This window comes from Bradyrhizobium sp. 2TAF36, from assembly GCF_052114925.1.
GTDB lineage: Bacteria > Pseudomonadota > Alphaproteobacteria > Rhizobiales > Xanthobacteraceae > Bradyrhizobium > Bradyrhizobium barranii.
Map to the genome: position 1 here is coordinate 1 of NZ_JBFRFR010000070.1, position 50,616 is coordinate 50,616.

53 protein-coding genes, 2 tRNA genes and 3 pseudogenes are annotated in these 50,616 nt (G+C 62.9%); 40 read left to right on the forward strand and 18 right to left on the reverse strand.

Features of this window, described 5'->3' with window-relative positions; genetic code table 11:
- Positions 1-84, reverse strand: an 84-nt coding sequence (locus AB4Z51_RS32965) for a transposase (RefSeq protein ID WP_352475093.1), incomplete at its 3' end; no start/stop codon positions are given.
- 61 nt (positions 85-145) lie between these two features.
- The gene (locus AB4Z51_RS32970) at positions 146-382 is read right to left on the reverse strand and encodes a hypothetical protein (RefSeq protein ID WP_135216583.1); all 237 of its coding nucleotides are present in this window, start codon (positions 380-382) and stop codon (positions 146-148) included.
- Between the two features lie 87 nt (positions 383-469).
- Here AB4Z51_RS32970 and AB4Z51_RS32975 point away from each other — a divergent pair, with 87 nt between their 5' ends.
- Positions 470-733, forward strand: coding sequence for a hypothetical protein (locus AB4Z51_RS32975; protein ID WP_135216584.1), 264 nt, complete (start codon positions 470-472; stop codon positions 731-733).
- A gap of 83 nt (positions 734-816) precedes the next feature.
- Here AB4Z51_RS32975 and AB4Z51_RS32980 read toward each other — a convergent pair whose 3' ends face one another.
- Together AB4Z51_RS32980 and AB4Z51_RS32985 are read right to left on the reverse strand one after the other, a co-directional pair.
- Entirely contained in the window at positions 817-1,521 is a 705-nt protein-coding gene (locus tag AB4Z51_RS32980; protein WP_135216585.1) for a hypothetical protein, read from the reverse strand.
- 122 nt (positions 1,522-1,643) lie between these two features.
- The gene (locus tag AB4Z51_RS32985; protein WP_135216586.1) at positions 1,644-2,117 is read right to left on the reverse strand and encodes a hypothetical protein; all 474 of its coding nucleotides are present in this window, start codon (positions 2,115-2,117) and stop codon (positions 1,644-1,646) included.
- 307 nt (positions 2,118-2,424) lie between these two features.
- On the opposite strand from AB4Z51_RS32985, the gene AB4Z51_RS32990 reads away from it, so the two are divergent.
- Together AB4Z51_RS32990 and AB4Z51_RS32995 are read left to right on the forward strand one after the other, a co-directional pair.
- Entirely contained in the window at positions 2,425-2,910 is a 486-nt protein-coding gene (locus tag AB4Z51_RS32990; protein WP_135216587.1) for a hypothetical protein, read from the forward strand.
- A 56-nt stretch (positions 2,911-2,966) separates the two neighbouring features.
- Positions 2,967-3,503, forward strand: coding sequence for a hypothetical protein (locus AB4Z51_RS32995; RefSeq protein WP_135216588.1), 537 nt, complete (start codon positions 2,967-2,969; stop codon positions 3,501-3,503).
- Between the two features lie 123 nt (positions 3,504-3,626).
- On the opposite strand, the gene rlmB is transcribed toward AB4Z51_RS32995, so the two are convergent.
- Positions 3,627-4,457 (reverse strand): 23S rRNA (guanosine(2251)-2'-O)-methyltransferase RlmB, encoded by an 831-nt coding sequence (gene rlmB, locus AB4Z51_RS33000; RefSeq protein WP_167768290.1) that lies wholly within the window; start codon positions 4,455-4,457, stop codon positions 3,627-3,629.
- 206 nt (positions 4,458-4,663) lie between these two features.
- Here rlmB and AB4Z51_RS33005 point away from each other — a divergent pair.
- A tRNA-Tyr gene (locus AB4Z51_RS33005) sits at positions 4,664-4,749 on the forward strand.
- Between the two features lie 109 nt (positions 4,750-4,858).
- On the opposite strand, the gene AB4Z51_RS33010 is transcribed toward AB4Z51_RS33005, so the two are convergent.
- On the reverse strand, positions 4,859-5,875 hold the full coding sequence (locus AB4Z51_RS33010; RefSeq protein ID WP_135216590.1) for a hypothetical protein: 1,017 nt from the start codon (positions 5,873-5,875) through the stop codon (positions 4,859-4,861).
- A gap of 429 nt (positions 5,876-6,304) precedes the next feature.
- Between AB4Z51_RS33010 and AB4Z51_RS33015 the strand changes: the two genes are divergently transcribed.
- Positions 6,305-6,496: a GIY-YIG nuclease family protein gene (locus AB4Z51_RS33015; protein WP_135216627.1), complete on the forward strand. Its 192-nt coding sequence runs from the start codon at positions 6,305-6,307 to the stop codon at positions 6,494-6,496.
- 25 nt (positions 6,497-6,521) lie between these two features.
- Here the strand turns inward: AB4Z51_RS33015 and AB4Z51_RS33020 are convergent, their stop codons facing one another.
- Together AB4Z51_RS33020 and AB4Z51_RS33025 are read right to left on the reverse strand one after the other, a co-directional pair.
- A complete protein-coding gene (locus AB4Z51_RS33020) occupies positions 6,522-7,553 on the reverse strand; it encodes an LLM class flavin-dependent oxidoreductase (RefSeq protein ID WP_135216591.1) in 1,032 nt (343 codons plus the stop codon).
- Positions 7,554-7,697: 144 nt separating this feature from the next.
- Entirely contained in the window at positions 7,698-8,627 is a 930-nt protein-coding gene (locus tag AB4Z51_RS33025) for a LysR family transcriptional regulator (RefSeq protein WP_275552137.1), read from the reverse strand.
- A gap of 108 nt (positions 8,628-8,735) precedes the next feature.
- Here AB4Z51_RS33025 and AB4Z51_RS33030 point away from each other — a divergent pair, with 108 nt between their 5' ends.
- The 3 genes from AB4Z51_RS33030 to AB4Z51_RS33040 are packed head-to-tail and all read left to right on the forward strand — an operon-like array spanning position 8,736 to position 11,854.
- Positions 8,736-10,094: an MFS transporter gene (locus AB4Z51_RS33030; RefSeq protein WP_135216593.1), complete on the forward strand. Its 1,359-nt coding sequence runs from the start codon at positions 8,736-8,738 to the stop codon at positions 10,092-10,094.
- Positions 10,091-10,594 (forward strand): GAF domain-containing protein, encoded by a 504-nt coding sequence (locus AB4Z51_RS33035; protein ID WP_135216594.1) that lies wholly within the window; start codon positions 10,091-10,093, stop codon positions 10,592-10,594. Before AB4Z51_RS33030 ends, AB4Z51_RS33035 begins: the two co-directional genes overlap by 4 nt.
- 12 nt (positions 10,595-10,606) lie before the next feature.
- Positions 10,607-11,854 (forward strand): amidohydrolase family protein, encoded by a 1,248-nt coding sequence (locus AB4Z51_RS33040; protein ID WP_441498796.1) that lies wholly within the window; start codon positions 10,607-10,609, stop codon positions 11,852-11,854.
- 62 nt (positions 11,855-11,916) lie between these two features.
- Here AB4Z51_RS33040 and AB4Z51_RS33045 read toward each other — a convergent pair whose 3' ends face one another.
- Positions 11,917-13,974: an ATP-dependent helicase gene (locus tag AB4Z51_RS33045; protein WP_135216596.1), complete on the reverse strand. Its 2,058-nt coding sequence runs from the start codon at positions 13,972-13,974 to the stop codon at positions 11,917-11,919.
- Between the two features lie 128 nt (positions 13,975-14,102).
- Here AB4Z51_RS33045 and AB4Z51_RS33050 point away from each other — a divergent pair.
- Positions 14,103-14,692: pseudogene (locus AB4Z51_RS33050) on the forward strand (TMEM175 family protein).
- A 9-nt stretch (positions 14,693-14,701) separates the two neighbouring features.
- Here AB4Z51_RS33050 and AB4Z51_RS33055 read toward each other — a convergent pair.
- A complete protein-coding gene (locus AB4Z51_RS33055; RefSeq protein ID WP_135216597.1) occupies positions 14,702-15,082 on the reverse strand; it encodes a YciI family protein in 381 nt (126 codons plus the stop codon).
- Positions 15,083-15,249: 167 nt separating this feature from the next.
- Between AB4Z51_RS33055 and AB4Z51_RS33060 the strand changes: the two genes are divergently transcribed.
- Positions 15,250-15,459 (forward strand): hypothetical protein, encoded by a 210-nt coding sequence (locus tag AB4Z51_RS33060; RefSeq protein ID WP_244623390.1) that lies wholly within the window; start codon positions 15,250-15,252, stop codon positions 15,457-15,459.
- Between the two features lie 26 nt (positions 15,460-15,485).
- Positions 15,486-15,689 carry a hypothetical protein gene (locus AB4Z51_RS33065; RefSeq protein WP_135216598.1) on the forward strand — a complete coding sequence of 68 codons (204 nt, stop codon included), beginning with the start codon at positions 15,486-15,488 and terminating at the stop codon, positions 15,687-15,689.
- Positions 15,690-15,699: 10 nt separating this feature from the next.
- Here the strand turns inward: AB4Z51_RS33065 and AB4Z51_RS33070 are convergent, their stop codons facing one another.
- Positions 15,700-16,413, reverse strand: a complete 714-nt coding sequence (locus AB4Z51_RS33070; RefSeq protein WP_441498797.1) for a substrate-binding periplasmic protein — start codon at positions 16,411-16,413, stop codon at positions 15,700-15,702.
- Positions 16,414-16,732: 319 nt separating this feature from the next.
- On the opposite strand from AB4Z51_RS33070, the pseudogene AB4Z51_RS33075 reads away from it, so the two are divergent.
- Positions 16,733-19,148: pseudogene (locus tag AB4Z51_RS33075) on the forward strand (ATP-binding protein).
- A 330-nt stretch (positions 19,149-19,478) separates the two neighbouring features.
- Positions 19,479-19,552: transfer RNA gene (locus AB4Z51_RS33080), tRNA-Gly, on the forward strand.
- A gap of 904 nt (positions 19,553-20,456) precedes the next feature.
- On the opposite strand, the gene AB4Z51_RS33085 is transcribed toward AB4Z51_RS33080, so the two are convergent.
- Positions 20,457-20,813 carry a hypothetical protein gene (locus AB4Z51_RS33085; protein ID WP_354125819.1) on the reverse strand — a complete coding sequence of 119 codons (357 nt, stop codon included), beginning with the start codon at positions 20,811-20,813 and terminating at the stop codon, positions 20,457-20,459.
- A gap of 481 nt (positions 20,814-21,294) precedes the next feature.
- Between AB4Z51_RS33085 and AB4Z51_RS33090 the strand changes: the two are divergent.
- The 10 genes and pseudogenes from AB4Z51_RS33090 to AB4Z51_RS33135 all read left to right on the forward strand — a co-directional run.
- Positions 21,295-21,519: pseudogene (locus AB4Z51_RS33090) on the forward strand (GDP-L-fucose synthase); the annotation flags it as partial.
- A gap of 63 nt (positions 21,520-21,582) precedes the next feature.
- The gene (locus AB4Z51_RS33095) at positions 21,583-22,035 is read left to right on the forward strand and encodes a DUF2231 domain-containing protein (protein WP_135216601.1); all 453 of its coding nucleotides are present in this window, start codon (positions 21,583-21,585) and stop codon (positions 22,033-22,035) included.
- Positions 22,032-23,366 (forward strand): PQQ-dependent sugar dehydrogenase, encoded by a 1,335-nt coding sequence (locus tag AB4Z51_RS33100; protein ID WP_135216602.1) that lies wholly within the window; start codon positions 22,032-22,034, stop codon positions 23,364-23,366. Before AB4Z51_RS33095 ends, AB4Z51_RS33100 begins: the two co-directional genes overlap by 4 nt.
- Positions 23,367-23,384: 18 nt before the next feature.
- Positions 23,385-23,588, forward strand: coding sequence for a hypothetical protein (locus AB4Z51_RS33105; protein WP_135216603.1), 204 nt, complete (start codon positions 23,385-23,387; stop codon positions 23,586-23,588).
- A 360-nt stretch (positions 23,589-23,948) separates the two neighbouring features.
- Entirely contained in the window at positions 23,949-25,346 is a 1,398-nt protein-coding gene (locus tag AB4Z51_RS33110; protein ID WP_441498798.1) for an MFS transporter, read from the forward strand.
- 120 nt (positions 25,347-25,466) lie between these two features.
- Positions 25,467-26,294: a 3-keto-5-aminohexanoate cleavage protein gene (locus tag AB4Z51_RS33115; RefSeq protein WP_135216605.1), complete on the forward strand. Its 828-nt coding sequence runs from the start codon at positions 25,467-25,469 to the stop codon at positions 26,292-26,294.
- A 133-nt stretch (positions 26,295-26,427) separates the two neighbouring features.
- On the forward strand, positions 26,428-27,633 hold the full coding sequence (locus tag AB4Z51_RS33120; protein WP_135216606.1) for an MFS transporter: 1,206 nt from the start codon (positions 26,428-26,430) through the stop codon (positions 27,631-27,633).
- A 177-nt stretch (positions 27,634-27,810) separates the two neighbouring features.
- Positions 27,811-29,040: a CaiB/BaiF CoA transferase family protein gene (locus tag AB4Z51_RS33125; RefSeq protein WP_085405399.1), complete on the forward strand. Its 1,230-nt coding sequence runs from the start codon at positions 27,811-27,813 to the stop codon at positions 29,038-29,040.
- A gap of 236 nt (positions 29,041-29,276) precedes the next feature.
- Positions 29,277-29,492 carry a hypothetical protein gene (locus AB4Z51_RS33130; protein WP_441498799.1) on the forward strand — a complete coding sequence of 72 codons (216 nt, stop codon included), beginning with the start codon at positions 29,277-29,279 and terminating at the stop codon, positions 29,490-29,492.
- A 203-nt stretch (positions 29,493-29,695) separates the two neighbouring features.
- On the forward strand, positions 29,696-30,088 hold the full coding sequence (locus AB4Z51_RS33135) for a RidA family protein (protein WP_038942317.1): 393 nt from the start codon (positions 29,696-29,698) through the stop codon (positions 30,086-30,088).
- 212 nt (positions 30,089-30,300) lie between these two features.
- Here AB4Z51_RS33135 and AB4Z51_RS33140 read toward each other — a convergent pair whose 3' ends face one another.
- Complete coding sequence (locus tag AB4Z51_RS33140) at positions 30,301-30,963, reverse strand: TetR/AcrR family transcriptional regulator (RefSeq protein ID WP_441498800.1); 663 nt, start codon at positions 30,961-30,963, stop codon at positions 30,301-30,303.
- Positions 30,964-31,172: 209 nt separating this feature from the next.
- On the opposite strand from AB4Z51_RS33140, the gene AB4Z51_RS33145 reads away from it, so the two are divergent.
- The 3 genes from AB4Z51_RS33145 to AB4Z51_RS33155 all read left to right on the forward strand — a co-directional run bounded on the left by AB4Z51_RS33145 (position 31,173) and on the right by AB4Z51_RS33155 (position 34,434).
- Complete coding sequence (locus AB4Z51_RS33145) at positions 31,173-32,408, forward strand: acyl-CoA dehydrogenase family protein (RefSeq protein WP_063982561.1); 1,236 nt, start codon at positions 31,173-31,175, stop codon at positions 32,406-32,408.
- Positions 32,409-32,539: 131 nt separating this feature from the next.
- Complete coding sequence (locus AB4Z51_RS33150; RefSeq protein WP_441498801.1) at positions 32,540-33,598, forward strand: phosphotransferase family protein; 1,059 nt, start codon at positions 32,540-32,542, stop codon at positions 33,596-33,598.
- 209 nt (positions 33,599-33,807) lie between these two features.
- A complete protein-coding gene (locus AB4Z51_RS33155) occupies positions 33,808-34,434 on the forward strand; it encodes a LysE family translocator (RefSeq protein WP_135216609.1) in 627 nt (208 codons plus the stop codon).
- Between the two features lie 192 nt (positions 34,435-34,626).
- On the opposite strand, the gene AB4Z51_RS33160 is transcribed toward AB4Z51_RS33155, so the two are convergent.
- From AB4Z51_RS33160 to AB4Z51_RS33170, 3 genes are all read right to left on the reverse strand, one after another.
- Entirely contained in the window at positions 34,627-34,929 is a 303-nt protein-coding gene (locus tag AB4Z51_RS33160; RefSeq protein WP_135216610.1) for a hypothetical protein, read from the reverse strand.
- A 168-nt stretch (positions 34,930-35,097) separates the two neighbouring features.
- The gene (argE, locus tag AB4Z51_RS33165) at positions 35,098-36,285 is read right to left on the reverse strand and encodes an acetylornithine deacetylase (RefSeq protein WP_135216611.1); all 1,188 of its coding nucleotides are present in this window, start codon (positions 36,283-36,285) and stop codon (positions 35,098-35,100) included.
- 104 nt (positions 36,286-36,389) lie between these two features.
- Positions 36,390-37,040 (reverse strand): TetR family transcriptional regulator, encoded by a 651-nt coding sequence (locus tag AB4Z51_RS33170; protein ID WP_441498802.1) that lies wholly within the window; start codon positions 37,038-37,040, stop codon positions 36,390-36,392.
- 94 nt (positions 37,041-37,134) lie between these two features.
- Here AB4Z51_RS33170 and AB4Z51_RS33175 point away from each other — a divergent pair, with 94 nt between their 5' ends.
- From AB4Z51_RS33175 to AB4Z51_RS33225, 11 genes are all read left to right on the forward strand, one after another.
- Complete coding sequence (locus AB4Z51_RS33175) at positions 37,135-37,617, forward strand: anthrone oxygenase family protein (RefSeq protein WP_135216613.1); 483 nt, start codon at positions 37,135-37,137, stop codon at positions 37,615-37,617.
- A gap of 687 nt (positions 37,618-38,304) precedes the next feature.
- Positions 38,305-39,603, forward strand: a complete 1,299-nt coding sequence (locus tag AB4Z51_RS33180; RefSeq protein ID WP_441498803.1) for a site-specific integrase — start codon at positions 38,305-38,307, stop codon at positions 39,601-39,603.
- 64 nt (positions 39,604-39,667) lie between these two features.
- The gene (locus AB4Z51_RS33185) at positions 39,668-39,958 is read left to right on the forward strand and encodes a hypothetical protein (protein ID WP_135216614.1); all 291 of its coding nucleotides are present in this window, start codon (positions 39,668-39,670) and stop codon (positions 39,956-39,958) included.
- Between the two features lie 242 nt (positions 39,959-40,200).
- Entirely contained in the window at positions 40,201-40,893 is a 693-nt protein-coding gene (locus AB4Z51_RS33190) for a hypothetical protein (RefSeq protein ID WP_135216615.1), read from the forward strand.
- A gap of 105 nt (positions 40,894-40,998) precedes the next feature.
- A complete protein-coding gene (locus AB4Z51_RS33195) occupies positions 40,999-41,223 on the forward strand; it encodes a hypothetical protein (protein ID WP_135216616.1) in 225 nt (74 codons plus the stop codon).
- A 417-nt stretch (positions 41,224-41,640) separates the two neighbouring features.
- The gene (locus AB4Z51_RS33200; RefSeq protein WP_135216617.1) at positions 41,641-41,940 is read left to right on the forward strand and encodes a hypothetical protein; all 300 of its coding nucleotides are present in this window, start codon (positions 41,641-41,643) and stop codon (positions 41,938-41,940) included.
- A complete protein-coding gene (locus tag AB4Z51_RS33205) occupies positions 41,937-42,122 on the forward strand; it encodes a hypothetical protein (RefSeq protein WP_135216618.1) in 186 nt (61 codons plus the stop codon). Before AB4Z51_RS33200 ends, AB4Z51_RS33205 begins: the two co-directional genes overlap by 4 nt.
- Positions 42,119-42,421, forward strand: a complete 303-nt coding sequence (locus tag AB4Z51_RS33210; protein WP_135216619.1) for a hypothetical protein — start codon at positions 42,119-42,121, stop codon at positions 42,419-42,421. The genes AB4Z51_RS33205 and AB4Z51_RS33210 overlap by 4 nt, the downstream gene beginning before the upstream one ends.
- Before the next feature lie 32 nt (positions 42,422-42,453).
- On the forward strand, positions 42,454-42,675 hold the full coding sequence (locus AB4Z51_RS33215; protein WP_441498804.1) for a hypothetical protein: 222 nt from the start codon (positions 42,454-42,456) through the stop codon (positions 42,673-42,675).
- 188 nt (positions 42,676-42,863) lie between these two features.
- Positions 42,864-45,035 carry an AAA family ATPase gene (locus AB4Z51_RS33220; protein WP_441498805.1) on the forward strand — a complete coding sequence of 724 codons (2,172 nt, stop codon included), beginning with the start codon at positions 42,864-42,866 and terminating at the stop codon, positions 45,033-45,035.
- Positions 45,036-45,362: 327 nt separating this feature from the next.
- Complete coding sequence (locus tag AB4Z51_RS33225) at positions 45,363-45,521, forward strand: hypothetical protein (RefSeq protein WP_167768291.1); 159 nt, start codon at positions 45,363-45,365, stop codon at positions 45,519-45,521.
- 65 nt (positions 45,522-45,586) lie between these two features.
- Here the strand turns inward: AB4Z51_RS33225 and AB4Z51_RS33230 are convergent, their stop codons facing one another.
- Positions 45,587-46,306: a recombinase family protein gene (locus AB4Z51_RS33230; protein WP_343287561.1), complete on the reverse strand. Its 720-nt coding sequence runs from the start codon at positions 46,304-46,306 to the stop codon at positions 45,587-45,589.
- 802 nt (positions 46,307-47,108) lie between these two features.
- On the opposite strand from AB4Z51_RS33230, the gene AB4Z51_RS33235 reads away from it, so the two are divergent.
- Together AB4Z51_RS33235 and AB4Z51_RS33240 are read left to right on the forward strand one after the other, a co-directional pair.
- Complete coding sequence (locus AB4Z51_RS33235; protein WP_135216622.1) at positions 47,109-47,366, forward strand: hypothetical protein; 258 nt, start codon at positions 47,109-47,111, stop codon at positions 47,364-47,366.
- Between the two features lie 795 nt (positions 47,367-48,161).
- Positions 48,162-48,371, forward strand: coding sequence for a hypothetical protein (locus AB4Z51_RS33240; protein WP_135216623.1), 210 nt, complete (start codon positions 48,162-48,164; stop codon positions 48,369-48,371).
- A 268-nt stretch (positions 48,372-48,639) separates the two neighbouring features.
- On the opposite strand, the gene AB4Z51_RS33245 is transcribed toward AB4Z51_RS33240, so the two are convergent.
- Positions 48,640-48,870, reverse strand: a complete 231-nt coding sequence (locus AB4Z51_RS33245) for a hypothetical protein (RefSeq protein ID WP_135216624.1) — start codon at positions 48,868-48,870, stop codon at positions 48,640-48,642.
- A 1,138-nt stretch (positions 48,871-50,008) separates the two neighbouring features.
- Here AB4Z51_RS33245 and AB4Z51_RS33250 point away from each other — a divergent pair.
- Positions 50,009-50,356 (forward strand): hypothetical protein, encoded by a 348-nt coding sequence (locus tag AB4Z51_RS33250; RefSeq protein ID WP_187387974.1) that lies wholly within the window; start codon positions 50,009-50,011, stop codon positions 50,354-50,356.
- Positions 50,357-50,616: the final 260 nt, after the last annotated feature.

Genomic DNA, 50,616 nt, shown 5'->3' on the forward strand with positions numbered 1-50,616 from the left:
GCACAGATCGGCGACCGACACGCCGGCCTCATGCTCCTTCAAGATCCCGATGATCTGCTCTTCCGAAAAGCGGCTGCGCTTCATGCTCTGGTCCTTGTCGTGGGCCAGAACGAACTTCAAACTGGATTAAACCCGCGGGGCAAGGTCARGACTGCTCCGTTTCAAGCACGTACGGGCGAAGGATGTCAGACCAAAAGAGCGGATGATCGTCGGCGCAACCGTCAATCAATTCTTGGAAGACTAAAGCTGACAAAACGAATGGTGCTCCAAAGCTGTCAAAGCCTTGCGCGGTCTCGGAACCAAATACGTCCCTTTGGAGTGAGGACGAGACCTGAAACGCTTTCTCGCCATCGCCGCTGCGTTCGCCGTCGCCGACGCTCATGCGGCGCCTCTTGACGATGCAATCAACTGCGCGAATTACGCCACTATTGATGCGGTCTGTCGTGAGCAAAAAGACCCAAGCGACCCTTTGCTCGGCAAACTCAAGACTGCAGCAGGCGTGTTGCACGGTCGCAGCATTCGCATAGGTGCGCAGGCTGGCGTTTCCAAAGAAGCGGTTGGAGCCTTGGCTACTATCGCCAACGACAAGATGACAAACGAGATGTCGCGCAAGTGCGACAACATCAAAGTGTTGCGTGATCAATTCGAGGGAACTTGCCGCCCGGTGATGGATCAAGCGTATAAAGATACGCTCATGATGATAGACGAGATCATGAAGGGAAAGGGTCGCTAAGAAGTTAGCGAACGCGCCGCGCTAAAGCACTAGCGACCTTTTCCTCCATCGTCTGCGCTTACGCATTGCAGTGAGCGCAAACTTCATGGCTTCATACCCTCTTCGATCATGCGCAGCGTCTTGGGAGCGCCAGCGCACCACTTGGCCATCGCAGCCTTGTCGCGGTTCCACGACCCGATGATAGCGGCGCTGCCTATCATCACTATTTTCTTGCCGACGTTTTTCAGCAATAGCTCCTTGGCCTGCTCGACAGTCGGGGACAGCTTGATCTCGCAGACCGATTCGTACAACGCGATCCTGATTGCCAGACTGATCTTGGTGCTTTCCACGTCGGATGCTTCTTCGGTCGCAGGAACGGCCAACAAGGCCGCATTCTTCTGGTTCAATTGTTCCTGCGCTTCGTTTTCTTTAAGTTTTCCGTTGGCGTAGTCTTGCAGGATGACCCGTACCTCCGAGTCGATCCTTAACCACTTGTGTCGTGAGGCTGCATCGACACAGATCGACCAGAGACTGGACATGTCGCGCCGCTCACGATTGGCGATGTAGTCGTAACCCTCGGCGTAGTCCTTTTTCCATCGTGAATTGTTTCGGTACATCCGGTCGAGCTTGGCGTTCTCCTTCGCATCGGCCACGGTCAGGATACCCTTGCAATAGAGTTCGAGGGAGGCGTTCGCAAAACCGTAGTCACTGGCGGCCTTGCCGTGATCGACCGCGTGCGCGGCGCCGGTCAGGGCGAGCAGTGTTGCGGAGGCTAGGACGATGGCGGCGGTGCCGGGTAGTCGTTTCATGTGTCACCTCATATCCGCGAAGTGAACTTTTCGGCATTCCATGCTTCCAGAGGTGCGTTTCGCCGCCATGAAACAGGCGGCCCGTAGGGCCGCCTGATCCTCTTCACCCGACTTGTGCCGTGTTACTGGCAGATGTGCTGGAGGCCGTTCGCTCCCTTGTACCAGGTCCCGGGCCGGCAAACGATGCCGTTGCGGGCCGCATAGGTATCCCAATTGCCGTACCAGCCCATTTCGCTACGGCCGCCGGCATATCCACCGGAATTGTCATAGGCGTAGGAATTGTCCCAGCCGCGGAACGGCGCGGATGCAACGGCTGCCGCGGTGCCGACGGCGGCGCCAGCAACGGCGCCTGCGGTGTCGACCGGCCAGAAGCGCGATCGAGTTCCGTCATCCGGATTCACTTGGCCGCGGGCCATGTGCCGGCGCCGATAGGCGCGATCGGTGGTGGGATTGCCGGGGGTGAGATTCTGGCAATTGGGATCCTGGAAGAGCCCCGTGCAGCGGCCCGAATTGTCGACTGTCGTTTGCGCGAAGGCCGGTGTTGCCAGCGTGGACGCGACGATCGCGGCCAAGCCAAGAAACTTCAGGCTCGTCATGGCATTTGCTCCATGTTGTTGAGACCTGTGCTAAGCGCGCCATCCGGCAGTCGTTCCGCGGCTTCTCGCATGTGGGGTCACATCGACGTGAGCCCGCCGAGGATGTACAGTTTGTGCCACGCAACCTCGTGCGATCCGGCATGTGCGGCGGGTTTGTGTCCCGTTAACGGTTCGCTAGCGCAGCTTGCGGCATTTGAGCCGCTATCGACCCTTGCACGTTAGGCTTACCGGAAATTGATGAGCGGGCCTTAACCCTCTCCGCGTGGCGATCGGATAGGTTGAGCGTCGGATAAACCGGGATCCTTCCATGCGCGCTCTCGCGCTCGCCGCCTTTCTGATCGGATTGCCCGCGACGGCGTTTGCCGGCGGCGGCTTCGATATCGTCGTTCCTGGCCGCCCGGGCGTGCCCATCATCATCGACAACATCGACGTGTCCTACAGCGTGGTCGAGGGTGTCTGGGGTCTCGGCAAGAACGTCCAGGTGCAGCCGACCATCTATGGCGGGCGCTACATCGCCGAGCGGCAGCCCGAGGACGTCGGCCATTATTATCCGACCATGGGCTTGCGGCCCGGCTACGGCCGGCTCGAGGTCGAGCCGCCCGCGAACCGCAAATTGCCCAGGCCCGCCGAGAGCTATCACCAGAGCTGGGGTGTGCAATCGGCGCCGCTGCCGCCGCAGATGGACGTGCCCGTCAATCCGCCGGCGGTGATCTTTGCGCCTGAGATCAACGACCGTCCGCGGCGTCCTCGGCCGCGGCCGCATGCACAGGCGCCCGGAAGGCCGCCAACTTAAGAAACGTCAAAAATTCAAGAAAAAATCCAAGATACGAAAATCAACAGGAGAGAGTAATGCGTCAGACGATTTCGGGACTGGTTGCGGCGGCTGCCGTGATGTTCGTCGCCACCGCGCCCGCCGCGGCTTGCGGCTTCAGCACGTGCGCACCGGTTGCGCCGGTCTATAGCGGCTGCAACACGGGTTGCGGTAGCTGGGGCTATGGCCCGGGTTATGGCGGATGGGGCTTTGAGCACCTCGCCGAGCCAGCCACGCAGTATTACTACGTCAACCAGGGGCCGACCTACACCGGGCCGGGCGCATTCGCGCCGTACCCGACCTATCGTGAGGACGCAGTCGTCGCGCCCGCCAACTACGGCTACGGCCGTGGTTATGGCTACGGCAACGGCTATGGCTATCGTGCCGCCGCGGTCGAAGCCCCGGCCGCCTATCCCTATCAGCGCCCGTACTACCGTCCGTATCGCTACGGCTATGGCCCGCGCTACGGCTATCTGCCGCGCGTGCATTACGGCTACGGTCCCCGCTACGGCTACGCCCGTCGCGCCGCGCCGTACTATTACGGCGGCCACCGCGTGCTGCGCCGCTATTACTGATCGTTTGACCGGTTGAATTGAGAAACGCCCGCCCGCGCGATGCGGACGGGCGTTTTGTTTTTTGGATCCTTAGTTTGACGCGTTTTCTTGACGCGAACCGGTATCCACTCGCTCGAAAACGCTCTACCGCTTCATCAGCCCGAGCCGGCTCGCGCCGACATAGAGCGAGAGCACGGCGGCGTTGGAGACGTTGAGGCTCTTGATCTCGCCGGGCATGTCGAGCCGCGCCACGACGCTGCATGTCTCGCGGGTCAGTTGCCGCAGGCCCTTGCCTTCGGCACCAAGCACCAGCGCGAGCGGCTCGCGCAGCGTGACGTTCGAGAGGTCCTCGCTGCCTTCGCTGTCCAGCCCAACGGTCTGGAAGCCGCGCTCGTTCAGCGCGGTGAGTGCGCGGGCGAGGTTCTGCACGATCACCATTGGCACCAGCTCGAGAGCGCCGGAGGCGGCCTTGGCCAGCACGCCGGTTGCCTCGGGGCTGTGCCGTGCCGTGGTGACGATCGCCTTCACCGCGAAAGCTGCTGCGGAGCGCAGGATGGCGCCGACATTGTGCGGATCGGTGATCTGGTCGAGCACCAGCACCATGCCTTCCTGGTCCAGGGTCTCGATGTCGGGCGAGGGCAGGGCGTCGGCCGCGGCGAGCAGGCCCTGGTGCACGGCGTCGGGCGACAGCAGGCGGTCGATCTCCTGGGGCCGGACGATCTCGGGCGTGACGCGGGTCGCGATGTTCTCGTCCGCAAGCCGCTTTGCGGCGTTCTCGGTCAGCGTCAGCTTGCGGATCTGCCGCTGAGGGTTGGCCAGCGCCATGGTCACGGTGTGCCAGCCATAGAGGATGACCGGTCCGTCGGACTGCGAATCGCGGTCGCGCCAGGCCGGCCGGCCGGCTGATTTTCCGGGCCTGTTGAAGGGCTTAGCCCCGCCGCGGGGGCCCCTTGGGGTGAATTTTCGATCCTTCATGGGCTTGCTTGTGTCACGGGTCCCGGAATATGGCAATTTGGGTGGCGTCGGGGGCGATTTTAGCTGTTCGCCTCGGTTGACTTTGCCCCACCGCATCGCCCATAAACGCGCCCGGTCGCGCCCCCATCCGGGCTGTCGCGGCCTTCACGTTCCATGGCCGTCTTCGGTCGCCGGCAAGGTCCGGCCCGATTGTGCTGCCGTCGAGCGGGGGAGTGTCCCGAGTGGCAAAGGGAGCTGACTGTAAATCAGCCGCCTCATGGCTTCGCAGGTTCGAGTCCTGCCTCCCCCACCATCTTGATTTTGCTGGTAAAAATCAATTTTTTCCAGATTTCGTAAAATGGCGAGAGCGCTCGATTTTGACGTTGGGTCAGGGGTGGGTCACTTTTTGTGTCAGAGGCTGATCACGGCAATCCGGGTGTTGCCTCGTGTCTCCTCAGCGCCTCTCGAAGCTGCTCGATTTCTTCTGCCTGGGCGGAAATAGTTGCATCGCGCTCCTGAAGCTTGTGCTGCAATGCGGCGAACTCGGTCGCGACATTGTTTGCGTATCTGGTGGCCTTTTCCTTCACAACCGCCACTCGGCTCTCAGTTTCCGCCTTAGCCGCATCGATCTGGACCCGCGCGTCCTGCTGAACCAGAGCAATGGTTTCGTTCGCGCAGAATTCAGCCTGCTCGACCAACTTGATCGCCTCTGCGCGTTGTCGCCGGCCGGCTTCCGCAAGCGCCTCTGCATCCGCCTTTCGGGCCATCCACTCGTTGCGCTCGAAGCGCTGACGCTTCTTCCCGAGTCGCTTCAGTCCGTGCCGGGACGCCACGTCGTAGTAGAAGTTGTTCTGGAACTGCTTCATCGCGGCCTGATGAGCTTTCTTTTGCTCGCGCTTGGAGCCGCCGCGCTCGGCTGCCGCTTGCCCGGCCCGCAGGCCTGGATGAATTCTCGTCAGGTGGAGGCGGCGGTCCGCATCGAGGTGGCTCACGGCGATAAACTGAATGTGGGGTTGGGCCTCGTCGATGTGCTCGACGACGCTCATCAGGTGGTCGCCCCAGTACTGGCGGAGCCATGCGATGCTGTCGTCGCGAAACGCGGCCCAGCGGCTCATTGCTTCAGCATCATCAAGACAGGGGGCCAGCGGCTCGGGCCAGGAGATCACGCCGGCCAGGATGATTGGGGCGTCGCATCGAAGGCGACGGCCTCGCACATCGACGGCCTGTCGCCCAAGCTCGTCGGCGAATGCAACCGCGTCGCGGGGATCGCAGCCAAAGCGCTGAATGTGCGGCTTCGGATCCGCCAAATGCGGGCAGGCATGCGGCTCGCGCACCTGCTCAGCAGCGATCCCGTGCATCGATCGCTTGCGTCGACGGCTGTTCTTGTGATGCGCTCCGACCCTGCCGTACACTTCGAAGCGAATGAATTGCGGTCCCATGCGGATGTCCTCGTGTTGAGGTTTTTATCCGCGACGGCCCGGCAAGTCGGAAGGGCAGCTAACACCTAGTCGGTTACTAGGTGTTAGAAATCGGTTTGAGCGCCAACGACCGCCATTCGGCCAATGGGTACCAGACTTGGCCGGTACGCGAGACGGGCAGCGAGCCGGGCGCACTCAGCAGACATACGAGAGCAACGCAGGGGAGGCCGTTTGCTGGCAATGCGGCCGAGTACGTGGGGCGGGGCATCCAGCGCAACGAACTAGGCCGTCCGGACCTTGTCGGATGTCAGGTGTGCGAATTCGGCTCTTGCTGCGATCCCACCAGCCCGGCCAACCGCTGCCGAAGCTCGGTTCGCGTGAGGGAGACCGGCTGCGGACCGTGGGCCGTCAGCAAATTTTCGAGCGCGATGCAGATGAGGTCAGCGCTATATTGGCCTGACGGCGAACCTCAAAAAGCGGCTAGCGGATCTTAACGCGGGCAACTCTCCGCATACCTCCAAATACATGCCTTGGAGGCTGGTTACCTATGTGGCCTTCTCAGATATCGAGAAGGCGAGAGCCTTCGAACGTTATTTGAAGTCGGGTTCGGGCCACGCCTTCGCGAAGAAGAGATTCTGGTGAGCGAAAGCAAAAACGGACTATCGCCTTACTCCATCATCTCCCGCACCATCGGCACCACTTTCCTCCCGTAAAGCTCGATGCTCCGCATCAGTTTCTCGTGCGGCAAAGGCCCCGCCGAATACTTCAGCTGGAAGCGCGAAATGCCAAGCGCCTTTGCGGTCTTGGCGATCTTGCGCGCGACGGTTTCCGGCGAGCCGACATAGAGCGAGCCGTGCTCCGCCTCATTGACGAACTCGTCGCGGCCCATCGGCGGCCAGCCGCGCTCCTTGCCGATCCGGTCGCGCATCGCCTTGTAGTCGGGCCACAGCTCTTCGCGCGCCTGCTCATCCGTCTCGGCGACGTAGCCAGGCGAGTGCACGCCGATCGGCTGTGCCGGGCGGCCGAACTCCTTGAAGGCGCGATGGTAGAGATCGACGTAAGGCGCAAAGCGCGTGGGATCGCCGCCGATGATCGCGAACATCAGGGGCAGGCCGTAATGCGCTGCGCGCACCACCGATTGCGGGCTGCCGCCGACGCCGATCCAGGCCTTAAGCCGGTCGTTCTCGACCGGCGGATAGACCAGCTGCTCTTTCAGCGGCGGACGCAGCTTGCCCTCCCAGGTCACCGGCTGCTGCGACAAGAGAGCCGTGAACAGATCGAGCTTTTCCTCGAACAGCGCCTCGTAAGCGCGCAGGTCGAAGCCGAACAGCGGAAAGGATTCGGTGAAGGAGCCGCGGCCGAGGATCACCTCGGCACGTCCGTTGGAGAGCGCATCCAGAGTCGCAAAGCGCTGGAACACGCGAATGGGGTCGTCCGAGCTCAGCACCGTCACGGCCGAGCCGAGATGGATGCGCTTGGTGCGCGACGCGATCGCGGCGAGCACGGTCTCGGGCGAGGAGATCGCAAAATCAGATCGGTGGTGCTCGCCGAGGCCGATGAAATCGAGGCCGAGCTCGTCAGCCAGCACGGCCTCGTCGACGACGTTGCGGATCACCTGAGCATGCGCGAGCGTCTTGCCTGTGCCGTCCTTGGTGACGTCACCAAAGGTATCCAGTCCGAATTGAAGCGGTGAGGTCATCGATCAGGTCTCTGCGGGGGGAGGGGGGTGCGAGCAGCGCCCGCATGTGGGAAATTGTTTGCTGTGCAGCTAAGGCGCGGAGACCGCTTCGACAATGCTGCTCCGGGAAAGGCTGGTTTTCCGGTTTTTCATCGCCCCGCCGGCTCAGTCGGACTTGGCGAACGTCTCGACCAGGGTCTCGCGCAGCCAGCGTTGCGCCGGTACGGTGTCGTTGCGCTGGTGCCAGAACAGGCTGACGATGCGCGGTGGCGCCTTGAGCGGAAGCGGCATGGCGTGCAGGAACGGCGCGTGTCGGGATTGCGAGCGCAGCTCGCTCGGCAGCACGGCGATCAGGTCGGTCTGGCGCACGACCTCGTAGGCGGCGCTGTAATGATTGACGGTCGCGACCAGGTTGCGCGACAGCCCGCGCGAGGCGAGGAAAAGATCGTAGGACGGCAAGGTCTTGCCGGCGAGGCTCACGTCCAAGTGCCCCGCATTGAGGAAGCTGCGCGTGCTCAGCCGCTTCATCGCGGCGAGCGGATGGCCGCGCCGCATGAAGCAGGCGTAGTCGACGGTCCACAGCGAGCGCGAGCGAATGGCGGCCGGCTGTTGCGCCTCGTTGACATATACGCTCAGCACGCAATCGACCCTGTTGTCCTCGAGCTGGTCGGCGATCTCCAGAATGGTGTTGGGTACGGTATGGACGCGCGCCTTGGGCGCGACCCTGCCGAAATGGTTCAGCAGGTTCGGCATCACCAGCGAGGCGACGTAGTCCGACATCGACAGGCTGAACTCGGTCTGCGCGCGGCGCGGATCGAACACCTGCTCGTCGAGCGCGCCGCGAACGCGTTCCAGCGCCTCGCCGATCGGCTCCCACAGCACCACGGCGCGCTGGGTGGGGCGGATGCCGGTGCCGGACCTGACGAACAGGGGATCGCCGAGCGCGTCGCGCAGGCGCGCGAGCGCGTTGCTGACCGCCGGCTGCGTCATCAGAAGCGCATTAGCGGCGCGCGTGACGCTGCCTTCGGTCATCAGGGCCTCGAAGACTTTCAACAGGTTGAGGTCGAGCGATCGGAACGACAGAACATTCACCACAGTGATGTACTAGATCATAATTATAAATTATGACGATAATATCTCTTTGTCTATGGTTCCTCCAAGGGATGAGCGGAGTGCCGGGCCGCCAGACAGAGGGGGACTTTCATGTCGATGATCTCGGCGCGCGTCGAGCGCCTTCCATTCGCGCGTTTCCACACGCATCTGCTGTTGATGGGCGGGCTCGGCTACGCATTCGACGCGATGGACGCAGCCGTGCTGGCGTTCATCCTGCCGGTGCTGCGCACTGCCTGGAACCTGTCGAGCGTTCAGATCGGCGTGCTCGGCAGCAGCACCTATATCGGCTTCCTGTTCGGCGCGCTGCTGGCGGGCACGCTGGGCGACCTGATCGGGCGCCGCGCGGTGATGATGTCGGCGCTGGCGCTTTACTGCGCAGCATCGATCGTGAGCGCGATGGTCGATACCTGGCCGTCCTTCTTTGCCGCCCGCGTTGTCGCCGGCATGGGGACCGGCGCGGAGAGCGCGATCATCGCGCCCTATCTCGCGGAGTTCGTCGCGCGGCGCTATCGCGGCAGCTTTACCGGCGCACTCGCCGGCTTCTTCTCCTTCGGCTTCGTCGCCGCAGCCTTGCTCGGCTACTTCATCGTTCCCGCCTACGAGAACGGCTGGCGCATCGTGCTGGTGATCACAGCGGTGCCGGTCGTCATGCTGCTGTGGTGGCGCCGGGCGCTGCCGGAATCGCCGCGCTGGCTCGAAAGCCGGGGACGGGAGAAGGAAGCCGAAGCCGTCCTCGACAGGATCGAGGCAGGCTTTGCGCGCGCGGGCCATGTCCTGCCGCAGCCGGTCGTCGAAGCGACGGCGCCGGCCGGAGCTACCGGAACGCTGCTCGCCAATTTCGCGGCGCTGCTCGCCGGCCGCCAGGCGCGCATCACCATCATGACCTGGATCATGTGGCTGGCGATCACCTTCAGCTATTATTCCTTCTTCGTCTGGATCCCCGGCCTGCTGGTCCAGAACGGGATGAGCATTACCAAGAGCTTCGCCTATTCGATCGCGATCTATTGCGCGCAGATCCCCGGTTATTTCAGCGCCGCGTATTTCAACGAGCGCATCGGGCGGCAGGCGACGATCGCGACCTACATGGTGCTCGGCGGTGCCAGCGCGCTCGGGCTCGCCTTCGCGCAAAGCGACCAGCAGATCATGGCGGCGGGGATCTTCCTGTCCCTGTTCATGAACGGCACCTATGCGGGCGTCTATGCCTATACCGCCGAAGTATTCCCGACGCCGGTCAGGACCACGGGTGCCGGGCTCGCCTCCGCAATCGGTCGCATCGGCGCGATCGTCTCGCCGATCCTGGTCGGCTATCTCTATCCGAATTTCGGCTTCGCCGGCGTATTCGGGGTCACCACCACTGTGCTGCTGCTCGGGGCAGTCACCGTCGTGCTGATGGGCGTGCCGACGCGCGGCCGCTCGCTGGAAGAGATCGCGGCGGGTGAAGTTGCATGACGCGGACGAAAGTTACCGCTGATCCCTGGCTCTGCGCCGTCGCGGCGGCGCAGAGCAGGGCGGATCAGCCGGATGCACTATTCGCGGCACTCGACGAAGCCGTGAAGTCGGCGATCGGGCACAAGCTGTTCACGATCCTGACCTACGACGGGGACAGCGGCGAAGCGGCGCGGGTCTATTCCAATCTTCCCGGTCCGTACCCGACCGGCGGACGCAAGCGCCTCGCGCCGGGCCCGTGGACCGAGGCGGTTCTTGATCGCGGCGAGGCCTATATCGGCCGCACGCAGGATGATCTGCGCAAGGTGTTCTCCGACCACGAGCTGATCGCCTCGCTCGGCTGCGCGAGCGTGCTCAACATGCCCGTGCGCTGGCGCGGCCGTACGCTCGGCTCGCTCAATCTGCTTCACGAGGCGGGCTGGTATGGCGAGGACGATATCGCCGCGTGCCTTCCCTTTGCCCAGCTCACCTTGCCGGCGCTGCTTGCGCCGGTCGACTTCTGACAGGATTCCGCGATGTCCAGCATCCTCTTCAAGAACGCCGCGCTGCTCGATCCGCTCCAGGCGGAATTGCTGGCAGGCCATGATGTGCTGGTCGAAGACAGCCTGATCAAGGAGGTCTCGGACCGGCCGATCCAGGCCACCGCCGATCGCACCATCGATCTCAAGGGCAGGACGCTGATGCCCGGCCTGATCGACCTGCATGTGCACGCCATCGCCGTTGAGCTTAACCTGGCGCAGCAGGTGCACATGCCGAACGTGCTGGTGACGCTGCGCTCGACGCTGCTGCTGCGCGGCATGCTGCGGCGTGGCTTTACCACCGTCCGCGACGCCGGCGGCGCCGGCCATGCGCTGAAGCAGGCGATCGAGACCGGCCTGACCGACGGGCCGCGGCTGTTCGTCTCCGGCCGTGCGCTCAGCCAGACCGGCGGCCATGGTGATATGCGGGCGCGCTCGGATTACCTCGCGAGCGACGCCCCGTGTCCCTGCTGCGTGCGTGTCGGGGCGCTGGCGCGCGTTGCCGACGGCGTCGATGGCGTGCGCAGGGCAGCACGCGAGGAGCTCCAGATGGGCGCCGACCAGATCAAGATCATGGCGTCCGGCGGCGTCGCTTCACCGACCRATCCGGTCGGCGCCTTCGGCTACTCCGAGGACGAGATCCGCGCCATCGTCGAGGAGGCGCGCGGGCGCCAGACCTACGTGCTCGCCCACGCCTACACCGCTGCCGCCATCGAACGCGCGGTTCGCTGCGGCGTGCGCACCATCGAGCATGGCAATCTGGTCGATGCTCCGACCGCGCGCCTGATCGCCGACAAGGGTGCCTATGTGGTGCCGACCCTCGTCACCTACGAGGCGCTGGCCAACGAGGGCGCCCAATACGGCCTGCCGCCGGAGAGCGTGGCCAAGATCGCCGATGTCCGCGACGCCGGTCTGCGTTCGCTCGCGATCTATCGCGACGCCGGGGTAAAGATGGGATTTGGCAGCGATCTGCTTGGAGCTTCTCAACGCCTCCAGAGCGACGAATTCCGCCTTCGCGCCGAAATTCTGGGAGCGCGCTCCGTCATCGCCAGCGCGACTTTGATCGGCGCCGAAGTGCTCGGCATGGAGGGTAAGCTCGGCCGGATCGCGCCCGACGCTATTGCGGACCTGCTCGTGGTCGACGGCAACCCGCTGCGCGATGTGGCCTGCCTGCTCGGCCAAGGCGAGCACATCCCGATGGTGATGAAGGCAGGCAAGGTCCAGTTCGACCGGCTGAACGCTTAAAGCGTTTTCGAGCGAAGAGGATACCGGTTCGCGTTAGGAACACACGTCTAAACAAGCCTGCGCTACCGCCACATCCCCCGCATCCGCGCCCCGATATCGATCTTCGGGCCCTGCGCCGCAGCGCGGGCCGCAGCCGAAGCCGCCTTCGGCCAGGCGGTGCGCTCGAACAGATAGACGAGGGATTCCGGGATGAAGCGGGTGCGCGAGGCGTAGACGTGGCGATCGCCCTTGGCTTGCTGGCCGTGGGTGAAGAAGCGCTGCGGCACGACAAGATGCAGATCGTCCTTGGCGCGCGTCATCGCGACATAGAGCAGGCGGCGCTCCTCCTCAAGCTCGGCCGAGGTACCGGCGCCGAGATCCGACGGCATGCAGCCGTCGACGACGTTGAGCACGAACACCGACTTCCATTCCTGGCCCTTGGCGGAGTGGATGGTGGAGAGGATCAGATAGTCCTCGTCGCGGAGCGGAGGACCTGATTTGTCGCTGGTCGCATCCGGCGGGTCGAGCGTGAGCTCGGTCAGGAATTTTTCGCGCGAGGCATAGCCGCTCGCGATCTGTTCGAGCTGCATGAGATCGGCGCGGCGCGTCTCGGAATCCTCGTGGATGCGATCGAGATGCGGCTCATACCAGAGCCGCACGCGCTCGAGATCGGCGGGCCATTCCGAGTAACGCAGATTTCCGACCGTGCGGACGAAGTCGGTCCACTCGGCGCCGGTGCGTGGCGGCACCGCAAGCTGGCCGAGCGCGGCAAGCGGGTCGGTGCTCTCCGCCATCTGGTCGAGCACGCGCTGCGCGGTGGCGGGGCCGACGCCGGGCAACAGGTGCAGGATGCGGAAACCGGCGACGCGGTCGCGCGGATTTTCGGCAAAGCGCAGCAGCGCCAGCACGTCCTTGACATGCGCGGCATCGAGAAATTTCAGTCCGCCGAACTTGACGAAGGGGATGTTGCGGCGGGTCAGCTCGATCTCCAGCGGACCGGAATGCGAGGACGTCCGGAACAGCACCGCCTGGTGCTTGAGCAGCGCGCCTTGCTCGCGGTTGGCCAGCACCTCCTCGACGATGTAGCGCGCCTGGTCGGCCTCGTCGTGGACGGTGACGAGCTGCGGCTTCTGCGACGAGGTGCGGTCGGTCCAGAGGTTCTTGGTGAAGCGTTCGCGCGCAAGCCCGATGACGCCGTTGGCCGCCGCCAGCACGGGTTGCGCCGAGCGGTAGTTGCGGTCGAGCGTGATCATCTCGGCGCGGGGGGAGAAGCTTTGCGGAAAATCCAGGATGTTGCGCACGGTGGCGGCGCGGAACGAATAGATCGACTGCGCGTCGTCGCCGACCACGGTTAGCCCGCGTCCATCCGGCTTCAGCGCCAGCAGGATCGAGGATTGCAGCCGGTTGGTGTCCTGATATTCGTCGACCAGCACGTGATCGAAGCGGCCGCCGATCTCTTCGGCGATCAGCGCATCGCTCATCATCTGCGACCAGTAGAGCAGGAGGTCGTCGTAATCCAGCACGTGCTGGGTCTGCTTGGCCTCGACATAGGCCGCGAACAGGCCCTTCAGCTCGGCGGCCCAGCCCGCGCACCAAGGATAGTGCTGGCCGAGCACTTTTTCGATCTCCATCTCGGCATTGACGCAGCGCGAGTAGATCGACAGGCACGTGCCCTTGGCGGGAAAGCGGCTCTCGGTCTTCGACAGGCCGCGCTCGTGCCGGACCAGATTCATCAGGTCGGCGGAATCCTCGCGGTCGTGGATGGTGAAGGCTGGATCGACGCCGATCCGCTCGGCATATTCGCGCAGAAGGCGCGCGCCGATGCCGTGGAACGTGCCGGCCCAGGTGAGGGCGTCGCGCATGATCGCGGCATTGTTCTCGCCCAGCGCCTTTCGGGCGATGCGCTCAACCCGGCCGGCCATCTCGGCCGCGGCGCGGCGGGAGAACGTCATCAGGAGGATGCGGCGTGGATCGGCGCCTGCGACGATCAGGTGCGCGACGCGATGGGCGAGCGTATTGGTCTTGCCGGAGCCCGCGCCGGCGATGACGAGCAGGGGGGCGCCCACGGTCGCGCCGTCRGCGACGCCATGCTCCACGGCGCGGCGCTGCTCCGCATTGAGCGTGTCCAGATATGTCGCCACGAATCGCCCCGGTGAAAGGGTGAGAGTCGGCGATCCCGGTGCGAATCGCAATGCGGCTGGACGGAACCAATGTTAAGACCTAGGGACAACACGGCCCGAAGTTCCAGCCCGAGAAGCGCGCAACCGGCATGACCGAGCTCAAGCCCGACCAGTTCGAGATGCGGCGGCTGGAGTCGCTCAGCAACACCATCTTTGGTGTCGCCATGACGCTACTCGCCTACGACCTGCCCAAGGCCGCGGTGTTCACCAGCGCCCCGAGCTGGAGCGATCTCGCCCATGTCTATTCCGGCAAGCTCGCCGGTCTCGCGCTCAGCTTCATCATCGCCGGCGTGTTCTGGATCAGCCACCACCGCCGGCTCGCGCGCCAGCCCGTGGGCAGCCGCGGCATGGTGATCCTCAACCTGTTCTTCCTGCTGTCGATCGTGCTGCTGCCGGTGACCAATGGCCTCTACATCAATTACAGCATGAGCAGCGCGGTGGCCGTGCTGTACGGCCTGCATCTGACCGCGATCGCCGGCCTCAATGCCTGGCTGTGGTGGCGATTTTCGGCGGCTGGCGCCACGAGATCATGGCCTCGATGTTTCCGCTGCTGGTGTTCATTCCGGGCACGATCGATGCGGCCTTCGCGCCGCACGTCGCGCCCATCGTGTGGTTCATCGCCTTTGGCGGGCTGCTGATCCAGCGCTTCTATGTCGCACCGACCGGGCCAGGCGCGTGAGGCGGCGGCTCACCCTTTTGTCGCGCCGAACCCGTCGACCGGCACGTAAAGCTTGACCGGGCGGATTTCGTAGACCGCCGACGGGTTGACCTCGCGCAGCTTCCGCGCCGCTGCGATCGCTTCCTCATCGGTATCGTAGTCGACGAGATGGAAGCCGAGAAGCTGCTCCTTGGTCTCGGCAAACGGGCCGTCCAGCACCATGCCCGCGCCGGGGCCGCGCAAGGTGTGCGCCTTTCGGGTCTCATCCAGACGGGCGGCCGGCCCAAGGTGTCCGCTTGCCCTCAAGGGCGCCTGAACCTCGATCACTTTGGCCACGACCGCGGCGTCCTGCTCGGGCGTCCAGGACAAAATCTCGTCTTCCACGTGGTAGGCCAGGATGGCGTAAAGCATCGTCACCTCGTTTGTTTTTCAAGCTCGCAGTCGGAAGGATGTATGAGCGCCGTCGATACCGACAATCCCGGAGACTAACATATTGCGTCGCGCAAGTTGCGACGAAACCGTCCTGAAACCCGATTGCCGCCCTCGGAGGTGAACGCTTCCCAAAGCCGAGGCGACTGATGGCCACCAAGAACACTTCGGAGGCGGCCATGTCGACCATAAAGATCATCTGCGACGCGCGTCGGGCGGGAAAGTCGGAAGCCGCGGATTTGCACGACCAGTCCGGCCACCACCGCTATTACGGCAGCTCGGCCGAGAACGGCGGTGAGCGGATCGTCGAAAGCCGCCGCGGAAAACGCCCGCGCGCGTTCAATGTGTGTGGCTTCTGACGCCTTCGGCGATACCGTCTTTCAACATGGACGTCCTGCAAATATCGATCGCGGCGATGCCGTTCCTGCTTGCGCTGATGAGCCGGACGCGAAAGGCAATCGCGCCGTGCCTGCTGACGAGCATCATCACCGTGCTGCTCGGCGACGAGCCTCATCGGGCGGTCATGGCCTGGTGCGTCGGCGTGCTGATTGCCGCCGTTGCCCTGGGTGAGCGGCATCGCGCGAGCTGACCCGGCGCCGTCACGGCGCGCTCAGGACCTGTTTGACCAACGCCTCGCGCAGCGTGGCCAGCTCGCCACTCGCTTCCATCTGCGCGATCACCTTGCCGACCTTCGGCACCAGATCGCGATGGCGTTCGTGCAAATAATGGTAGATGTGGATGCGCTCCAGCGGTGGCGAGAGCGGGACAATTCTGGTCTGCAGATTGAGTTTCCTCACCGCGACGAGCCCGCTGAAGAGATCGGTGACCATCAGCTTGAAACGGTCGGCGTCGAGCATCCTGATCATGTTCTCGAGGCTGGTGGTCGTGGTGACGCGGGCCATGCCGCGCGTCCCGGCCTCTGAGGAGCCGACGCCGCGGACGATGCCGATGCTGTACTCCCTGATCGAATTCCAGCCGGCGACGTCGAAACGGAGTTTCGTCGCGAAGACCGCCGGCTCGATGTAGTTGATCGCCGGCGTGACCYGAATCAGCGTCGGGTAGTCGCTGGAGAGCGTTCCGATCCGCTGGATCTCGCCATCGACCTCGCCGGCGCTCGACAACGCCAGCGCGCGTTTGCCAGGGACGTCCTCGAACTCCAGCTTGATATTCAGCTTGGCGTAGACGGCCCGCAGCATCTCGCCGCCGACATATTGATCGGGGATGTCGGCGATCCGCGCCAGCCGGATCAGCTCCTGCGCCTGTGACGGACCGGCGGCGAGCAATGACAGGCAGGCGACGATGATCCGCCACATGACGCGTCTCCTTTACCCTGCATGGCTACCATTGGATTCGGATGGCCGCGATCCACCTGGGGTGGCACCCGTGTGGCGGCCGCAACGCTCGCTTGTCTTGCAGGCGACTGCGGACTTTAGCCAATGTCATTCCAGTACGCGAAGTGATAGTTTGCGCGAGAATCCTGCTGCTGGGCGCAAGACAAGACCCCGCCAAGCCGCCCATGGGCCGGCAGGATCGCCACGCAGGTCGCGTGATGAGAGAATTTCAACTGTCGAATTGCTCGCGGCTGCGACCCGCCGTCCGGAGCAGGGTGCCGCCATTCCGGGGACGTGGTGCATGGGCAACGCAGGCGACGAGGACTCCAAGCGCAGCAGTCGCGCCGGTCCCCCGGCGGCCGCGAAGCAGGATTTGAGCGGGATCGGCGCTGCATTTGCGCCAGGGATGATCGGAGCGCTGCTGTCGCGGATCTTCAACTGGTCGCGCAGTGGCGTCGGGCCGGCGCCTGCTGGCCGCCGTGCTGCTGTTCTCCTCGATCGTCACGCTGATGCTGACCGCGCTTCAGCTCTATCTCGACTACGACCGCGAGGTCGGTGTCATCGAGACGCGGCTCGACGAGATCGGCCGCAGCACGACCGGCAGCCTCGGCGAGAGCCTGTGAAATCTCGACCAGAACCAGCTCAAGCTCCAGCTCGACGGCATCCTGCGGCTGCCCGACATCCGCGCCGCCGAGGTGCGCGAGATCGCCGATCGTCCCAATCCGATCCGTGTCGCGGTCGGCGAGCCGAGCACCCGCTCAGCCGTGACACGCGACTATCCGCTGAACTACAGCGTCCAGGGGACGTCACGCCCGATCGGCGTGCTCCATGTCGAGGCGACGCTGGCCGAGGTCTATCAGCAATTGCTGAACCGGGCCTTGGTCATCCTGGCAAGCGAGGCCGCGAAGACCTTTGTCGTCTCGCTGTTCATCATCTACATGTTCCATCTGCTGGTGACGCGGCATCTGGCCGCCATCGCCGAGTTCGTCGGCCAATACAGCCTGTCGCGGCCGCCGCCGCCTTTGCACCTCGAGCGCCGGCCGCCCCGCGATCCCGACGAGCTGGACAAGGTGATCGACGCCTTCAACGCGATGTGCGCGAACCTCGAGCGCGCCTATGGCGAGCTGCGCGAGGCCAACGCAAATCTCGAGCGCGACCTGAATATCCGCCGGCGCGCCGAAGAGGACGCGCGTGCCAGTGAAGAGCGTTTCCGCGACTATGCCGAGACCGCGTCCGACTGGTTCTGGGAGACCGGACCGGATCATCGGTTCACCTACGTATCCGACCGGGCCGGCGCCTTCGGCATGGACAACAAGGCGCTGGTCGGCAAGCACCGCACAGATGCCGCCTCCGACCGCGACGCCGAGCCTGAGAAATGGCGCGCGCACGTGGCGACCTTGGACCGCCACGAGCCGTTCCGGAAGTTCGAATATCGCGGGCGCGACGTGGCCGGCCGCATGCATCATTTCAATGTCAACGGCCAGCCGATCTTCGCGGCGGACGGACGCTTCATGGGCTATCGCGGGTCGGCCACCGACCTCACGGCGCAGCACGAGGCCGAGGAGCGGCTGCGCCAATCTCAGAAGATGGACGCGATCGGTCAGCTCACCGGCGGCGTCGCTCACGACTTCAACAACGTGCTCACGGTCATCACCGGCACCATCGAGATCATCCAGGAAGGGCTTGCCGACAAACCCGAGTTCGCCGCGATCGCACAACTGATCGACGATGCGGCGGCGCGCGGCGCCGAGATCACCTCGCAGCTGCTAACCTTCGCGCGCCGCCAGCCGCTGGAGCCCCGTGACATCGACGTCAACGCACTCGTGGTCGAAACGGCGAAGCTGCTCAAGCCGATCCTCGGCGAGCATATCGAGATCGTGACCCGGCTCGCGGACGACGCCTGGTCCGCGATGGCAGATCCGTCGCAGCTCTCGTCTGCGATCGTCAATCTCGCCGTCAACGCGCGTGACGCGATGCCGGGCGGCGGCCGGCTCACGCTGGAGACCGCGAACCGCGAGCTCGACGGCACCAGCGGTGCCGGCGACGGCGACGTCATGCGCGGCGCCTTCGTGATGATCGCGGTGGCCGACACCGGTCACGGCATCCCGGCCGACATCCGCGAGCGCGTGTTCGAGCCGTTCTTCACCACCAAGGGCGTCGGCCGAGGCACCGGACTTGGGCTCAGCATGGTCTACGGCTTTGCCCGCCAGACCGGCGGCACCGTCGTCATCGAGAGCGAGGAGGGGCGCGGCACGGTGATGCGGCTGTTCCTGCCGCGGTCGAAGGGCGAGGCGCCGGCCAGGACGGCGCCGGTTCAACCGCCCGCGTCGGCACGCGGGCACGAGACGATCCTCGTGGTCGAGGACGATCCGCTGGTGCAGGGCTATGTCATCGCCCGGCTCGGCACCCTCGGCTATCGCACGCTCGCCGCCAGCGACGGCGCAGCCGCGCTTGCGCTGGTCGACCAGGGCGTCAAATTCGATCTCCTGTTCACGGACATCATCATGCCCGGCGGCATGAACGGACGGGAATTGGCCGAAGCCGTCCGGCGTCGACGGCCGGGGGCGAGCGTGCTCTACACCTCCGGCTACACCGACGACACCATCGTCCACGAAGGACATCTCGATCCCGGCCTGGCGCTGCTCAGGAAGCCGTACCGGAAATCGGAGCTGTCGCAGAAGATCCGTGAGGTGCTTGCAGGCGAGCCGCCGGCCTGAGCGGAACTCATCCATGCGGCGCCACCCACGAAAAAAGGCGCGGCGGGGAGGCCYCGTCGCGCCCGATTTCTTGCTCGCTGGTCCAGGGCTGAGAGCGCCCCGATGCCAGGCCTTTCGTCAAAGCCTAGCGGGCGATCCCAGCGAGGTGACAGCGCTTGAGATAAGACACTGGATCACCTCCTTTCGTTGGTTTCGGGACTCTGAATATAGGACGAAATCCCGCCGCCGTTAAGGGCGCCCCGGGGGCGGGAACTGGCCTGTCCGCGAGACGGGAAAGGCCGGTTCGGAGCAGTTGAGACTGCCGCCCGGTCGTGTTAGGGAGCCAGTGATGCGGGTGTAGCTCAATGGTAGAGCAGCAGCCTTCCAAGCTGAATACGAGGGTTCGATTCCCTTCACCCGCTCCAACCACCAACATGCAGCAGCAGAAGCGGTTGCGGGACAAGGCGTTACGTAACGCGCTCAGGCATATCAAGAGTCCGTCGTGCGACCAAGAAGCGCTCTTTGGGGCGCTCCGGCGCAACCGTCGTCATGAGACTGAGAGGCCGATGATGAGGCAACCAATCGGCCCTCACTGAGTGGCGCGCGTTCTTTCTTTGTCACGCATTGTCACGCGAATCCTCATTCGACTAGAATCCGTGAAAGCAAAATCACAAGCCACGAAACAACGCGGCTTCACTACATAGGAACTACGGAAGTGTTTGCTCGGGCATTGAGGCTGCGAGCGTTGCTTGGCACCATCTCGGGTGGCGCGCCTCATAGCTGGTGAATTGAGCCGTTTCCATCGGCTGTTCTTGCTCAACACTACCCTGACGTTCCCAACCTTGGCGACATGAGCCTGCTGTCCAGACGAAGGAGTCGGCCGAGGACAGATGCGCCGCATCCTCCAATCGCACGTCGATGAGGCGAAGACAGAGGATGAGCGGAAGCGAGTGCGGAAGGAGTTGAGGGAGTGCGCTCGGGTCGATCGAGGCGCCGGCTAGTAATCGGTCTTGGTCTTCTCGGCGATGTCCATGTATGTGCGAAGGACATGGTCCGCGAGTTGTTGTGGCGCAAAATCACGTCCCTTCTCATCTACACCAACCCACGCGTGGTAATCTGGTCGCACGAGTTGGTAGGAATAGCGCAACGATTTTATGGAAACCCCTTAAATACATCAAATAGCAAATGAGCACTTCTCTTTGATATCCCGGGATCTGCGAAGACGATCGGCACGCTCCGCGACGGTTTCTTCGTGTGGGTTGCTGCCCCGCTCCGTAGCTCGCGATTCAATTGCTGCAGCGGCCCCTTCGATGCCCCAGCGCTGCAGTCCTACATACAGCCGCGTCTTCGGTAGCCAAGGCGGCATTGCGGGCGATCGACCGTTGGCACAAAGGTCGTGAAGTCCCAGCCGTCATCCAAGGACCTGTTCTTGATCGCGTCCCTTTCAACGCGAGTCCAGGGTGTCTCGCCCCACTCCGGTCGGAATAGCACCACAACCAGACGGGCGGTTCTCCCGTAAACTTGGCTGAAGCTTTCCTGCCCGTCTGTTCCGGCAATCTCTCGTTGCCGTTCGCTATAGATGAATGTTTTCAAGCGCGGGGACAGAAAATCGTTTAGTTGCGTAGCCACACCTTCATCGATGGCGCAAAAACTGAAAGCAACGTCGTATTCAAATTCCTCGGCCACTTGCCCAACCCCTTGCAGTAGATTTTGCAAACAGAATGCGTGCAGAGGGCGCCTAGAACAACCGCAGACGGAAGTTTTTGCCCCAGTTTCTGGGGTCGCTCGCGGGGGGGCAATTCCGGTAGGGAGGCGTTTTCGGGTGATTTCCGGTTATGTGCTAACTGCCGCTATGCTGCTGAAAATATGACAGTTTGTGCGGTTGGGTGATCTTCGATGAGGTGTATCGAGATGACGAGGGTTCGATTCCCTTCACCCGCTCCATTCCTCTCGACCAAGCTATCGGCCTCATGACGGTGACCGGCGCAAGGAACGCGGGACGGCTCGCGCCCGCATCGATCGTGGTGCAGCCGACAATCTCCTCTTCGAGCCTGTCATCGAAGACGTATGCCCATCCGGGGTCGGCCAGGGCGGTGAAATGTCATCCAGCGAAGACGCGAGATCGCTACGGTTGCGCGACCACAATGCCGACAGTAGTAGGGCACCCCAAGACTACACCATAGCCGAGTTCGCGCTCGTCGTGACCGACATCGTTAGTTACGGCGGCGAGATCAATTTCGATAGCTCGCGTCCCGATGGAACGCCGCGCAAACTGCTCGACGTCGGCCGTCTCGAAAAGCTCGGCTGGCGTGCCACGACGTCGCTTCACGATGGCTTGAGGCGCGCCTATGCGGCGTATCAGGCCGGCGCGCCGGTGGCGGTGCGAGAGTAGGAACCTTCACCGCAAGCAAGAGTTGGCCGGTCGGGCAGGGCGAAAAGCCACACGAGGCCGACCGTGCAAGAAGCCGTGCGCGTGCGCTCCACCGCGCAAATCGCAGGTCATCCGATTCATCCGATGCTGGTGCCGATACCGATCGCGTGCTTCATCGGGGCATTGGTGACCGACATTGCCTATGTCGTCAGCGCCGAGATCATGTGGGCGGATTTCTCCGCCTGGCTTCTGGTGGTCGGCGTCATCTTCGGTGTGCTGGCGGCGATCGCCGGCCTGACTGATTTCCTCGGCAATCGCCTGGTGCGGGCGCAGGCTCCGGCCTGGCCGCATCTGATCGGCAACGCCGTGGCGCTGATCCTGGCGACTGTCAATGTGCTGATCCACACGCGTGATGCGTGGACCTCGGTGTGGCCGACCGGGCTCATTCTTTCGGTGATCACCGTCCTGATCCTCCCGGTCACCGGCTGGCTCGGCTGGGCGATGGTGTACCGCCACGGCGTCGGAGTTGCGCGATGACGTCCTTGCTTGTCGGGATATTGCTGTGCTCTTCGCTTCTATGTCTTGCCGGTTGCGATGACGGCAGCGGTGATCCCAAAGCGCAGATCGGCGCCAATCCAAAGCTGCCTGACATTCAGCAATATCTGCTGCCGCCGATTCACATCGCGCGCATCATCGGCTGGAAGAAGGACGAGACGCCGACCGTCGCGCAGGGCCTGCAGGCAAAAGCCTTTGCGACGGGCTTGCAGCATCCGCGCTCGCTTTATGTGCTGCCCAACGGCGACGTGCTCGTGGTGGAGTCCAAGGCGCCGAAGGGCGCCGCGATCAAGCGGCCCAAGGAGATCGTGATGGGCTATGTCGAGTCCTGGGCGACCTCCGGCGGTGATACGGGCCCGAGCAACCGCATCACGCTGTTGCGGGACACCAACGGCGACGGCGTGCCAGATATGCAAAGCGTCTTCCTCGACCATCTCAACTCGCCGTTCGGCGTCGCGCTGGTCGGCAACGACCTCTATGTCGCCAACACCGATGCGATCGTGAAATATCCCTACACGGAGGGCGATACGAAAATCACCGCGCCGGGCACCGTGCTGACGCCGCTGCCTGGCGGCCCGATCGACCATCACTGGACCAAGAGCCTGGTCGCGAGCCCCGACGGCTCGAAACTCTATGCCGGCGTCGGCTCCAACAGCAACATCACCGAGAACGGCATGGAGGCCGAGCACAATCGCGCCGTCATCCTCGAGGTCGATCGCGCCAGCGGCCGCTGGCGCATTTTTGCGAGCGGATTGCGCAATCCCAATGGGCTGAGCTTCGAGCCGCAGACGGGCGCGCTGTGGACGGTAGTGAACGAGCGCGACGAGCTCGGTCCCGATCTCGTCCCCGACTACATGACGTCGGTGAAGGACGGCGGCTTCTATGGCTGGCCCTACAGCTATTACGGCCAGCACGTCGATCCCCGCGTCAAGCCGCAGCGGCCAGACCTCGTCGACAAGGCCATCGTGCCGGACTACGCGCTGAGCTCGCATGTCGCGCCGCTCGGGATGGCTTTCAACACCAGCACGAGTCTGCCGGCCGCTTACCGCGGCGGCGCCTTCGTCGGAGAGCACGGCAGCTGGAACCGGCAGGTGCTGAACGGCTACAAGGTCGTGTTCGTGCCGTTTGCGGACGGCAAGCCGAGTGGCCCTGCGCAAGACGTCGTCACCGGCTTCCTCAACAGCGACGATCGGGCACGCGGCCGTCCCGTCGGCGTCGCCATCGACAAGACCGGCGCACTGCTGGTCGCCGACGACAGTGGCAACACCGTGTGGCGGGTGACGGCAGCCCATCCGCAGGTCACGCAGCGCTAGATATCGAGGAGTTGCACCATGGGCCTTGCTCAATACGCGATCATCCCGGTCGACGGAGAATGGGGCGTGCTGCACGACGGCAACGTCAACGGCAAATACGCCACCAAGGAATCCGCATTCGAGTCGGCAGTTGCCGCCGCTTCACTGGCGCTTCGCCAGGGGCATGAGGTTCACGTCAGCGTCCCCGGGCGCGAGCGGGGAGAGACCGCGCTGGGAAGCTAACTTCGGCTAACTTCGTCACCTCGGCCGCCTGCGCCCCGCGGGCGATCGACGGCACGCGGTATGTCGCGCGTATTTTCAATCCGTCCGAGTGATTTCCTGTGACGGCATGTCGAGCCGGTCCGCGCGCGTGACCGCCGGGCGGAGGCGCGCGCCCCGCGCGAAAATAACATCATGTTAGGTTTATCGCATAACTGGGTAATTGTGTTAGCCCGGCGAAAGCCTATTGTCGCGACCAATCGGATACCCATCGGCAGTGACAAGCGCTCGCGGAAGTCGGCAGAGCGCCCGGAGAATACTGCCCAATTTCTAGCGAAGCCCGACAACGGGACGTCAGCAAACCCAGTGGAGGAATTTTCTGCGATGACCACGACTCGCACGATCCGTCACATGAGTCAGTCCAGGAAGGCTGCTGCGAGCGGCTGGATCGGTTCGGCTCTCGAATATTATGACTTCTTCATCTACGCGACCGCCGCGTCGCTGATCTTCCCGCAAATCTTCTTCCCGTCGGAAAATCCCACCGTCGCCATCGTCGCATCGCTGGCGACGTATGGTGTGGGATATGTGGCCCGGCCGATCGGGGCCTTCGTCCTCGGACATTGGGGCGACACCCATGGCCGCAAGACTGTTCTCATCGTCTGCATGTTCCTGATGGGCATCTCGACGATGGCGGTGGGTATCCTGCCGACCTATCAGCAGGTCGGCATCCTGGCGCCGATCCTGCTCGTTATCCTGCGCCTCGTGCAGGGATTTGCCGTGGCCGGTGAAATCTCCGGCGCGAGCTCGATGATTTTGGAGCATGCGCCGTTCGGCCGGCGCGGCTTCTATGCAAGCTTCGCCCTTCAAGGCGTGCAGGCTGGACAAATCCTCGCGGCAGCCGTCTTCCTGCCGCTGGCGGCCTATATGCCGACCGACGCCTTCAACAGCTGGGGATGGCGGATTCCGTTCCTGCTCAGCTTCTTCGTCATCGTCRCCGGCTACATCATTCGTCGCGAAGTCGACGAAACCCCTGCCTTTGCGCAAGAGGGCGCACGGGGAGAAACGCCGCGGTCGCCCATTGTTCAGGCCATCAAGCTGAGCTGGCGCGACATGCTCAGGGTGATCTGCATGGCTCTGATGAACGTCATTCCGGTCGTTGCGACCATCTTCGGTGCGGCCTACGCGGTGCAGCCGGCCTATGGCATCGGTTTTGCCAAGGACGTCTATCTGTGGATCCCGGTCCTCGGAAATATGCTGGCCATATTCGTCATTCCCTTCGTCGGCAATCTCTCCGACAAGGTCGGTCGCAAGCCTCCGATCATCGTGGGCGCGCTGCTCTCAGGCTTGCTTGCCTTCGTCTATCTCTATGCCATCAGCATCAGGAATGTGCCGCTGGCGATCCTGGTGTCGCTGCTGATGTGGGGCGTCGTCTATCAGGGCTACAACGCGATCTTCCCGAGCTTTTACCCCGAGCTGTTTCCGACCCGCACCCGCGTGTCGGCGATGGCGATCTCGCAGAACATCGGAACGACCATCACCGCATTGCTTCCGGCCCTGTTTGCGACTGTGGCACCTCCCGGCTCGGACAATATCCCCTTGACGGTGGGAGCGATCGCCTTCGGTATCACTGTCATCGCGGCGCTGGCGGCCGTCACGGCCCGGGAGACCTATCGGGTCAATATCGACGATCTCGGCAATCCCAAGGCCGTTCCGATGCCGCGGGCCGACTATGAGCGGCAGCGTGCGGAGGCGGCGAGCGGTGCGGCCGCAATTCCGACCTGAAGGGCACGCAAGGAGCCTGCCGCTGCGATCGATGATGTTTGCAGCGGTGGGGCTCGATGCGTTACTTGATTGCCTATTCGAACTCCGTGCGCGCGAGCGCGATCATCATGAGGTCAAGGGATGAACCCCGTTGTTGTTGCTGTCGCCATCACCGGCTCCGTTCCGCGCAAGAAGGACAATCCCGCGGTGCCGATCTTGCCGTCCGAGCAGATCGAGTCGACGCAGGAGGCCTTCGAGGTCGGCGCCACGCTTGCCCATATCCATGTTCGCAACGATGACGAGACGCCGTCCTCCGACCCCGCGCGTTTCGCGCAGGTGCAGGAGGGGATCAAAAAGCATTGTCCGGGGATGATCGTTCAGTTCTCGACCGGCGGGCGGGGCCGCGATCCCTCGGCGCGGGGATCATCGCTTTATCTGAAGCCGGACATGGCCTCGCTGTCGACTGGATCGGTGAACTTTCCGACGATCGTCTATGAGAACGGCGCCGCCCTGGTCGAGACTCTCGCGACCGGCATGAAGACAAATGGCATCCGCCCGGAAATCGAGATCTTCGATCTGTCGCATCTACACGGTGCGCGGCGTCTGATCGAGGCGGGGCTGATGGACTCGCGTCCGCACGTGCAATTCGTCATGGGCGTCAAGAACGCGATGCCTGCGGACGAGCATGTCCTCGACATCCTCCTGGGAGAGCTGAAGCGGCTGATCCCGAAAGCGACGTGGACGGCGGCCGGGATCGGACGCCATCAGGCCGAGGTCATGGGCTGGGCGCTTGCGCGCGGCGCCGACGCGGTGCGGACCGGGCTCGAGGACAATATCAGGATCGACAAGACCCGCCTGGCCGCCAGCAACGCCGAGCTCGTGACCATCGCCGCCGGGGCTGTCGCGCGCCACGGCCGGCGCGTCGCGACCGCAGCCGAGGCGCGATCCGTGCTCGGGCTCGCGGGGTAGAGGCTACTGCCCCCTGCTGACATGCTCCCGGCCGCCTTCTGCCATTCGGCGGCCGGCGTTCCGCTGCACTGAGTCTCCGGGTAAGACGGTGTCACAGGCGTGATCGGCGCCTGCTGGGCAGGCGACGAGTGGAATGCGGTTCTTGAAATCTGACAGCAGACTCATTGGGGTCCTGCTGGTGCTGGCAATCACCCAGCTCGTTGGATGGGGCACGATCGGTCTTCCGCCCATCGTCGGCCGCGACCTTGCGGCCGATCTCGGCATGAGTCTGCCGATGGTGTTTGCGGGCACCTCGGTGCTCTACGTTTCGATGGGGCTATGCGCTCCCTGGCTGGCAAAATCCTTTGCGCGGCATGGTGCGCGAAACGTGATGATGGCCGGTACGGCCGTCGCCATCCCCGGCTACATTCTGCTGTCCTTCGCCCGCGAGCCAATCCTCTATTTCGCCGCCTGGGTCGTGCTCGGCATGGCCGGCAGCGCCACGCTCTCCACCGGCGCCTATATCATGCTGAACGAGGTCGCTGGTCGCCGGGCCAAGGACGCGATCGGCGCGCTGATGCTGGTGACGGGACTCTCCAGCAGCATCTTCTGGCCGACCACGTCGTTCCTCAGCGGCCTGCTCGGCTGGCGCGGGACGTGCCTTGTCTATGCAGCGATGATGCTCGTCATCAATCTTCCCTTCTATGCGTTCTTCGCACCCCGCCGGAAAACGGCTGGGGATGATGGTGGCGAGCCGGTCAAGGCTGCGCCGCCGCCCGCGATTCCCAAGAGCACCTTCGGCCTCGTCGTCGCCGCGATCACGATGAATGCCTTCGTCAATTTCGGTATCGGCGCCATCATGATCGAATTGTTGAGGACGGAGGGGCTGGCGCCCGCGCAGGCGCTCGCGTTCGGTTCGATGCTGGGCGTGATCCAGGTCAGCGCCCGCGGGCTGGACTTCCTCGGCGGCGGGCGATGGGACGGGATCACGACCGGGCTCGTCGCGGGCACGGCGTTGCCGGTGGCCATGCTGCTGCTGATGACGAGCGAGGGGGTGACCTGGGCGGTTGCGGTCTTCATCCTGCTCTATGGCGCCGGCAGCGGTGCGATGGCGGTGGCGCGGGCGACGATCCCGCTGGTGTTCTACGACCAGGCCGAGTTCGCCAAGGCGATGTCGATGATCGCGCTGCCACTCAATCTGGCATCCGCGATCTCGCCGCCGCTCCTTGTCGGCCTGCTCACCCAGTTCGGCAGCCGTGGTGCGCTCGGTCTCACCTTTGTCTTCTCCTGCGCCACGGTGCTGATTTTGGTCCTGCTTGGCCGACGGCGGCCGCAGGTGGCTGCGGCGGCCGCGACCTGAACCGTCGACGTAATCTTCGTAGCGCGGAATTCGCCGCCGCGGGCTACCTCAGCTGCGGGGCAGGGGATGGCCGTATGCCCAGCGTGCAGTGCTCAGCGCCCGAAAATAGTGTATCCGCAGGAGGCGCAGGCCCGCTTCGAGCGCCGCGCCAAGATCCAGTTCCCGGAGGAAATCGACATGTCGGCTCTGCCGCTCTCAGGCATCAAGATCCTTGACCTCACCCGCGTGCTGGCCGGGCCCCTGTCGGCCCAGATGCTGGGCGATCTCGGCGCGGAGGTGATCAAGATCGAGCGGCCGGGCACCGGCGACGACGCGCGCGCCTTCGGCCCGCCTTACCTGACCGATCCCGAGGGCAAGGCCAACAACAACAACTCGTTCTACCTTTGCGCCAACCGCAACAAGAAGTCGGTCACCGTCAACATCGCCAAGCCCGAGGGGCAGGCGATCATCCGCGCGCTCGCCAAGGACGTCGACGTCTTCATGGAGAACTACAAGGTCGGCGATCTCAAGCGCTATGGCCTCGACTACGAGACGATCAAGGCGATCAACCCCGGCATCATCTATTGCTCGGTGACCGGCTTCGGCCAGACCGGCCCCTACGCGCCGCGCGCCGGCTATGACGCGATCCTGCAGGCGATGGGCGGCCTGATGAGCGTCACCGGCCATATCGACGGCGAGCCCGGCGAGGGTCCGATGAAGGTCGGCCCGTCGATCGTCGACTACATGACCGGCATGAACACCTCGATCGGGATTCTCTCGGCGCTGTACCATCGCGACGCCAATGACGGGCAGGGACAGCACATCGACGTCTGCCTGTTCGACACCGTCATCGCATCGCTGTCGCATTGGCTCCAGATCTACCTCGTCAACGGCAAGATGCCGCCGCGCCGCGGCACCTGGGGCAATGGCGGCATGCCGGCCGGCGTGTTCCGCTGCACCGACGGCGAGCTGATGCTGGTGGTCGGCAATGACGGCCAGTTCCAGCGCACCTGCGCCGTGCTCGGCGAGCCCGAGCTCGCCAACGACAAGCGCTTCGTCAAGAACAACGACCGCGTCGTGCACGGCAAGGAAATCATGGCGATCTTTGCCGGCCTGTTCCTGAAGCAGCCGGTGGCCTACTGGCTGGACAAGCTGGAGGAGGCCGGCGTGCCGTCAGGCCCGATCAACAATTTCGAGCAGGTGTTTTCCGATCCGCACGTCCAGTCGCGCGGCATGCGGGTGAAGGTGGATCATCCGTTCGAGCCCGATCTCTCGCTGATCCGCAACGCGCTGACCCTCTCGGAGACCCCGATCGAGACTTATCGTGCCCCGCCGCTGCTGGGCGAGCACACCCAGGAGGTGCTCGGCGGCAAGCTCGGCTATGATGCCGGCAAGATCGAGCAGCTGAAGCAGCAAGGGATCATCTAGCTTCGCTTCCTGATCCTCCCAGGGCGTGCCGGCGAAGACCAATGCTGGCGCGCATGCGACAGCGATCCTGACCAGCCTGGGAGCGACGGTTGCGACCGCGGACGACGCGCGCGCCATGCCCGGCCTTGCCCGAGGCTTGCGCGCACCCCCAGATAAACCCGGTCCGTCTCGCACAGGCTTCCGCTTTGCGCGCGACTCTGATGCGATCATCCCGACGCAAGTCCGGGAGGGAACGCATGTCTTACACGATCGGGTTTCAAGCCAAGGACCAGAAGGCAATTCTGGCGACCGAGGCAGCAACGGCCAATCAGGCCGTCGCCATCATCGCCGCGCTGCGGCAAAGCGCCGACGAAATAAAGTTCATCCGTTCGCCCCAGGAAGGCGAGATGGGTATCGAGATGCTGCTGCTGCTTACCAAGGAAGAGGCCGAGGAGATGCCGCAGCGGGTGTAAGGCACGATCCGGAAAACTGCGCAGCGGTTTTCCCTCGCGACAAACGCGGAACGCGTTTGCGCGGAGATCATGCTCAAACAACACTAGAGCGCGATCTGATCGCGCTCTAGGCCCGCAACCACACTTCGAGCTTTAGCGAAGCATGCCGGCTGCAGAATAATGTAGCAAGGCGCCAGTCTCGCTCGAACCGAAGGTGGCCGCCGATGAAACGCGAAGCGCTCCGCGTCGAACCGATCTCGTCCTTTCTCGACCGCGTCAAGGCGCCGACCTCGCCGGTCACGCGCGCCGGCAACATGATCTTCGTCGCCGGCCTGCCGCCGTTCGACCCCGAGACGGGCGAGATCGGGGGGATGCCAATCGCGCGGCAGAGCGAGATCATCATGGAGCAGATGAAGCTCTGCCTCGAAACGGCAGGCGCCTCGCTCGACAATGTCATGAAGTGCAACGTCTACTGCACCTCGACCAAACACTTCGCCGTCTTCAACGCGATCTATGCGCGCTACTTCCCGATCGATCCGCCGGCGCGCATCTTCGTCTGCACCCCGGAATGGTTCGGCCCCTTCGACGTCGAGATCGACTGCATCGCGATGATGTGAGGGACTGGCGGTTACTTTACCTCGCCCCGCTTGCGGGGAGAGGTCGGATTGCATCGAAGATGCAATCCGGGTGAGGGGGCACAGGTCATTCGGCAATCTCGCACGAGGAGAGAGGCCCCTCACCCCAACCCTCTCAGCGCGAGCGAAGCTCATCGCGGCCCCGTAAGAACGGGGCGAGGGAGCGCAGCGCCGGCGTGGCTAYGGCTTTTTGACTAACGCGCGACAACCCATGACGGCGCCTTCGTCTCGGTCCGCCCCGCCGTCAGCGCCATCGTCGCGACGCTGACGACGCGCGCGACGACGTCGTCGACGTCGTCGAGATCGCATTTGCCTTCCGACAGCTTCGTCAACCGCTCGCTCTCGCGGATGGTGTGGTGCGCCATGGCGAGCGCGAAGTTCAGGCCCCAATAGATATCGACGTCGCTGCGGTCGGGCAGGGAGCGCCGCATGGCGCCTGCAAATTTCCGCAAATGGTCGATCTCGCGATTCTTGATGCGGCGGATCGGCGGCACGGATTCGATCGAGGCGCGGATCATGAAGCGCGCCGCGGTGGAGCGCTGGTTTTCTGGACCCAGGCAGCCGCGCAAGGTCGGGCCGACGAGGGCACGCAAGATCACCTCGATCGGCGCGCCACCACCGCCTTGCTCTTCCGCAGCCTTCAATTCGCGCAGGCGTTCGCGGTTGGTGGCGATCGAACGCGAGACGAACAACTCTGCGATCAATTCGTCCTTCGAGCCGAAATGATAATTCACCGCCGCGAGGTTGACGTTGGCCTCCGCGACGATGTCGCGCAGCGTCACGTCGCCAAAGCCGCGATCGGCATAAAGCCGTTCGGCGGCGGCGAGAATGGCAGACCTCGTATGATCGCTGGCCATGGATGCCCCTCGGGGAGGGAGTTGCAATTCAAACACTTGTATGAAACTATCGTTTGAAGGCCGGAGAAAGTCAATCCGCAATCGAGACTCGTTCGCAACGCGCGAGCCGGTTCCGAGGCGTCCGCAAGCATTCGCGCTTGCGGGTCGCGTGCGGCGGGAGGACAGTCCGGCGCAAAACAGCTTTGCAAAGAGAGACCGAGGAGCGTCCCATGGATTTCGATCTGTCCCCCAAGCAGAAGGAATGGCTCGACCGCGTGCAGTCGTTCATGACTAAGCACGTGCGTCCGGCGGTGCCGATCTATAACGAGCAGGACCACAGCGGCGAGCGCTGGAAGGTGATCCCGGTTCTGGAGGACCTCAAGAAGAAGGCGAAGGCCGAAGGCCTCTGGAACATGTTCATGCCGCCGAACGAGCATGAGGACGATGAATTCCGCGGCGCGGGATTGACCAATCTCGAATACGCGCTGCTGTCGGAGCAGATGGGCCACATCTCCTGGGCTTCGGAAGTGTTCAACTGTTCGGCGCCCGACACCGGCAACATGGAAGTGTTCATGCGCTACGGCTCCAAGGAGCAGAAGCGCAAATGGCTGCGTCCGCTGATGGACGGCGAGATCCGCTCGGCGTTCCTGATGACGGAACCGGCGGTGGCCTCGTCCGACGCCACCAACATCGAGACCAGCATCGAGAAGGATGGCGATCACTACGTCATCAACGGTCGCAAATGGTGGTCGTCCGGTGTCGGAGATCCCCGCTGCAAGATCGCGATCCTGATGGGCAAGACCGATTTCAAGGCGGCCAAGCATCAGCAGCAGTCGCAGATCCTGGTTCCGCTCGACACTCCCGGCATCAAGGTCGAGAAGATGCTGCCGGTGTTCGGCTTCGACGATGCGCCGCACGGCCACGCCCAGGTGCTGCTCGAGAACGTGCGCGTGCCGAAGGAGAACATCCTGCTCGGCGAAGGCCGCGGCTTCGAGATCGCGCAGGGCCGCCTCGGTCCCGGCCGTATCCACCACTGCATGCGCACCATTGGCAAGGCCGAGGAGGCGCTGGAGAAGATGGTGAAGCGTCTGATGTCGCGCACCGCCTTCGGCAAGAAGATCGTCGAGCATTCGGTGTGGGAGCAGCGCATTGGCGAGGCCCGCACCAACATCGAGATGACGCGTCTTCTCTGCCTCAAGGCCGCCGACATGATGGACAAGGTCGGCAACAAGACCGCGCAGGCCGAGATCGCCATGATCAAGGTCGCAGCACCCAACATGGCGCTGAAGATCATCGACGAGGCGATCCAGGCCTTTGGTGGCGCGGGCGTCTCCGACGAAGCGGGTCTTGCCAAGGACTACGCCGGCATCCGCACGCTGCGGCTCGCCGACGGTCCGGACGAGGTGCACAATCGCGCCATTGCAAGGCTCGAAGTTCGGAAGTATGCCAATTCTCCCAAGCATTAAGAGGGAGAGCCCTGCGGCGCTCCCGACTTGAAAAAGACGACAGGGCTGATCCGCATTCGGTGACCGCTTGACGCAAGTGCGTCAGCGGTTACCGATTAGGATCATGTTCGGACTGAAGAGGGAGCGTCATCGTGGCTGACGGCGTCAGGAAAGACGAAGAATTCTCGGGCACCAAKCCGGTCGAGGAGCGTCATCGCTTCGACGAGATGCGGCTCGAGGCCTGGATGCGCGACAACGTCGAAGGCTATGAGGGCCCGCTGGTCGTGCTCCAGTTCAAGGGCGGCCAGTCCAATCCAACCTACCGGCTGAACACGCCGAACCGCTCCTACGTGATGCGCCGAAAGCCGTTCGGCAAATTGCTGCCGTCGGCGCACGCGGTCGATCGCGAATATCGCGTCATCGCAGCCCTTGGAAAGCAGGGTTTTCCGGTCGCGCGCGCCTACGCGCTGTGCCAGGACGACAGCATCATCGGCGCCGCCTTCTACATCATGTCGATGGAGGACGGCCGGGTGTTCTGGGATCCGACGCTGCCGAGCCAGACGCCGGAGGACCGCCGCAAGATATTCACCAGCAAGATCGAGACGCTGGCAAAACTCCACATGTACGATCCCGTCGCGATCGGCCTCGGCGAGTTCGGCAAGCCCGGCAACTATTTCGCGCGCCAGATCGATCGCTGGACCAAGCAGTACCGGGCGTCCGAGACGCAGCACATTCCGGAGTTCGAGAAGGTCGCCGAATGGCTGCCCAAAACCGTGCCGGAGCAGGCGCGCGTCTCGATCGTCCACGGCGACTATCGCCTCGACAACATGATTTTCCACGCGACGGAACCGCGCGTGCAGGCCGTGCTCGACTGGGAGCTGTCGACGCTTGGCGATCCCATGGCCGACTTCACCTATCTGTTGATGCAGTGGATCATGCCGGGCCTGGAGGGCGCCGACCTCAAGGCGCTCAACATCCCAAGCGTGGAGGAGGCCGCGCAGATCTATTGCAACGTCACCAAGATGACGGTGCCTGATCTCAACTGGTATTTTGCCTACAACCTGTTCCGCCTCGCCGGCATTACCCAAGGCATCGCCGGCCGCGTCCGCGACGGCACCGCCGCCAACGCCAAGGCTCTGGAGTCCGCCAAGCGCACCGTGCCGCTGTCGAAGGCCTCATGGGAATACGCGCAGAAGGCGGGCGCGGTTTAGACACACAAAGGCGCGGCTGATGGCCGCGCCTTTTCGCTTTGTGGTTCGCCGTCTCCACACTTTCGGTGTCATTGCCCGCGAAAGCGGGCAATCCAGTATCCCAGAGACAGCGCGTGGACGCAGAGGAGCCGCGGCGTACTGGATGCGCCGGTCAACCCGGGGCATGACACCGCTGTCGTAGCGACATCAGTGAAAGAACGGCCAGCCACATGATCGATCACGCCACCCTCATCACCTACATCCTCATCGTACTCGGTTTTGTCTTCATTCCCGGGCCTGCGACGCTGCTCACCATGACGCGCGCGGTTAGCTCGGGAACGAAGGTCGGCATCGCAACCGGCGCGGGGATTGCGGCCGGTGACTTGATCCACACTTCGATGGCGATCGTCGGTCTTTCGGCGATCATCGCGACCTCTGCGCTGCTGTTCAGCATCGTTAAATATGCGGGCGCTGCGTTCCTGATCTATCTCGGCATTCGCGCGATGCTCGACAAGGCGCCGGTCGAGCTGAACGGCGGCGCGCCCGCGATCGGCGCGGGTCGCGCCTTCCGGCAGGCTGTGCTGACTGAAGTGCTCAATCCCAAGACCGCGCTGTTCTTCCTCGCCTTCCTGCCGCAATTCGTGAGGCCGGAGCACGGTTCGATCGCACTTCAGCTTGCGATCCTCGGCATCGTCTTCGTGCTGCTGGGTCTCGTCAGCACCGTGGTGTTCGCCGTCGGCGCCGGTCGTCTGGGCAATCTCCTGCGCCGCCATCCGGCCGTGGTGAAATGGCAGGGCAAGGTGGTCGGGACCATCTACTGCGTTGTCGGCGTGCGGCTGGCGTTGCAGGAGCGATGAGGAACGCGTGCTCCCGTAGCCCGGGTGAGCGCAGCGACACCCGGGACGGCGGTCCCGCATGTTGCTAACGCTCATGCGGGCTACGCTCTGAACGGTTGCGGCGATGAACGCCATCAATGTCGACATCCTGCGCTCGCTGTTCATGCCCTTCTTCTTCGACACGACGGCGCCGCTCTGATGGCGATTGGCCTGCTACCAGGCGCGAATGGTGAACCTCGGTCCGACGTAGTAGCCGCCGTATCCGCGATCGTAATAGCCGGGACCGGCGTAGTAGTTGTAGCGCCTGCCGGGGAAGTAGCTGGGGTCGTCAAAGTAGCGCAGGACATAGCGTCCCCGGGTCCGCCAGCAGCGTCCATAATACTCGTTGCAGATCAGACCGACTTGGTCGACGTCGGAGATTTCGGCAGAGCCGATCGTCGTTGCGTTGAGCGGCGCGGCGGGAGCGGCGGCCGCAACCAGCGCGGCCCCGAGTGCGCCCAGTGCGATGGCCTTCATGGAGTTCTCCCTTCGGTTAGGCGAGAGTCTGGAGCCTAGCAGGAGGGAGCCTTGCCTGTCGGGCAAATCAGCTCCCGCAGGGTGGGCAAAGGCGCATCATTGTCCGCCATTCGCACGGCGCAACAGAAGTGGCGGGTTACGCTGCGCTAAGCTAACCCACCCTACGGGTCAGCCCTTCACACAATGCGCGATCAGCCTTTCCACGAAGCCTGCGCATTTCTCCAGCTCCGCCATCGCCACGAACTCGTCGGGCGTATGCGCTTGCGCGATCGCGCCGGGGCCGATCACCACCGACGGGATATCCGCCATGCTGGCGAACAGGCTCGCCTCGGTGCCGAAGGCGACCTTGGCGTGGTCGTTGCGGCCGGCGAGGCTTTTTGCCAGTGTGACGATGGCGGCGTCGGCCGCCGTGTCGAGCGCGGGATAATCAAGGATCTCCTCGAAATCGATGCCGCACTCCGGATGTCTCGCCTTCATCTCCGGCTCGAGCTCGGCCTTGGCCCAGGCGACGATCGCATCCGTCACCTCGCGCGACTCGGTGATGCCGATGCCGCGGCATTCGAAATCCACCGTGCAGGTATCGGGCACGATGTTCAGCGCGGCGCCGCCATGCACGATGCTGGTGAGCAGCGTCGAATGCGGAACGTCGTAGAGGCTGTCATTCGATCGCGCGGCCGCAAGCTTCACGGCACGGCGACGGATTTCGGTGATCAGCTCGGCCGCGTATTCGATCGCGTTGACGCCGTCGGGCGCGATCGAGGAGTGGCGGGCGAGACCACGGAATGTCGCGCGCACGCCGTGCTTGCCCTTGTGGCCGATGATGACCTTCATCTCGGTCGGCTCGCCGATGAAGGCGCCGAGCGGCTTGATCTTCTTCTTCGCGACCTCGCGCAGCGTCGGCCGCACGCCGACGCAGCCGATCTCCTCGTCATAGGAGATGGCGAGATGGATCGGCGTCGTCAGCTTCGCTTCCAGCATCTCCGGCACCATGGCGAGGCACACCGCGACAAAACCCTTCATGTCGGTGGTGCCGCGGCCGTAGAGCTTGCCGTCGCGCTCGACCAGCTTGAACGGATCGTGGCTCCAGTCCTGGCCCACGACCGGCACGACGTCTGTGTGTCCCGACAGCACGAGGCCTGGACGGTCCTCCGGTCCGATCGTGACCCAAAGCGAGGCCTTCTGGCCGGTGTCGTCGACGATGCGCTCGCCCTTGACACCGAGGAAAGCGAGATAGCTCTCGATATGGGCAATCAAGGGCAGATTGGTGCGGTCGCTGACGGTGTCGAAGCCGACGAGGTCGGCGAGGAGGTTGCGAATGCGATCGGGTCGTGAACTCGGGAAAATCGGGTTGGGCATTGTCTCGTCCATGAGATGGAGGATGGCTTCGCCGCCTGCACGAAACATACCAACGGAGTGGCGGTTCGGGCAAATCGGATCGCGAAGGGTGCTTTCGCTGAACCTCAGCCGAGCGCGGAGAGATCTTTCGGCAGCATTCGCTTGAACAACTCGAGCGTACGCCGCGCCTCCGCCGGCGGCAAGGCGATGGCGTGACGAACCGTGGCGGCGATCTGGATCATCGCCAGTTGCGAGAAGGAGGTGAGGGCGGCGGCGGGCTGTTTCGGCGCGACGCGCTTGAGCGCCTCGCGCAAGAGGCCGGCGAGAAAGGCCACACCCTCCTCGTCGATCTTCCGCAAGCTTCGGTCGGCCTGCTTCGCCTGCCAGATGTGATGCATCACAGGATGCTCGCGGAACATCCGGTCATAGCCGTCGGTGATGCGGCACAGCGCAGCGTGCAGGTCGGACAGCTTCTTCATCTCGGCGAGGTCGCGCTGGACGCATTCGCGGCCGATGACATTGCATCGCTCGGCAAGCGTCCCGATCACCGTGCTCTTGTCCGGAAAATATTGATAGAGCGAGCCGAACGCGATGCCGGTGCGCTCGACGATGTCGCTCATCCGGAAGGCATCGCTGCCTTTCTCGGTGAGGATCTCGGCCGCAGCCGTCAGGATGCGATCGAAACGCTTTCGGCTTCGCTCCTGCGTCGGCACCAGCGGCGTGCGTCGCGCGGCCGCGTGCGTCGTCTTGTCCGTCCTGCTTTTCCGTTCCGGCATGCTGATTCCCGCCATCCGCGCTTGACGTTAGAAATAAGAGAGTTTATCGCATTTATCAAATGCGAGAGTTTATCGTATTTGAGGGAGCTGCGGCATGAGGCAGGTTTTTACGACCGGACTGCTCTGGTTTTCGGCGATCGGCTGCGGCCTCATGGCCGGAATCTATTTCGCCTTTTCGACCTTCATCATGACCGCGTTTGACCGGCTCGATCAGGCCGCCGGCATCGCGGCGATGAACGCGATCAATGTCGACATCGTACGCTCGCTGTTCATGCCGCTGTTTCTCGGCACGACCGTGGCAGGCGCGGCGCTGGTGGTGATGGGGACGTTGCGCGTCAGCGAGCCGGGGGCAATGAGCATGATCGCCGGCGGCGGCCTCTACGTCATCGGCATGTTCGTCGTGACGATGGTGTTCAACGTCCCGCTCAACAACGCGCTCGCCGCGTTGCAGCCGTCCGCGCCGGAGGCTGGCGCGGTGTGGGCGACGTATCTGAAGGACTGGACGTTCTGGAACCACGTGCGGACGGTTGCGTCGGCGGTCGCAAGCGGGTTGTTTGTCGCAGCGCTGGCTTCGTAGGCCAAATCGGCATCGTAGCCCGGATGGAGCGAAGCGAAATCCGGGGCCACTATGTCCGGGGGGCGCAAACCCCGGATTACGCTTCGCTCCATCCGGGCTACAAGATCTTCAGTCTACAAGACCTTGCGTTGCCCGTCGGGCAAAACACTCAAACTCTCGGTCAATGTGTACTCGCGAAAATATTCCGCTTTATCGAAATTCGGAAACGGCGTATCCGTCGCCGCAGCCCGGCCCAAGGAAGAGGGCGTATCGCGATCGTCACGAACGCGGGCCGGGCGGCGGTGGACGCAGGTCACATCGGCACGAAAAGCTTCGCAGGGCGGGCGACCGTGAGCGAAGACCTCGCGCCAACGACAGATGTGATCGGCGTACGGCCAAATCGTGTCGTCCTGGCGCCCGGGGTCTGTGCGCCAAGTCTTGCGGTGATGTGGCAGCCCGACCGGGCATGCGCATCAGTCATCCGCAACGGCGACGGGGGCAATAGTGCATCGCTCCCCGGGGAGAGCTACGACATAAGCCGTTCCAGCCACTGCGCAGGGAAAAACAAAGAGTCGTATGAAGTTCTATGGAGCGGTGTGGAGTCCGCAAGCTATTGATAGACCGCGCAATATCCCCATAACGTGTCATGCGCCTCCATGAGGCTTCACAGACACGATCGCGGCACTTCGCGGGAACGGGGAAACCATCTTGGCACGCAAGGTCAGCTTCAGCGCACTGGAAAGTCGCAGCGCACGACTGCGATTGAAAATTCGCCGCAGGCCGTACAGCGGCCCGACGCTAGCGCGCGGCATCTCGCTGATGTACCGCCGCAACGCGACCAACGGCACATGGGTGCTGAAGGCCAGCGACGGCCACGGCGCTTACTGGACCAAAGGCTTTGCGCTCGCCGACGACTTCGAAAATGCCGACGGCAGGAACGTACTGACCTTCTATCAGGCGCAAGACGCAGCCAAGAAGCTCGCGCGCGGCGAGGATGGCAGCGCCGACACCGCGCCGCTCACCATCGACGCCGCGCTGAAGGCCTACAAGCGCGATCTGGAGGCGCGCAGCGCTAACCCCTACAACGCCGAGCACCCACGCTTGCACCTCACCAGCGCCCTGCTGGCGAAGCCTGTGACGCTACTGACGTCGAAAGACCTGAAGTCATGGCGCGACGGCCTGCTGGGCAAGATGGTGCCGTCAACCATCAACCGGCTCTGCCGGTGCGTGTGCGCGGCGCTGACGCTGGCGGCAGAGCACGATGAGCGCATCAAGAACCGCGATGCGTGGGAGATCGGGCTCGCCGGTCTGCCGGACGCGACAGAGGTGCGCAACGTCGTCCTCTCGGACGACCAGGTGCGCGGCTTCGTCGCGACCGCGTACGGCATCGATCATGAGTTTGGTCTGCTGATTGATACGCTGGCGGTGACCGGCGCGCGGCCGAGCCAAGCCGTGCGCCTGCGCGTCGAGGATCTGCACGACCATCCGGTGCGGCCGAAACTGTCGATGCCGAAGAGCGCGAAGGGCGGCGGCAGAAACCGCAGCCAGAAAAAGATCGAACGCTACTCGGTGCCGATCACCGTGCAGCTCGCGGCCAAGCTGAAGGCGGCAGCGAAGGGCCGCGCCGACGATGCGCCCTTGCTGCTGCAGAGCGACGGCCGGGAGTGGGATAAGAGCCCGGGCCAGAATTGCCACCGGCAGGTTGACAACGTCGTCAAAGCCATCGGGCTCGATCCCGCCGAGGTGACGATGTACGCGCTACGGCATTCGTCGATCGTCAGGATGTTGTTGGCCAATGTGCCGATCCGGCTGGTGGCATCGCTGCACAACACCAGCGTCGCGATGATCGAAAAGCATTATTCGAGGTATATCACAGAGCACTCCGATGACGTCTCGCGCCACGCACTGTTGCGGCCCGAGTCGCCAGTCGGAGAGAATGTCGTCGCGCTCTCGGGGAGCGCGGCGAGCCATCTCGCAGCCGCTTCATATTCCTTAAAGCTTGGTTAAATCGAGTTTTACTCTGCCCGTTTAAACATCTGGCCACATGAAGCGCAGTTCAGTGGACAACAGGATGGCCCGTCCGGAAGTCTGTGGTCGAAAGCCGAGTGCAGGCAAGGAACTAGCACCCAAGGAGCCAACGCCCCGCCTGGCGTTGTCGATTCCCGAGTTCTGCGAAGCCCACGGAATTTCCGAGGGCATGTTTTACAAAATGAAAAAGCAAAACCGGGGCCTTACCCCGCGCGAGATGAAGATCGGAACTCGGACGCTGATCACGTTCGAAGCCGCCGCCAAATGGCGTGCCGAGCGCGAAGCCGCCAGCACAGCGTCCCCCGAGAAAGCCCGCGCCAAGCGCGAGCAGTAGGCCACCTATCGACTTTGGCTCTCCGGCCGGAACCGGACAGTCAAGTCGAGCGCGTTCGGTGTGGCACGTCAGAACAGTCTGTTCGCTGTGGGGGCACCCGTTGCGGCCAAATCTCGTCTTGGCGCGGCTCGCGGTTACTGCCTAAGATCCCCGCTCGGCGCGGCTAGGCCGACGGGCCGACAAGCCGGATTTCGCACCCGGTCGCCGCGCGTCTCTCGTGCGAAGCGCTTGCGAGGTGCACCATGCCGAAGAAGCGGCCGGCCAGCCAATGGCAGCCAGCAGGCATCGAACTGCTGGATGTCTCGTCCCTCTATGGTGACGTTAAGATTTGCGAATTGGCGGGCATCATAGGTTCTCTTCGCGGCGAGAAGCTGCGTCGCTTTGGGATTGCCTTGCGGAACACCCTCGGACGTCTGAACGCCTCCCTACACTATGAAGGACGCCCCGGTAGCCCGGAGAAACGGGCCGCGATCGAGGCTGTCGCGCGGCCACTATCCGAGCTTCGCGTCGCCTTGAGCAAATTGGACACGGACACCAGCGAGCTCATCCTCGCTGCCGCTGAATCTGATCCCTGGGATCAGGACACGGAGCCGCCCCCTGACGGGTGGCCAAGCGGCTTGGCCAGGGGGCGCGTCGGTCGCGCGCTCGACGGCGTGGAGAGCCTCGCGCGCTGGGTGCCTCACGTTGAAGAAGCCATCGGCAAAAGCAAGGGCGGCAGACCGAAACAGGAAGCAATCCAGCAGGCAATCACCGATCTCCGCGAGATCTGGACTCGGTACGCTGTTCGCGAACCTACGCTGAGCTATGATGGCCTCACCAAAAGAACCAGCGGGCCATTTTTGGACTTGTGCCAAGCCGCTCTCGCGCCGCTGCTCGAGAAGCGAGGCATTGGCGCCAATTTGGAACGCCCAGTCCGCAAAGCCCTGTATGGGTGAAACCTATCCCTGCGAGGGATAGGTTTTGTCCATAGTTATTCTGTCACAACACACTTCGATCTACCTTCGCATCGTTGCAACTCATGTCCGCGAAGGAGACTGCGTATGCGAGAAACCACTAAGCGCTTCGTGACGCGCCGGCAGGGGGTCGAGCTAGCGAACGCCGAAGGCATTCCGCTCACTAAAAGCCGCGTCGATAAGGACTGCATGAAGGGCGTCGGCCCCAAGCCGGCCGCACGGTTTGGCCCACGAGATTTATTCACTCCAGACACGTTCCTAAAATACGCGCGCGCGCTAATCCAGCCGATCAACAAGTCGGAGGCGGCGTGAGAAGCGCGAAATCCAGTCGGCGCTGACCCGCGAGTGCGGGGCCATGCCGGAGATAATGGGTGCTTGGAGAGTCCCCGTTATCGCCGATCAGCCGCCTTGCCGGCTGTCGATCACCACAACGAAAGGAGGTGTCCCCAAAACCGCGAGCGCCCCCTTCTGGAGAGGGAGGGGCGCAGCGGTCCAAAGACGAGGACGGAAAACGAGGACGTCAGAAGACCTCGGTTATAGAGCCCGGCTCTAATCCCGTCCACGAGCAGCAGTGCAATCAGAAAGGAATATCAACCCAGCAACACGTGCTCCGCAGGGAGCGCGAACGGAGACGCGCGTCATGTCGTCCACCTATACCGCTCCGATCGTTCACGCCGACATCAAGGCCCTGGCCGCCGAACGCTTCCACGACGCTGATGGGGGCGCAGCATGATGAAGTTGTGTTCCCATTGTCATCAGCCACTGCCGGAACTGCGCGCGGGGGTTCGGCTATCGCCGCTCAAGGCGCACATCTTCGACGTAATCAAACGCGCCGATTCGAACGGCATCACGATCGAGGACATCAACGCGATCTGCTTCAACGGCCGGGCAAGCGCCGTCAACGTCCGCAATCACATTCACCAGATCAACGACGCGCTGGCTGGGACCGACTTTGAGATTCGCGGCGGCGCACCGGGAATGGTTGGCTACTTCCACATCGTCAAGCGGCATTGGAATGCCGTGCCATGACCGAGGCCCAAACCACATTCGCCAAAGCCCACGAGCGCGCGCCGCTTGAAGCAATCACCGATGCGATCTTCGAGAAGTCGAGGTTGAGCGACTGCGATGCGGTCGTGGCCCGAACCGCCGAAACCGCCGAGGCTTCGCTGGCGGTATTGACGGGCAAGCGCTTACTTCGAGGTGCGAGATGATGGACGCGCCGCTGCTGGCAGGGTTACGCATTCGGCTCGAACGGTCGAAAGACGTTCCGTGTGGCGTATGCGGCCAAGCCGTCGTCGTGGTCGGGAAAGCCGCCGGGCCGCATGTCGCAAGCCTGCATTGCGCAACCTGCGACCGCCATCGCGGATGGCTGCCGAAAACGATCGCCGATTTTCTGATGGAAACGATCAGCCAGTTCGGTTGGCCTCCCGAACCCATCACGATCCGCAATCCGGAATTCGCGCAAGCGAATGCGACCACGCTTTGGGTGCACGCGCGGCCGCAATGTTAGCACCCTGAACCCGACATGAGAGGAAACTGAACATGTCAAACGTATCTGACTTCGATGATCTATACGGGAGCAAATACTTCTCTGCGCCCGACCTGCATGGCGAAACGTGGCTCCGCCGGATCGGCAAGGTAGCTCTGGTCGAGTTGAAGGAGAAGGACGGCAGTACCAAGCGCAAATACCTCGTCTACTTCGACGGCGTCGAAAAGGCGCTCGTGTTGAACAAGACCAACGCGCAAAAGCTGGCGGCTGCCTAAGGCAAGGACCATTCCAAATGGATCGGAATGGAAGTCGAGCTCTACGCTGAAATGACGACGCTTGGCAAAGAAGGCGTGCGGGTGCGTCCGCTGAAGCCGACCAGCACTTCTGATCTGAATGACACGATCAATTTCTAAAATCTGGCGGGGCCGTGCTGACACGGCCCCCCATTCTTGACGAGAATTCTATGCAACTCGCAGGCTGGCAGATTCTGGACGCCGCCACGACGCAGCGCAAGCGCCTGCTACAGGCTGGTTATTTGCCGCTTCCGACTGAAGGGAAAAAGCCGCCGATCGCCGGTTGGCAAAATATTGTCGCCGACGAAGGCGAGATCGACGGCTGGTTTCATCAATATCCGACGGCCTTGAACACCGGGATTTTGACGCGCACCACCCCGGCGGTAGATATCGACGTCTATGATCCGGACGTCGCGCAGGCGATCGAGATGATGCTGTGGGACTTGATTGGCACTCGCGGCATGGTGCGCTTTGGTCAGGCGCCGAAACGTGCCGCGTTGTTTCGAACCGAAACCCCGTTCGGAAAGATTTCGACGCCGGTCTTCATGTCACCGAYGGCGCCGCGGCACCGCGTCGAGGTACTATGTAACGGCCAGCAAATTGTTGTGCTCGGTACCCATCCAGGCACCGGCAATCCCTATTCCTGGCACGGCGGCGAACCCGGCGATGTGGCTCGTGCCGATCTGCCGGAACTCACCGAAGCTCTAGCGCGGGAATTTGTCACCAAGGCTACTGATATCATGCGCGCGCAGCAGGGCTGGACGGAAGAAGTACGCGAAGCCAACCTTGCGCAACATGCTAAAGGCGACAGCAACGACGAATTCGACTCAATCTATGGCAGCCGCCAGCGCAAATATGCACTGGCTGCGCTGCAAGGCTGCATCGCCGAGCTGTCCGCCATGGCTCCGGATTCCGGCCGCAATGACAAGCTCAATGCCGTGGCGTTCCGGCTTGGCACCATGTGCGCGCGCGCTTGGATCAACCGAGACGAGGTTGAAAGCCGGTTGTTTGCGGCGGCCGTCGCGTGCCGGCTGGTGGCCGACGATGGCGAAGCTGCCACGCGTGCCACGTTGGCATCCGGCCTGGGCGGCGGAGAACTGAAGCCCCACCCGGATCTCACTGACGAGACAGGATCTGCTCCTTCCAGCAATCCGGCGCCGACCGTCGATCTCTTCTGGCACGGCGAACCTGACACCCGGCCGGCCCATTCCTGGCTGGTCGAGAAACTGATCCCGGGAAAGGGAATCGGCCTGATGTCCGGTCAATGGGGCGCTTGCAAAACGTTCGCTGCGTTCGATCTCAGCGCATCGATTGCATCGGGCATGCCGTTCGCCGGCCGCGAGATCGCCCGGCCCGGTGGCGTGCTGTTTGTTGCTGCTGAAGGTGGCGACGAAGTCCGCACCCGGCTTAAGGGTGTCGAGCACAAGCTTCGCGCCGCAGCGTTTGTTGCATCAGCTGCGGGCAACCCGATCGAGGCCGACGTCAACCATCTGCCGCTGGTATGGATCGAGGAGCCGGTTCGGTTCAACACCAAGGCTGGATTTGAACAGCTGCTTATCATTGCGGGGACCGTTAACAATCAAATGCTCGAGAAATTCGGGGTACCGTTGGTTTGCATCATCATTGATACCATGATGGCCTCAGTCGATTTCCAGGATGCCAACAGCGCCGCCGAAACCCAGCAGGTTATGAACGGGCTGCGAGGTCTTAGCCAGAAGACCGGCGCGTTCGTGCTGGTCGTCGATCACTTCGGCAAGAATATCGAAGTCGGCACCAAGGGTTCCAGCAACAAGGAAGACGCCAGCGACCTAGTGCTGGCGATGCTGGCTGATCGTGACGTCGGCGGTAGCATCAGCAACACTAGAATGAAGGTCAGAAAATTGCGCAACGGCAAGTCTGGTGTCGAATTTCCGTTCAACCTGGTTGAGGTCGATCTCGGCGACGGCGAAACCACCTGTGCCATCGATTGGAAGCCGGAGCGCAACGACACCGGCAAGGGCACCAGCGGTAAGGAGAGCTGGACCAAGACCTTGCGGATCCTCCGCAGCGCCATGGAAACTGTGGTCATCGAGTACTGCCGGGACCTCTTCCCCTATGGCAACGACGGACCGAAAGTCCACGCTGTAACCCTCGAGCAAGTACGGACTGAGTTCGTTGCCAGCTATCCGGCTGATAATGAGGATCAGCGGGCTAGAGATGCCGTCAAGCGCAGTGCTTTCAACCGCGCCATGAAGGATGCGCGGGAGCGGTTGTTGATTTGCTCACGCGAAATCGAAGGCGTGGACTATCTCTGGTTGGTCGAGGAAACCGAGCTTGACTGGCTGAAGCGGACTGGAGCCTGAAGGTGCGAACGCGAATTATTGTGAGAAAAATTCGCACAATTCGCATTCCACTGCGAACGAACAAACGTTTGTCCACACATTCGTACGTTCGTTCGCAGTGAGCTACGCCCCCCTGGCTGGCTACTCAAAACGGTGCGCGAGACGCTGTACAGCATTCGCGGCTTAGGACGAACTGAGTTATACTGGGGTCTAGAGCCCAATGAACTTGGGCATCAGCGGGAGGGGTACCCACCCGGTAAACCATTGGCACGCAAAGCAATACCAACGGACATACGGTCATTGTGCCGGACATATTCGGCGGAGGCTATTCGTCACCTCGCCGCGATCATGCGCCAGCCAGAATATTCACCCGCCGCGCGCGTGCAGGCCGCCAGCGTTCTGCTGGATCGCGGCTGGGGTAAGCCGCCGCAAGCGCACACAGGCGTGGACGACAAGGACATCCGCGTCATCATCCGGCAAATTGGCGAGTGCCGCGACCAGGATTGACGTCTGGCATCCGACAAGCCAACCAGCACCTCCCTCTGAGCGCCTAATATGGCGCATCGAAGGATTCACTCCTGGTCGCGCAGGCCGAGCCGCTTCAACATTCGCATCACCGACATTGCCGACCAAGTGCCGCGCCGAGGCGCAGGCACCTTGCGCTCGTTCAGCTCGTCCGCGATCTCGCGGTAGGGTAGTTCCCAGCCGATCTCGTGCAGGATGTCGACCAGGCCAGCGTCACGAGCTGCTGCAGCGGCCGCGTTCTTTGCCCCCAACCCGGCGTCGCCGAGCTGCACACCGCGTGCTTTTGCAGCCTGGAGAGCATCCCTGGTGCGCTGGGCGATGGTTTCGCGCTCTTTCTCGGCCATGGCAGCATAGATGTGCAGCATGAACGGATCGACGTTCCTGCCGAGTTGGGTGACGATGAATGGCACCCTCTTGCTCATCAGGTCTGCGATGAAGGCGACGTCGCGCGACAGGCGGTCGAGTTTGGCAACAACGATCTCGGTCCTCAGCCGCTTGGCCGTACGAAGTGCAGCGGCGAGCTGTGGGCGCTTGTTCAGAGCGTCCGAACCTTTGCCGGTCTCGACCTCGATGAACTCCTGGGCGATCTTCAGGCCTTCACTGGTGGCGAACTGTGTGACAGCCCTGCGCTGTGCCTCAAGGCCCAGGCCTGACCGGCCCTGCTTGTGCGTCGAGACGCGGTAGTAAGCAACAATCTCCGATGACATGGCGCTTCGTGTACCGTGTGAACCAACCTCCATATGGTACAAAGCCAGGTCGAAATGCAATAGCTGGCGCGATCCGGCAATGCTCCGAGTGGAGGTTTTTGGGAGATGTGCTCATTGTGCGCAGCTACTGACCACTGACCGACCACCAGCGCTGCACAGTGCGACCGGATGGCGAAGCTGGCCAGCGCCTGGCGGAACTCATCAGGCATTTTGATGGCGAACCGGGGCGCCGCTAGGATCAGGCTCCGCGAAATCGCCAAGGGGGTGGGTGACCCCCGGGGCCATAGGTCGGGATCGAAGGTCGATGGGACTCCTGTACCGGTTACACCCCGCAATGCAATGGCGCTGGATACGCTCGCCGGGGTGCGAGGGGAGATGGCGAGGCTCTACCGGCTCGGCCTCGCTGGTGGCGTCGGTGATCTGACGGATTATGATCCGATGCGGCCCGCCGGCCTCGTCAGTATGCGGCTGGATCGGTCGGCCCCAGCCGCGATCCAACAGAATACCTGCCGCCGCCACGCGCGCGGCCGGTGGCACGCCTTCTTGGCTGACGATCCCGGCGAGCACCTTGACGCATAGCGCGGGTGTGCCCCCGCGCCAGCGACCGCAAATCGGTTGGGACTTTCTTTCGGGGCAATGGTGTGCGGGGTGACCCTACCCCCTCCTTTTGGCGGCGCCCAGCGCTGGCGTCACGCGCATACTCTAGCACAAAAGGCGCCCACGCCCGACGGAGGATACGCCGTTACCGCGCCGGTTGGTGTTTGCGCTTACTCAATCAGCTACCGCGTTGCGAGATGCAATTTTCTTGTTGTTGTTTGCTCGATGTGTTGGGCTCCATCTGCAGGGAAGCGAGGAGGTGGCCTTGACCTTCACGATCCACTCGTCAAAGGACGGAAACGTCCAACAGACATTGAGAATTGGTTCTCGTTCAGCAGTCGAGCGCGCGCTCGCGCTCCACGACGCTGGTTGGGACGTGTACATAACTGACGCGGCTGGTCGTCAATATCAGCCCGAGACCTTTGAAACTCTTGCTGCTCATGGTCCGGCGCTCACGATTGCAGATCAGATGATCCCGCGCGCCAATTTGGAAACGCACTTCTCGCGCCGCGAAGTTCCGTAAATCAACGATTGCACAACTGGACTTCAACGGTTGGGCGTGGTGGCTTGCGGCCGACGCGCGTCGTCGTTGACAATCGCACGAACCCCGACAAAGGTCTCTCCCGCGGACCGCCTGCAGCTCCGGTGGGTCAGTAATCACCGACTGCCTTCTCGCTCCGATAAGGCGGCTAGATAATTGAGGCGATAAGCGCGTTGAGACGCGGTGTTCAACGGCGGTCCCAATAGTGCCGCATCTATCCTTGGACTTTCCACAATCACGGAGTTGCGACGAGGCCTGCTTCGTCCGGCATGACGGGCGACCGAAGTAATTGCGACTGGGACTAACATTTTTCGACCCGCCACTAACGTTGGCTGCTRGCCAGTGTGAGGGCGCTGCCAGGGGCGGTCACGATGTCTGTTTATGAGGGTGGAGCAGAAGTCCTCAGTCATCGCCTAAACCGACGCAAATGACCCAAACCGGAAGCCGCGCCTGCTCGTGATGGCTGTTGTTTCGCCGCGCAGCAACGGGCGGCTGGCCGCAAGAAAATCAACCGGGGTGTATAAAAAAGAACATCCTGCGCGACCTTTTCGTGTCCAATGCTGCAAGCTCCGATATGGAGCCGCAGAAAGAGACGATGCACTCTTAGGCGGCTTGGTTCTCTCTGCCGGAACAGGCCCTAAGGCGACCTCAGTTGGAGCCTCTCGCGCTCTATCCTGGCGGAATAGGGCGATCTCAGGCCGAGAAGACAAATAGGCACACAGACCAGACAGCTTTTGTTGGTGACACGGCCATGGTGGACAATAGGGAGTAGGTGCAATGAGAGTCTCCTCGATTGTCGGACTGCTGTTTGCAGCAGTGATGTTGGCGATCATTCCGGTCTCGCCGCAGGTGACACCGCGCGGCTTGGAGTTAAGCGTTGATCAAGCGCAGGCCGTCACGTACCGGCGCGCCCGCGTGACGGCGCGTCGTGTCGACCGTCGCGATTACCGCTATACGCGTCGCGCCGTGCGGCGTGGTGCTTATTAACGGAGCGCGATGGGCAAGGGTGTTGGCGCGGGCAGAGAGCCAGAACCGGTTCCAGTCGTCGCAGCGCGCGAGGCATGCTATGACCCCTCTACCAGCGGGCGACGCGTTCCTTACGGTCGCCATTATGAGTGCCACTTTCCTGACAGAGGTCGCTCTTTTCATCCTGATTGGATTGATCTGAAAGGAGCGCAAGTGGCGGCGGCTCCCGTTAAAGTCTGYTCAGTCGGGCATAGCGGACAAGATTGGTGCAGGTTTGGTATCCGGGCGATCAGCGCGATCGAAAGCGCTTGACGCCGGTGGTATGATTTCCGCGATGTGGCCGTACTGACAGTCCCGATGCCTCGCCATGCATGCCCGAATTGATGTCGCCACGCATGCCCGAATAGATGGAGAAGGTCGGGTCCGCGGCTAATGCCGCGGCGGGTTCCCATGCCGAGGCGGGCGTCGCAAGGAGCGCGGAACAAACGAGCGCTGCGCCCAAAAAGTTGAAGCTGGTCATGGTATCCTCTTGTTTACTGGCGTGCACGATGCGCGTGCTGTCCATTGACATGAATGACAGTTAGGCGTTGGCATTCCCCTCGCGCAGGGGTGGCGCAATCACGCTTCGTCGATCGGCGTGATGCTGATGTCGGCAACCGGCCGCGTTTCGCAAGCCGTTGAAAAACTCTCTCCGGACTGTGAATAGAATTTTAGTCGCCGATGGCGCGTACACGCGCAACGGCGCGTGACGAGCGCGGGCCGGAATTTGTGATCGATGCCTCCGCCGACCTCGCGCAGTGGTAAACGACCATGAACAAATATTTCAATTTAAGCCACCGGTCGCTCCACCCATTTCCAAAGCAGACGCCAAAATGTTTTGGCTTCTGTATCCAATGGAGAAACTGAATTGACCAGATTCAAAGTTCTGTCGGCTGGGCTGATCGCCGCATCCATACTGACCACGCCCCTGATGGCTCGGGAATATCGGCACGTCGCGAGGTCCGATGTCAGCGCCCCGCGTGGCGCCCTTGATGGGCGCGACTGCGTCCGCGCTCCGGACGTCGGCGCATATGCGTCGGACCCCTACACCAGACCCCCGTGCGAACCCACGTCGTTTAATTGATCAGTCGGCGCCGCATCGGGCTGAACGGCCCAGGCAATGAACCTGGATCGATAACGGTGTGCCCCTTGGCACTGTAATGTGGGGAGCCTGCGAATAGTTCGGGCTGGGAGCCGATTTATCACCAGCCCGAATTCTTTAAATGACCCCACGCTGCTGCTGCCGAGCATTCCAATTCGCTGCGGTGCATTGGCCCGGTTGTGGCCCTTTTGCGAAGTGGCTGCCGACACCGAGTACGTCCGATTAGCGGTGCAGACCGGAAGTGCGCGGGCCGTAGCCAAAACGGCGCTTTTGACCCAATCATGCTGGCCGCGAGGGCAAGGCCAACGCAAAGAGGACTGCGGATCCGGTCACTCATTATCTGTCACCTTGGCAACCAGACCCTAGCGAAACCTGCGTCCCGTCGTCGGGCCGAGCTTGATCTATCTCAAGTCCCTGAGCGGCGATTGGCGTTGGTTGGCTTGTCCGATCGGACAGCCAGGAGAGTTGTCGCGATCAGATGGATAGCCGCAATGGATTCGCTTTGTAGGAGGAGAAAATGAAGCGAGCCGTCCTCATGACGACCATTGTCGCTCTCGGGGTGATCCAGGGGACACGCGCCGAGCCCCAGGCCGCCCAGTGTTCGTCCTTCTACATCTCGGAAATCAATCTCGTATCGACGGCGGACGGCGAGGCCGGGCACGTTCAGACCTTTGTGGGGTTTGGCCCCTCCAAGGAAGAGGCAGAGAAGAGCGCCCTGGGATGGTGCTCGCATATCAGGTTCGATCTTGAGACCTGTTTGAATTCGGATCGCCTGACCGCTCGCAACTCTCCGTCAGACGGAGGTGACGCCGCACTTCATCTCAAGTACATGAAGGCAGTTGCGCGCATTACCGGCTGCAGTTAGAGCGCGTTGGCGAGCGATCGAACGCGCTTGATCTATATCAAGCAGCTTGTGGCCATCTTGCAGCAGGTAACAGACGACGTAGCAGGACGAGCCCAGGTCAATGTTTCGGGGGCGCACCGGAGCGACCGACATGCCACTGGCGGCATATTTCTGGAAGGTCGGAGCAGTGTTGCTCGCACTGCTCTTTGTTGCAGATTATTGGCTGCCGAGGGCCCCGACCGTCGATCAGGTGGCTGCGGACCGGCCGGCCATACTTATCC

Coding starts and splice junctions, on each gene's coding strand:
- AB4Z51_RS32980 (WP_135216585.1), bottom strand. CDS start 1,521: ATGAAACGACTACCCGGCACCGCCGCCATCGTCCTAGCCTCCGCAACA.
- AB4Z51_RS32985 (WP_135216586.1), bottom strand. CDS start 2,117: ATGACGAGCCTGAAGTTTCTTGGCTTGGCCGCGATCGTCGCGTCCACG.
- AB4Z51_RS32990 (WP_135216587.1), top strand. CDS start 2,425: ATGCGCGCTCTCGCGCTCGCCGCCTTTCTGATCGGATTGCCCGCGACG.
- AB4Z51_RS32995 (WP_135216588.1), top strand. CDS start 2,967: ATGCGTCAGACGATTTCGGGACTGGTTGCGGCGGCTGCCGTGATGTTC.
- rlmB (WP_167768290.1), bottom strand. CDS start 4,457: ATGAAGGATCGAAAATTCACCCCAAGGGGCCCCCGCGGCGGGGCTAAG.
- AB4Z51_RS33010 (WP_135216590.1), bottom strand. CDS start 5,875: ATGGGACCGCAATTCATTCGCTTCGAAGTGTACGGCAGGGTCGGAGCG.
- AB4Z51_RS33020 (WP_135216591.1), bottom strand. CDS start 7,553: ATGACCTCACCGCTTCAATTCGGACTGGATACCTTTGGTGACGTCACC.
- AB4Z51_RS33030 (WP_135216593.1), top strand. CDS start 8,736: ATGTCGATGATCTCGGCGCGCGTCGAGCGCCTTCCATTCGCGCGTTTC.
- AB4Z51_RS33035 (WP_135216594.1), top strand. CDS start 10,091: ATGACGCGGACGAAAGTTACCGCTGATCCCTGGCTCTGCGCCGTCGCG.
- AB4Z51_RS33055 (WP_135216597.1), bottom strand. CDS start 15,082: ATGCTTTACGCCATCCTGGCCTACCACGTGGAAGACGAGATTTTGTCC.
- AB4Z51_RS33060 (WP_244623390.1), top strand. CDS start 15,250: ATGGCCACCAAGAACACTTCGGAGGCGGCCATGTCGACCATAAAGATC.
- AB4Z51_RS33065 (WP_135216598.1), top strand. CDS start 15,486: ATGGACGTCCTGCAAATATCGATCGCGGCGATGCCGTTCCTGCTTGCG.
- AB4Z51_RS33100 (WP_135216602.1), top strand. CDS start 22,032: ATGACGTCCTTGCTTGTCGGGATATTGCTGTGCTCTTCGCTTCTATGT.
- AB4Z51_RS33105 (WP_135216603.1), top strand. CDS start 23,385: ATGGGCCTTGCTCAATACGCGATCATCCCGGTCGACGGAGAATGGGGC.
- AB4Z51_RS33115 (WP_135216605.1), top strand. CDS start 25,467: ATGAACCCCGTTGTTGTTGCTGTCGCCATCACCGGCTCCGTTCCGCGC.
- AB4Z51_RS33120 (WP_135216606.1), top strand. CDS start 26,428: ATGCGGTTCTTGAAATCTGACAGCAGACTCATTGGGGTCCTGCTGGTG.
- AB4Z51_RS33125 (WP_085405399.1), top strand. CDS start 27,811: ATGTCGGCTCTGCCGCTCTCAGGCATCAAGATCCTTGACCTCACCCGC.
- AB4Z51_RS33130 (WP_441498799.1), top strand. CDS start 29,277: ATGTCTTACACGATCGGGTTTCAAGCCAAGGACCAGAAGGCAATTCTG.
- AB4Z51_RS33135 (WP_038942317.1), top strand. CDS start 29,696: ATGAAACGCGAAGCGCTCCGCGTCGAACCGATCTCGTCCTTTCTCGAC.
- AB4Z51_RS33140 (WP_441498800.1), bottom strand. CDS start 30,963: ATGGCCAGCGATCATACGAGGTCTGCCATTCTCGCCGCCGCCGAACGG.
- AB4Z51_RS33145 (WP_063982561.1), top strand. CDS start 31,173: ATGGATTTCGATCTGTCCCCCAAGCAGAAGGAATGGCTCGACCGCGTG.
- AB4Z51_RS33155 (WP_135216609.1), top strand. CDS start 33,808: ATGATCGATCACGCCACCCTCATCACCTACATCCTCATCGTACTCGGT.
- AB4Z51_RS33160 (WP_135216610.1), bottom strand. CDS start 34,929: ATGAAGGCCATCGCACTGGGCGCACTCGGGGCCGCGCTGGTTGCGGCC.
- argE (WP_135216611.1), bottom strand. CDS start 36,285: ATGCCCAACCCGATTTTCCCGAGTTCACGACCCGATCGCATTCGCAAC.
- AB4Z51_RS33170 (WP_441498802.1), bottom strand. CDS start 37,040: ATGCCGGAACGGAAAAGCAGGACGGACAAGACGACGCACGCGGCCGCG.
- AB4Z51_RS33175 (WP_135216613.1), top strand. CDS start 37,135: ATGAGGCAGGTTTTTACGACCGGACTGCTCTGGTTTTCGGCGATCGGC.
- AB4Z51_RS33185 (WP_135216614.1), top strand. CDS start 39,668: ATGGCCCGTCCGGAAGTCTGTGGTCGAAAGCCGAGTGCAGGCAAGGAA.
- AB4Z51_RS33190 (WP_135216615.1), top strand. CDS start 40,201: ATGCCGAAGAAGCGGCCGGCCAGCCAATGGCAGCCAGCAGGCATCGAA.
- AB4Z51_RS33195 (WP_135216616.1), top strand. CDS start 40,999: ATGCGAGAAACCACTAAGCGCTTCGTGACGCGCCGGCAGGGGGTCGAG.
- AB4Z51_RS33200 (WP_135216617.1), top strand. CDS start 41,641: ATGATGAAGTTGTGTTCCCATTGTCATCAGCCACTGCCGGAACTGCGC.
- AB4Z51_RS33205 (WP_135216618.1), top strand. CDS start 41,937: ATGACCGAGGCCCAAACCACATTCGCCAAAGCCCACGAGCGCGCGCCG.
- AB4Z51_RS33210 (WP_135216619.1), top strand. CDS start 42,119: ATGATGGACGCGCCGCTGCTGGCAGGGTTACGCATTCGGCTCGAACGG.
- AB4Z51_RS33215 (WP_441498804.1), top strand. CDS start 42,454: ATGTCAAACGTATCTGACTTCGATGATCTATACGGGAGCAAATACTTC.
- AB4Z51_RS33225 (WP_167768291.1), top strand. CDS start 45,363: ATGCGCCAGCCAGAATATTCACCCGCCGCGCGCGTGCAGGCCGCCAGC.
- AB4Z51_RS33240 (WP_135216623.1), top strand. CDS start 48,162: ATGAGAGTCTCCTCGATTGTCGGACTGCTGTTTGCAGCAGTGATGTTG.
- AB4Z51_RS33245 (WP_135216624.1), bottom strand. CDS start 48,870: ATGACCAGCTTCAACTTTTTGGGCGCAGCGCTCGTTTGTTCCGCGCTC.
- AB4Z51_RS33250 (WP_187387974.1), top strand. CDS start 50,009: ATGAAGCGAGCCGTCCTCATGACGACCATTGTCGCTCTCGGGGTGATC.